Source organism: Nitrospirillum pindoramense, assembly GCF_007827955.1.
Classification (GTDB): domain Bacteria; phylum Pseudomonadota; class Alphaproteobacteria; order Azospirillales; family Azospirillaceae; genus Nitrospirillum; species Nitrospirillum amazonense_B.
In genome coordinates, this window is the sequence record NZ_VITR01000005.1 from 115,344 (window position 1) to 172,170 (window position 56,827).

A 56,827-nucleotide genomic window follows, 5' to 3' on the forward strand; every position below is an offset into this window, starting at 1 on the left:
GAGGTCGTGTCGGACAGGGTGTGGCGGGTACCGAAGGACACCAGCTTTTCGATGGTGGCGTGCAATTGCGCCGGGTCCACCTGGCCGGCGATCTCCCGGAGCACCGGGTGGTCATCCACAGGCCCCACGGGTGACGCCTCCGGCATCGGCGCCTGCGGCTTGGCCTGCGCTTCGGGGCCAAGGCAGGCCAAGCCGGTCAGCAGGGGGGCGGCCAGCAGAAAGGCGGACAGCAGACGCGCAGACCGGGGGCGCTGGGGCATGGGGCTTCCCTGTGTTCGATGATGAACTGCCAAAATCTTATGGCGCCACGATGCGGGAGCGTCCCGCCCCAGGCAAGGGCTGGTACATATGTCACGTCGCCACAAGCGGCAGTCCTGCCATGCCGTACCCGGTTGACTTGTGCTACCGTACCGTGGGGTAACGTTGCGGGGGCAATGCAGCGATGGGCGTATGGATACGGAAAGCCACCCTGTTCATCGTCATGGCGGCGATGATCGGGGGTGGGGGGTACATCATCGACCGGCAGCTTCTGTCCCATCACGCCATTTTCTGGCGTGGCTTTTTCATGGGCGGCTTTTTGCTGGCCTTCGGCCTTTATGTGCTGGTCGACGACTTCGTCGCCCCCCTTGTCCGACGGGTACGGACCAGCGGGCAACGCGCTTAATCATCGCCCGCCAGGTGCCGCGCCGCCGTCCGCGCGATGGCCAATAGGCGGGCGTCGGCGCCACGCGGGGCCAGCAACTGCAGGCCCACGGGGCACCCGACGGCGTCCGTGCCCACCGGCAGGGTGACGGCCGCCATGTCACCCAGGTTGGCGACGCAGCAGTTGCGCAGCGCCATCAGGTTGGCACGGCCATAGGCGGATGGCTCCGCCAGGTCGGCCAGCAGCGGTGGGGTGGTGGCCACCGTGGGCAGCGCCAGAATGTCCACGTCGTGGAACAGCGCCTGCACGCCGTTGGCAAAGCGGTCGAGGAAGGCCACGCGCGCCTCATAGTCCAGCACATCGGCCGACGCGCGGATGCGGGGCCCGACATAGGCGTCCAGGCTGGGCAGCCACGCCGGCAGTTCCTGGCTGAGGAAGCCGTATATCTCCGCCCCCGCCAGGCCCCCTCGGCGGAACAGGGCCAGGGCCTCGTCCAGCTCCGGCACCGTTACGGTGCCCACGGGGCGGAACAGCGCGTTGAGGCGATCCAGCGCGGCCTCCACCGCCGCGACCACGCCGGGGCTACAGTCCTGCCACAGCACGTCCGGCGCCCGGCCGATGCGGATGGTGCCACCATCGGCCAGCGGATCGATGGCGGTGCCGGTCAACAGGCGGTACCCCTGGATGAGATCGTCCGCCGTCATCGCCAGGAGGCCCAAGGTATCCAGGCGTGGCGACAAGGGCACAATACCGTCCGTCGCCAGATGCCCACGTGAGCTTTTATAGCCATGGAGGCCATTCCAGGCGGCCGGAATGCGCACCGAGCCCGCCGTGTCGGTGCCCAGCGCCAGCAGGGCGGAACCCTCCGTCAGGCTGAGTGGCGCGCCGGTGCTGGACCCGCCGGGCACGCGATGATGGTCACGGTCCCAGGGATTGCGCGGCGTACCCCAATGGCCGTTGGCGCCCAGGCCGCTGAAGGCGAATTCCACCATGCGCGTCTTGCCGGTGATGACAGCGCCCTGGGCCAGCAGGCGGCCGACTACGCCGCCCGGCTGGTTCCACATCGGCGGCAGGCGGCGGGGTGAGCCGGCGAACACCGGCCAGGTGCCGCCGCAAACCGTTCCGGTTCCGTAATTGTCCTTCAAGGACAGGGGAATGCCGTCGAAATCGCTGAGCGGTTGCCCGGCCTGGCGACGGGCGTCGGCGGCGTCCGCTTGAGCGCGCAGCAGGCCGGCGCTGAAGGCGGCATAGGGATTGTCGCGGGCATCCGGCCTTTCCATTCGCGCGGCGATGCAGGCCTCCGCCAGGTCGCGGGCTGTCAGGGTGCCGTCCTTCAGGGCGGCGAGGGCGGTGCTGAGGTCCATGGGGGCGCCTTCGCAAGAGGGGCGTTTATTCTGGCCGGCGGAACCCTGGCACGGGGGGGCCCCGCCCGCAACCCGGCAAGAGGGGCGACAGCCGGGCACCATATCCGGCCGCTATCGAATTCATATCCCCCCTGCATTTCACAGGGTGGGGTCAGCGGGGTTAGCGTCAGCCCATCGCAACCACCCACCAAACCTGAGGGATTTTGAAAATGCAGACCACCATCACCACCCGCCGTCTGGGCCTGGGCCTGATCGTCGCCACCGCCGTCGCCGGCGCCACCCTGGCCGCCGCCCCGGCCAAGGCGGCGGACATGGAGAAGTGCTACGGCGTCGTGAAGGCCGGCCACAACGACTGCAAGACCGACAGCAACTCCTGCGCCGGCCATGCCACCAAGGACCGCGACCCTGGCGCCTTCATCGCCGTGCCGGCCGGCACCTGCGCCAAGATCGCCGGCGGCAGCACCGAGCCCGCCAAGAAGTAAGGCGTCACCGCAGCGGCGTGGGTCTTCGGCCCACGTCGCTGCCCCACCCCGCCGCTGGACGCCCGAGGGGGCACTTTACAGAAGGGACGCCGTCATGGGCATCACCGGTATCGGCCTCAAGGCCCGCCACACCGCCGAACTGCTGGCTGGTCGCCCCGGGCTGCGTTTTCTGGAAGTGCATGCTGAGAATTATATGGGCGCCGCCATGGGAAGCGGGGGCCCGGCCCATCGCTGGCTGACCGCCCTGCGCGCCCTCTACCCCCTGTCCATCCACGGCGTCGGCCTGTCCCTGGGCGGGGCGGAACCGCTGGACACCGACCATTTGGCCGATCTGGCGGCCCTGGTGGAGCGCTATCAGCCGGAATGGGTGTCGGAACATCTGGCCTGGTGCCGCATCGACGGCACCTACCTCAACGACCTGCTGCCCATCCCCTACACCACCGCCAGCCTCTCCCTGGTGGCCGATCACATTGATCAGACGCAGACGGCGCTGCGCCGCCGCATCCTGGTCGAGAACCCGTCCAGCTACATGGCGTTCCCGGAAAGCGACTGGCCGGAGGCCGCCTTCCTGGCGGAACTGGCCCGCCGCACCGGCTGCGGCATCCTGCTGGACGTGAACAACATCCATGTCAGCGCCCATAATGTCGGGCTGGACGCGGGCGCCTACCTGGCCGCCCTGCCCGCCAACGCGGTCGAGGAGATCCATGTGGCGGGGCATGAGCCGGTCACCCACGAAGGCCGCGCCGTGCTGCTGGACACCCACGGCGCCCCCGTCACCGCCGCCGTATGGGATCTCTACCGCCAGGCCCTGACCCGCTTTGGCCCCGTCCCCACCCTGGTGGAGCGCGACGCCAATATCCCGCCCCTGGCCGAGTTGCTGGCCGAGGCGGCCACCGCCGATGGCATCGCCGTGACCCTGTTTGGCGGGGAGGTGCCCGATGCCCACGCTGCTTGAGCGTCAACGCGGCTTGCGGGACTGGGTGCTGGCCGCCGGCGGGGCGCCGCCCTTGGCTAATGCCGGCCTGCACCGCGACAATATCCTGGGCGGCCTGGCCACGGTGCTGGCCGCCAGCTTCCCCGTGCTTCACCGCCTGGTGGGCGAGGCCTGCTTCACCGGCCTGGCCCAGGCCTATGTTCGCCACCAGCCGCCCCGGGAGGCGCCGCTGTCGCGCTATGGCACGGGCTTCCCCGCCTGGCTGGCGGGGCAGGAGGTGGCGCGGCAACTGCCCTACCTGGCCGATGTCGCCCGGCTGGAGGCGGCATGGACCCATGCCTACCACGCGCCCGAGGCCGACCCGCTGGACCCGGCCGCCCTGACCGCCCTGGGGGATGCGGTGGAAGATGCCGCCTGGCGCCTGCACCCCAGCCATCGTTTCATCACCAGCCCCTGGCCGGTGGACCGCATCTGGCGGGCCAACCAGCCGGACGCCGGCGACGGGGCGGTGGACCTGGGCACCGACGGCGACACCCACCTGCTGGTGGTGCGGCCGGCGGCCGAGGTGCTGCTGATCCGCCTCCGCCCCGGCGCTTTCGCCCTGCTGATGGCGCTGGGCGCCGGCCTATCCTTGAGCACCGCCTGGAACAACGCGCTGGCCCTGGACGCGGACTTCGATCTGGAACACGAATTGACTGGCCTGCTGGCGGTGCAGGTCTTCACCGGAGTGGAATTGCCATGACCCTGACGCCTCCCACTGCACCGGCTCCCGCTGCGCCAGCCCCTATAGCTCTGGCGCTGGCCCTCATCCACCGGTTGGAGCGGTTTCCCCGTGGGTTGGACGCCCTGCTGTGGCGCCTGGCCGCCGCCACCGTCTTTTGGCGGTCGGGCCAGACCAAGGTGACCGGCTTCCACATCAACGACACCACCTTCGACCTGTTCCGGGACGAGTACAAGGTGCCCCTGATCCCGCCGGAGGTGGCGGCCGTGATGGCCAGCATCACCGAGAATTTGTGCGCCGTGCTGCTGGTCATCGGCCTGGCGTCACGCCTGTCGGCCGGCGCCCTGTTCGGCATGACCCTGGTGATCGAGATCTTCGTCTATCCGGAAAGCTGGCCCGACCATTTGCTGTGGTCGGCGGTGCTGGTTCCCATCCTGCTGCGCGGCCCCGGCGCCCTGTCCCTGGACCATTTGATCCGCCGCCGGCTGGACACCCCTCTTCGTCACAACTTGTAAGACCATAAATGTTGGAACAAACTCGCCTCGCGGGCATTCTCAGGCCATCTTCAGCCTGGGGAGCGACATCATGAGCATCCAGTACGGCACGCGTACCACCACCTTCCAACCCAGCATCGACATGGCGGGCACCCTGCCCGGCCTGTTCTCCACCACCCTGTTTTTTCCCAACCAGACCAGTCACGGCGTGAACATCGACACCGGTTCCGTCGGCATTGTCGTGCCCATCGCCGCCTTGCAGGACGGCCAGGGCAATTTCCTGCCCTGGGCCGTGCCCACGGATGAGACGCTGACCTTCACCTATGAGCCCAGCGGCAACACCCGCACGGGTCCCGTGGTGACGGTGACCGGCCTGCAGGTGGGCGACGGCACGCCCGAGCATACGGTGGTGCTGGGCCCCGTGCGGGTCATGGCCTGCACCAACGTCGACGACGTCTACATGCTGGGGGTGGGAATCGGGCTGGAGGCCAAGGCGACCCTGGCGCCCTCTGGCAATGCCGCCACCGCCCTGGACAACCCCTTCCTGAACCTGCGCGACATGCTGGGCGACAGCCCCACCCTGCTGCCGGCCTATGCCCTGACGGCGGCGTTGCAGGGGGATGGGCGGTACGGCCTAGTCACCCTGGGGCAGACGGCTGACAGCCTGCAGGGCTATCGTTTCCTGCCGCTGACCCCGGATGCGGACAGCCCCAGCGGCCTGCAACTGCCCTGGGTCAACCTGTCGGTCACGCCGGCGGGCCGCACCCCCATCGACACCCGGGCCCAGCTGCTGATGGATGCCGGCATCACCAACATGTTCATCGGCATCATTCCGAAGCCCGACACCCCCATCGACTGGCTGAACGCCGCCATCGCCATCCAGGCACAGGACGGCGACGGCGAAACGGCACTGGACTACAGCTTCGTCAACACCAACCCGGCGGACGGGCCGGGCCCCAACGTCAATTGCGACCCGAACCAGCCGGCCTCGCCCAGCCGCATCCTGAACGGCGGTCCCAGCCCGCAGGGCGGCAGCTTCATCAACACCGGCGTCCATCTGCTGGCCGCCTATGACTATGTCATCGACGCCGCCAATGACCGGCTGGGCCTGCGCCCCCGGTCCTGACCCCCGTGCGGTGACGTTTCCCCGCGACAGGCGGCGTCCGGCATGGTTCAACAAGGTTGGACGCCGCCTCCAGGGAAATGCCGCTCTCAGGGACCCCCTCATGGAAATGAACCAGGTGCGCTACTTCGTGGCGCTGTGCGAAACCCTGAACTTCACCAAGGCGGCGGAGGCCTGCGGCGTGGCCCAACCATCGCTGACCAAGGCCATCCAGAAACTGGAGGAGGAGTTGGGCGGGCCGCTGTTCGTGCGCGAACGCACCCTGACCCACCTGTCCGATCTGGGCCGCCTGATGCGCCCGCACCTTGAGGCCGTGTTCCACGCCAGCGAGTCCGCGAAGCTGGAGGCGCGCAGCTTTGGCAAGCTGGAACGCGGCCGCGTGCGCCTGGGGGTCATGTGCACCATCGGCCCCACCCGCCTGGTGGGTTTCCTGAAACGCTTCCGCGCCGCCCTGCCCTCGGTGGAGGTGGAGCTGCGCGACGCGCCGGGGCGCGAGGTCCTGGCCAAGCTGATGGAGGGGGAGGTGGACTGCGCCCTGCTGGGCATTCCCAACCTGCCGGAGCGGGTGGAGGCCCGGCCGCTGTACCGCGAGCGCTACACCGTCGCCTTCGCCCCCGGCCACCGGTTCGAGGCCATGGCCGTGGTGCCGCTGAAGGAACTGGATCAGGAGGACTACCTGAACCGGGTGAATTGCGAATACCCCCAGCATTTCGACACCCTGGGCATCCCCGACCCCGCCGACACCCGCGTCTGCTATGAAAGCGAGCGGGAGGATTGGATCCAGGCCATGATCCTGGCGGGCTTGGGCTGCGCCGTCATGCCGGAGTTCCTGCCCATGCTGCCCGGCATCGCCACCCGCCCCCTGATCGAGCCGGAAATCTCCCGCACCATCAGCCTGACCAGCGTGGCCGGCCGTCGCCACTCCCCCGCCCTGCGGGAATTCATGGCGCTGGCCCGCCGGTATGAGTGGGGCCCGGCGCTGGAAGACGCCGCCCCATAACCCCTTCCACCACCCCACCCGTTCTGTATATTGTATCCAATCATCGGCCCCAGCAAGAGGGCCGGGGGACTGGCGGAAGGGGTGAGGGTCATGGGGTTGACGAAGGACGGGGACAAGCGGGTGACGGCATCCGGGCCGCGCCGCCGCGATGTCATGCTGGCAGCGGGCGGGGTGGCAGCAGGCGGGTTGACGGCGGGAAGCTTGCTGGCCGGACCGGCACGGGCCGCCAAGGCCACCACCCCGGCCCGCGCACACGCCTTCGCCCTGACGTTCAAAGGCCCTGGCCTCACCAGTCTGCGCGCTGCCGGGGATGCCTTCGACACCGACTATCTGCAGCCCGGCCAAACCCTGGGCGCCGTCACCCTGGCCTATCGCCGCGACGCCGCCGCCCCCTGGCGCACTGTCGACACGGCGGACCTGACGCCCGCCCATCCCGACCAGGCCGGCCCCCAGAACCACCGGGTGGTCTACGACATCGCCGATGAGGCCGGACCGGCGCTGGGCCTGGCCCTGCGCTTGGGGCTTGAGGACGGCCAACTGGCCTGGCAAGTCACCCTCACCAACCGCGCGGGCGGGCCGCTGGAGATCGGCGACCTGGCCCTGCCCCTGCCCCTCCATACCGAGTTCAAGGCCAAGCAGCAGGCCACGGCCGCGGTGCTGAAGCACAGCTTCATCTCCGGCCACGGCTCCTTCCTGTTCTGGATGCGGTCCAACAGCGTCGGCCCCTATCTGGTCATGACGCCCGAGCGGGAGACGCATTTCGAGTATTGGGAGCCGCGCGCCGGCGCCCGGCAGGATTCCGACAGCCCCATCACCGGCTATCGCCCCTACCGCGTCTTCATCCACGCCGCCGCCACCGGGGAGGCGATGCGGGCGGCGGGGGGCCGCTGGCGCCAGCCACTGACCAGCCTGACCTTGGCGCCGGGGGAGGCCCGCCGCTTCGGCGCCCGCTTCACCTGGGCCGACAGCTACGCCGGCGTGCGCGATACGCTGGTGACCCAGGGCGGGATGGATGTGGAGGTGGCGCAGGGCATGACCCTGCCCACCGACCTGCCCGGCCGCATCGCGTTGCGCACCCTGGACAGCATCGACGCCATCGAGGCGGAATATCCCGATCAGACTACCATCCTGGACCTGGGCACCCGCAACGGCCGCCGCGTCTATGAACTGCGCTTCCGCCGCCTGGGGGAGAATCGGCTCACCATTCGCCACGGGAACGGGCGCGCCACCCACCTGGAGTTCTTCGCCACCGAGCCGGTGGAAACCCTGATCAACAAGCGTGCCGCCTTCATCGCCGCCCACCAGCACCGCGACCCGGCCAAGTGGTACAATGGCCTGCTGGCCGAATGGAACATGGAGACCCAGACCCTGCTGGGCCCCGACAATTACGACCGCATCACCGGCTGGCGCATCTATGAGGTCACCTGCGACGACCCGGGGTTATCCAAGCCCGCCTATCTCGCCAGCAAGAACGCCGAGCATCCGGTGCAGGCGGAGGTGACGGCCCTGGACGATTATGTGCAGCACTTCGTCTGGGGTGGGCTGCAGCGCACGACGGAAGAGGACGACAGCTACGCCCTCTATGGCATTCCCGACTGGAAGAAGAACCGGGAGAGCGCCGACCCCGGCCCCAAGGGGCGCAAGCATTACTGGCGGCCCTATGACTACCCGCACATCATCACGATGTATCTGGGCCTCTACCGCGTCGCCACCCGCCACCCCGGCGTCACCACCCGGTTGGATGCCGCGACCTATCTGGAGCGGGCCTACGGCACCACCCGCGCCCTATTCACCATCCCTATGAAGATCGCGCAGTGGAGCGCGTATGAGACCGGCTTTTACAATGAGGTGGTGATCCCCGAGTTGATCGAGGCGCTGGACGCCGCCGGGCGGACCGCCCAGGCGGCGGAGCTGCGCGGCCATTGGGTGCGCAAGGTCGCCTTCTTCATCAATGGCAAGCCCGACCTGTTCGGATCGGAATACCCCTTCGATTCCACCGGCTTTGAATCCACCCAGGCCCTGGCGCGCTATGCCCTGGACCATGCCGGCCAGCCGGGCTTCCCCGTCACCCCCGCCGCCGCCCGTCGCTTCGCCGACGCCCAGATCGCCGCCAACCTGTTCTGCCGCGGCGTCATCGAGCCCGCCTATTATTACCTGGGCAGCGACTACCGCGCCGCCGGCGGCGACGCCTTCACCCTGACCTATATGGCGCAGATGGGCGGCTGGGCCCTGGCCGACCACGCCCTGAACGACACCGCCCTGAACGACACCGAGGACGCCGGCGCAGCGTCGGCCCAGTTGCGCCTGGCCTGGACCTCATTCATGAGCGCCTGGGCCCTGGTCAACAGCGGCACGGCGGAAAGCGGTTATGGCTATTGGTATCCGGGCCAAGCCAACGACGGCGCCTCCGGCGGCGGGTTCGAGCCCGCGTCCCACGGCACCACCTGGCTGGGCCAGCCCCACCACCGGGGCAGCTGGTATTATTCCAGCGAAAGCGACCTGGGCTTTTGCGGCGCCCTGCGCATGGCCGCCACCCTGGTCAGTGACGACCCGGTGTTCGGCCGCTTCTGCTTCGGTGGCACGCTGGCGGAGGCCAACGGCTGGCTGACCATCACCCCTCGCGACGGCGTGCGCCGCCGCCTGCACGCCCGGCTGCAACACGCCCGCCTGACCCGCCAGCGCCTGGACCTGGAGGTGCGGGGCGCCCGCTTCGCCCCCAGCGACAGCATCGCCTGGCACCCCACCGACGCCCGCCTGCGCCTGACCCTAGACGGCGAGGCGCAACGCCAGCCCCCCACCCTGCGCCTGCGCGGCCTGCCCAAGGGGCGCTACCGGGTGACGGGGGGCGGCGCTGTCGAGGTGGCCGCCGAGGCGGCCTGGGTGACGGTGACGCTGTCGGCGGGGATGCGGGAGGTAGCGGTGGAGCGGGCTTAACCGCGACACTCGGACGGGGTTATTGTCGAATCTCCAGCCCGGCCTATTTCTGCTGCTGTAGTTTTTGCTGACCGACCGGGAAGAGGGCCGCTGTCGATGCGTCGCCGCAGCGCTGCGAAGCACAACTCGAAGGGCGGTGGCCCTGGCGACACCGCCCTGGATCATTGGCAACGCCTGCGGAAGGACCGCCTATCCAATGCCGCCGCCATCGCCGCCGTCCTGTCCATGGTGGCGGCGCTCTTGTCCTGGCTGAATGTCCTGTTCACCGGCCCGCTGCCCCAAACCCGCGGCAACCCATTGTATTGGGCGCTGATGATACCCTGCGCCTGGTGGGCTTCCGATCTCACCCGCTTTCGGCCCGGTGCAGTGATCGTGATGCGGTTTATGTTCATCATGGCGCCGCTTCTGGCCAGCATCACCCTGTTACAGAGCGAAGACACGCGCCCTGATTCGATCTTGGCTCCAGCCATCCTGTTCGCCCTGGCCTGCACGATGGCTACCGTCGGCGCCCTATGCTACCGCCGCAGCCTGTTGCGCCGCGAAGGCCCTTCCCGGCTCAGGCGATAGCCACCCCTTCCCTTGGGCCGATCTCAGTGCCATAGAGGGCAGGTCCTGCTCAACCTCCCGGCTCACCCTATGACCCGCCTCGACACATTCTGCAAAGTCGCCCTGTGGGTGCTGGGCTTCCTGCTGATCGTGGGCGGGTGCATGGCCATCTTCCCCGCCTTGTTCCTGACGGTGGTGGCGGCCAACGACGGCGCGCAGGGTGGCGCGGCGCCGGGCATGGTGTGGCTGCTGATGCCGCTGGGGATCGCCGGCGTGCCGGTGCTGATACTGCTGTCGGCACGGAAGTTCCCGGCCCACGTCAAGCATCACGCCCTGGCCATGGTGCTGGCCTGGGCAGGGGCGCTTTATCTGCTGGACCGGTTCTGGTTGCACCGCTGAGGTGGGCCGCCCGGCGGCGTCAGTCCCGACTACCCTCGTAATCGCCCCGCTTCAGCATCTGGCACAACTGCTTGCCGAACGTGCTCATGAACTCGTTGATCAGCGCCTCGTCGCGCCGATAGAAGGTCCACTGCCCCACGCGGTGGGAGGTCAGCAGGCCGGCGCGTTGCAGCATGGCCAGGTAGGTGGAGACGGTGGACTGCGACAGGTCCGTCTTTTCCAGGATGCGGGTGACGCATACGCCCTTTTCCAGGGGATAGCCCTCGGGCTGGGGGGCGAAGTGGGTGGTGGGGTCCTTCAGCCACAGCAGGATGTCGCGCCGGACCGGGTTGGCCAGGGCCTTCAGGATCGCTTCCACATCCATCGCGTCGACATCCACACCCTATGAAACCGGGGAAGGCGGCGGCGCCCTCCCCGGTCCAACAATCACACCACCAGCCGGTCCAGCGACCCGCGATCGAAGGGGATCACCTCGTCCACGCGGCCCTCACGGACCTTGATGGCCCAATCGGGGTCACTGAGCAAGACCCGGCCCACGCCCAGCAGGTCGAAATCCCCCCGCGCCAGGGCCTGGGCCGCCTGGTCCACGTCGGTGGGCTTGACCTCGAAGGCGTCGCGGTTGGCGAACATGCCGACCTTGAAAGCGCCGTCCAGGCCCACGCTGCCCACGGCGATGACGGGCTTGCCCGTCAGGCGCTTGGTCCAGGCGGCCAGGGTGTCGGGGGACCCGTCAAAGGCGGGTTCCCAATAGCGCCGGGTGCTGACGTGGAAGACGTCCACGCCGGCCTCGGCCAGGGGCTTCAAAATGCGGCCCAGCTCATCCGGCGTCTGGGCGATCCGGGCGTTGTAGTCGACGCCCTTCCATTGCGAGAAGCGGAAGACTATGGGGAAGCCCGCGCTGACGGCGGCGCGCACGGCCCGCACGATCTCCACCGCGAAGCGCGTACGGTTCTCCAGGCTGCCGCCATAGGCATCGGTGCGCTGGTTGGTCTGTTCCCACAGGAAGTCGTCGATGACGTAGCCGTGGGCGCCGTGCAACTCCGCCCCGTCGAAGCCGATACGCTCCGCATCCGCGGCGGCCTGGGCGAACGCGGCGACCACGGCGTGGATGTCGGCCTGGGTCATGGCCCGCACCACCTCGACCCCATCGGTGACGATGGCGGAGGGGCCGTAGCCCGGGACGCTGGGGTCCGGCTCCACGCCCGGGCGGCGGGCGATGCCCACGTGCCACAGTTGCGGGATGATGCGCCCGCCCTCGGCATGCACGGCCTCCACCACCCGCTTCCATCCGGCCAGCGCGGCCTCGCCATGGAAGGCCGGCACCTGGGGATAGCCGTTGGCGGCGGGGTGGTTGATGGTCGTGCCCTCGGTGATCAGCAGGCCCACGCCGCCCCGCACGCGACGGCGGTAATAGGCCACGACCTCATCCGTGGGCACGCCGCCCGGCGACTTGTTCCGGGTCATCGGCGCCATCACCAGGCGATTGGCCAGGACGTGCCGGCCAAAGGTGAAGGGCTGGAACAAGGGGGCCACGGCCGGGTTCACCGACTGGGCCGTTGCCCCGGTTGCCGGAGGGGTTGCCGGAGTCGGGCCGGAAGCGGTGGCCGAAGCGGGGCCGGAGGACGGGGTGACGGTATCCATGGGTCTGCCTGCGCTGGTTGGCAACGGAAGGGGTTCGGTATATCGCGTTTTCTCGATATCTCAAACCCCTGGTTTCCCACCCTTTTCCCCAAAGTGGAATGTTGCGGCGCAAACCGACGCCCGGCGAACCTTTCATTAACGAATGATGGCCTATGGTGGGGATCGTAAAATGCGCTACGCTTTCATGACAGGCCTCATCGAGACCAAGGAAACAAAAGACGCAGGTTGGGTTTATCCGCGCCCTGGCGGCGCATCAACAGCAGGAGGACGGCAGGATGGCGGCACCCGTGTCAGCCCGTGCAAGCCTATTGGAAACCGGGCGTAATGATGCGCTGCAGCGGAACCTGATCCCCTGTTTCGACGCCTTTTACGGCGCGGCGCTGACCCTGATCGACGACTGGGCCGCCCCCACCCGACCGCGCGTCCTGGATCTGGGCGCCGGCGGCGGACTGTTCGCCTCGCTGGTGCGCGCCCGCCTGCCCCACGCCCATTTGCACCTGGTGGAGGAGACGCCCCAGGCGCTGGAACAAAGCCGCCGCCGCTTCGCCGGCGACGCCCGCGTCAGCTTCGCCCTGGCCGAGTTGGACCAGGCCGACCTGGCCGGTCCGTGGGACCTGGTCGTCACCTCCCTCGCCATCCACCATCTGGCCCATGGCGCCAAGCGCGACCTGTACGGCCGCATCAACCAGGTGCTGGCCCCCGGCGGCCTGTTCATCAGCGCCGAGCAGGTGCTGGGCCCGACGGCCGAGGTGGAAAGCCAGTACGACCGGCTGTGGCAGACGGAGGCCGCCGACCTGGGCGTGCCGGCGGTGGAGCTGTCGCGTGCCCGCGACCGCCTGCGCCAGGACCATTGCGCCACCCTGGGGGAACATTTGATGTGGATGGCGGAGGCCGGATTGCGCGACGTGGACTGCGCCTTCAAATCCTGGCGCTTCGCCGTGATGAGCGCGCGGCATCACTGAGCAAACCGTGGTATAGCCCCTCCGGCTTGGGATACCCGTTGGGTTGCGCATCGGCGGAGGCGTGATAGTCTCCGCCCGATGCTGATGCTGCCGCCGAGAGGGGACCAATGATCAAGTCACTGGTCCGCCGACTCCATAATCGCGTGGAACGCTTCCTGGCCCTGGACAACTGGGGCGAGATTCTGCTGCTGGTCCTTTCGGTCGCGGGGTTGGCGGTGGCCAACTCCAATCTGGCGCCCACCTATTTCCACGCGCTGCACGCGCCGCTAGGCGTCGGGCCCGCCACCCTGTCGGTGGAGCAGTGGGTGAACGACCTGCTGATGGCGCTGTTCTTCCTGCTGGTGGGATTGGAGATCAAGCGCGAGATGGTGGGCGGCGACCTGTCCAGCCCGTCGCAAATCGCCCTGCCCGGCATCGCGGCCCTGGGCGGCGTGCTGGCCCCGGTGCTGATCTACGTCGCCCTGAACTGGGGCCACGCCGACGCGCTGGCCGGCTGGGCCACGCCGGCGGCCACCGACATCGCCTTCGCCCTGGCGGCCCTGTCGGCCTTTGGCCGAGGGATGCCGCGCCCTGCCTTCCTGTTCCTGTCCTCCCTGGCCATTTTCGACGATCTGGCCGCCATCGTGATCATCGCCCTGTTCTACAGCGGCGGCCTGTCCTGGCCCGACCTGGGCCTAGCCGCCCTGGCGCTGGCCGTGCTGGTGGGCATGAACCGCCTGGGGGTGCGCCGGCTGGCGCCCTATCTGGTGGTGGGGCTGGTCCTGTGGGTGGCGGTGCTGCGCTCCGGCATCCATGCCACCATGGCGGGGGTGCTACTGGCGCTGACCATTCCCCTCGGCGATTCATCCGAGGGCAGCGAGGAAGAGGAGGACGCCGGGCCGTCGCCGCTGCACCGGCTGGAAGAGGCGCTGCACCCCCTCGTCTATTTCGGGGTCCTGCCCCTGTTCGGCTTCGCCAACGCCGGTGTCAGCTTCCAGGGCCTGGGCTGGTCCAGCCTGCTGGACCCCGTGCCGCTGGGCATCGCCCTGGGCCTGTTCCTGGGCAAGCAGGTGGGCGTCTTCGCCTTCACGGTCGCCGCCGTGCGCCTGGGCATCGCCAAGCTGCCGGCGCAGGTTTCCTGGGGCGGACTCTATGGCATCGCCATGCTGTGCGGCATCGGCTTCACCATGAGCCTGTTCATCGCCGGCCTGGCCTTCCCCGACGCGGGCCTGGCGGGGGAGGCCAAGCTGGGCGTTTTCGGCGGGTCCCTGCTCTCCGCCCTGGGCGGTGGGCTGTGGCTGGCCCTGGCGCGCCGCCGGGGCTGATCAGAGGCTCGCCCCGGCCAGGGCCCCCTGGGCCAGCAGCATGTGCAGCATGGCCTGCAGGTCCAGCGCCGGCTCCACCGCCAGGCCGGCCACCGCCGCCTGTTCCAGCGTCTCGCCGTCCAGCAGGGACTGGATGGCCGCCGCGGCCCCCGGCGGCAGCGCCACGCAGACGATGCCTTCAGCCGGGCGCAACACCAGGATCTCGCCCACCCCGGACTCAGGCGCCGACAGTTCCAAGTCCTCATCCGCCTGCGCCTGGCGCCACAGCGGCAGCACGTCGTGGCCCAGCCAGACTAAGCGGGCGGCGGGGTGGGGGGCGAAGCGCAACTGGGCATAGTCGCCGGGCGGGAAGGCCGCCAACTGTTCCGCCGTCAGCGATGACGCGTCGGCGGCGAAATAGGCCTCCATCACCGCCCATTCCAGGCGGGCCATGTCGGCGGCGCCGGCATCCAGGGGCACCAGCGCCGCCGGAAAATCGCCGCCATAAGCCGCCAGTTGCGGTCGCGCGGGCGGATGGGCGCGCACGAAATCCAGCGCCACCGCGCGAAAGGCGGGCACGCCCATGAGCCGCAGGGTGATGGGAAAGGCGGCGGCCAACGCCTCCGCCAGGGATTGCTGCACATTGGCGCGGTAGATCTTCAGCCGCGCCTCGGCCACCGGGCCGGGGGCGAGGTCCACGCCTGTTCCACGGGACTCCCCGGCGGGGGCCAGCAGGGCCCGCTGCATCTGCGCCTGAAAGGCCTCAAGCATGCGCCACCTTCGCCTGAACGGCATCCAGGAGGGACTGGGCCCGCGCGGCTTCGCCCAGCAGCACCTCCAGGGGCGGCAGGTCCATGTCCCATTCCACCAGCACAGGCAAGGGACCTGTGCGGGCCAGCACCCCGGCCAGCAGATCCCACACGCCGTCGGACACCCGGCTGGCGTGATCGTCGATCAGCACGACGCCGTCGGCACGGGCATCCGGCCCCACCCAGGGGGCGAAGGCTTCGCGCCGGTGGCCGGCCACATGGATTTCCCCCACCGCCGCCAGGGGGAAATCCGCCAGGTAACGCGCGGCGTCGAAACCGAGATTATGGGCGCAGACCGCGACATTGTTCACGTCCAGCAACAGGCCGCAGCCGGTGCGCGCCGCCAGTTCCGCCAGGAACTGCGGCTCGGGCATCGCCTCCACCCCCGGCGGCAGGGTCAGGGGCATGTAGAGGGAGGGATTCTCCACCAGCAGCCGGCGGCCCAGCACGTCCTGGGCATGGGCGACATTGGCCGCCACGACATCCAGCGTGTGCGCCGTCAGGGGCAAGGGCAGCAGGTCGTTGAGATAGGCGCCGTCCGTGCCGGTCCAGGCCAGATGGTCGGAGATCTGCTCCGGCTGCAGGCGATCATACAGGCGCCGCAGGTTGGCGAGGTGGGTGGCGTCCAGCCCCCGGGCGCTGCCCAGCGACAGGCCGACGCCATGGCAGGAGAGGGCATGGTCGCGCCGGATGGCCTCCAGCGCCGCCAGGCGGGGGCCGCCCGCCACCAGATACGTCTCGCTGTGCACCTCGATCCAGGCGATGTCCGGCCGTTCCCCTTCCAGGAAGGCCGGCACGTGGGGATGGCGCAGGCCGACGCCAGCCCGGCGCGGCAGCGTGACCAGGGAGGCGGCGCCCTCGGGCATCTCAGTCCCGCGCTGTCTTGGGCGGGGCGGCCTGGGGTACGGCAGCCTTGGGCGCATCCGCCTTGGGGGCCACCGGACGCGGCGCCTTGCCGATGCCCTTGAACGGCTTCAGCTTGCCGCCCATGGCGCGGCAGCTGCCCTTCTCCACGTCCAGGAACTCCTGGCCGTCGTAGTCCACCTTGGACAGGGCGCCGCAATCATGGGTGCCGGCGGCCGATGCGCAGGAATTCTCGCCCGCCTTGGCGATGCCGTAGCACTTCTCCATGCCCTCTGGCGCGGGGCCGACGTGCGCCTGCGCGCCGCTGCTGAGGGCCGTCAGGGCACCGGCCAGGGCCAGGGCCGCTTTCAAGGCGGTGGTTCGTTCGCTCATCAGGCCATCCTTCGGCAAAACGGGCGCCATCGCGCGCCCTGGGAGGCCGCCCCAGGCGGGCGGGCAGGCAGACCCTACGCCCTTTGGCGGCGCCATAAAACCCCGCATGGCGTGTGAAATCGCCGCAAGGACCGCGGGATTGGTGCGACGAATGGAACAATGAATTCCAGGCTTCCTTGATTGTGGGCGGAGGCGGGGCGACCTAGATTAAGCCCGTAACGCCGGCCATCGCCCTTCTTACGGGTGATGGCCGGTCCCCCTTCCCCGGCCATCCGGCCTGCTTTTCCCAAGGAACATCCCATGAAGCGCATTCCCGCCCTGATGCTGGCCGCCGCCCTGCTGGCCGCCGCCCCCGCGACCGCCCTGGCCCAGGCCACGACCGACCTGACCAAGGTCGAGGGCGGCCACTTCACCCTGGACAAGAGCCACGCCAAGGTGGTGTTCGCCATCACCCACTTCGGCTTCTCCACCTATTACGGCGCCTTCCCGGACCTGGAGGGTACGCTGGACTTCGACCCCAAGGCCCCGGCCAAGAGCAAGCTGGACGTGACCATCAACGTGAAGGGCCTGTCCACCGCCAACCCGAAGCTGGATGAGCACCTGAACAGCCCGGACTTCTTCGACACCGCCAAGTTCCCCACCGCCACCTTCAAGGCCACCAAGATCGAGGTGACCGGCGCCACCACCGGCAAGATCGTCGGTGAGCTGACCCTGCACGGCGTGACCAAGCCGGTGACCCTGGATGCCAGCTTCCACGGCGGCGGCACCAACCCGATGACCAAGGCCTATGTCGTCGGCTTCGACGCCAAGGCGCAGGTGAAGCGGTCCGAATTCGGCGTCGACAAGTACGTGCCCTACGTCAGCGACGAGGTCGAGCTGCTGATCAGCGGCGAGTTCGATCGCGCCCAGTAATTTGGTTATGCCCAGTAATAGGTTATGCTGGGCGACGTTTAACTGACTGAAGGGGGAGCCGGACCATGACCGTCGCGGCGCGTTACAACAGCGTGGCCATCCTGGTCCATTGGCTGACCGTCCTCGCCATCCTGGGCCTGTTGATCATGGGCTGGACGATGACGTCGCTGCCGCCCGGCTCCCCCGACCAGTTCAAGCTGTTCCAGTTGCACAAGTCGGTGGGCATCACCGTCCTGGCCCTGACCCTGTTCCGGGCGGCCTGGCGCCTGGCCCACCGTCCGCCGCCCCTGCCGGCCCACATGCCGCTGTGGGAAAAGGCCGCCGCCCATCTGGGTCATGCCGGCCTGTACGCCCTGCTGCTGGGCATGCCGCTGACCGGCTGGGCCGTCGTTTCCACCTCGAAATTCAACATCCCGACCGTGCTGTACGGCCTGATCCCCTTCCCGCATATGCCCGTCCTGGCGGACCTGGAAAACAAGGCGCCGATCAACGACGTGGTGTCGGAGGCGCATGAGTTGGCCGCCTGGATCCTGGTGGCCCTGGTGGTGGTCCACGCCCTGGCGGCGCTGCGCCATCACTTCCTGGTCAAGGATGACGTGCTGCTGCGCATGGTTCCCCGTTTCGGCCGCCGGGCCTAAGTCCCCCGGCCGCCCTTTCCCAAGACTGAGGATGCCCATCATGAAGTTCCTCACCACCACAGCCTGGGCCGCCGCCTTGGGCGCCCTGCTGGCGGCCGGTCCGGCCGCCGCGGCCAGCTGGACCGTGGATACCGCCCGCAGCAAGCTGGGCTTCACCGGCAGCCAGAGCGGTGCCGCCTTCAGCGGCCAGTTCACCCGCTGGGACGCCACCATCGACTTCGACCCGGCCAACCCGGCGACCGGCCACGCCACCGTCACCATCGACATGGCCAGCGCCAAGACCGGCGACGTGCAGAAGGACCAATCCCTGCCCGAAGCCGACTGGTTCAGCACCAAGGCCTTCCCCAAGGCGGTGTTCGAGGCCACCAGCTTCAAATCGGTCAGTTCCGCCAAGGGGGGCGGCAACCAGTATGAGGCGGTGGGCACCCTGACCATCCGCGGCATCAAGAAGGACGTGACCCTGCCCTTCACCCTGGACGTGGCGGGCGGCAAGGCCCACGCGGTGGGCAAACTGGACCTGGTGCGCACCGATTACGGCGTGGGCCAGGGCGCCTGGTCCGATGGCAAGATGGTGGCCCTGGCCGTCAGCGTCACCGTGGACCTGAATGCGACCACCAAGTAAGCCGTAACCCAGTAAACGGCAAGATAAGAGGACCCCGGACGCCATCGCGTTCGGGGTTTTTGCTTACGCTGTATGCTACGCAAGGTCGCAGACGCCACCGCCGACGCCTCGATTATTATCGGATACCCGCCGCCAAATCGGCATGTCCTGGAGGTTGTCGCCCGTGACCCTGCGCCCGTCTTTTCTGATCCCAGCCCTGGCCGCCCTGTTGCTGTCGCCCCTGATGTCCACCCCGGCGGGCGCCGCCCCCTGGACCGTGGACAAGGCCCAGAGCCAGCTGGGCTTCATCGGTCACCAGAGCGGCAAGGAATTCACCGGCCGCTTCGGCACCTGGGATGCCGCCATCGACTTCGACCCCGCCACCCCGGCCGCCGGACACGCCAAGGTGACCATCGCCATGGGCAGCGCCCTCATTGGCGACGCGGAAAAAGACGAGGCCCTGCCGGGCGAAGACTGGTTCAACGTCCACGCCTTTCCCGACGCGGTGTTCGAAGCCACGACCTTCCGCGCCCTGGGCGGCAACCAGTATGAGGCGGTGGGCACCCTGACCATCCGTGGCATCAAGAAGGACGTGACCCTGCCCTTCACCCTGGACCTCACCGACGGCAAGGCCCACGCCGTGGGCCGGCTGGATCTGGTGCGCACCAACTATGACGTCGGCGGCCATGGCCTGTTCAGCAAGGGCCGGTCGGTGGACCTGGCCGTGGCGGTGACGGTGGATCTGACAGCCACGGCCCAACCCTGACAGGGACGGCGCGCGGCAGAATCTTACCAAAGGACAGGCGTCCGGCGCATTGGGGGAAGTGCTCCCCTGGCTATGATGCAGCGCAAAGACGGCCGTCCTTTCATTGGGTTATCTTTTTCGGCACGGACCCATCATGACAGGAAAGCCGCCCCATGCGCGCCCATGACGTAATGACCGAAAATGTGCTGACCGTGACGCCAGACACGCCGGTCAGCCGCATCGCCGCCTTGCTGCTGGAACGGGGTGTCAGCGCCGCGCCGGTGGTGGACAGCCACGGCGGCGTCATCGGCATGGTCAGCGAAGGCGACCTGATCGACCGGGAAGAAGCGGGTGCCGCCCATGAGGCGCGGCGCGACTGGTGGCTGGCCCTGGTGGCGGAGGGTGAGCAATTGCCCGCCTATTGGGCGGAGGTGCAGAAGCGGGAACGCACCGCCCGCGACGTCATGGCCGCCCCGGTCATCACCGTCGACATCAACACCGACACCACCGATATCGCCCGGCTGCTGATCACCCACGGCATCAAGCGGGTGCCGGTGGTGCTGGACGGATCGCTGGTGGGCATCGTGTCGCGCGCCGACCTGCTGAAGGTGCTGGCGGCAGAACCGGCCGAGAAGACGGAGCCGGCGCACCGCTCCGGCCTGTTCCAGCGGTGGGAGCGGAAGGCACCGCAGCCCGCGCCGGCGCCCGCCCGGGAACCGGCACATGAGCCCCTGTTCCGCGCCGCCGACTTCCGCCACCTGGTGGGCAATTTCCATGATGAATCCGCCCGCCACCTGGCCGAGCAGCGCAAGGAGGCGCTGGCCCGCCGGCAGGAGAAGGTGCAGGAACTGATCGACCATCATGTGGCCGACCATGCCTGGCACAAGCTGCTGGAGGGCGCGCATGACGCGGCCGCCCGGGGCGAGAAGGAATTCCTGCTGCTGCGCTTCCCGGCCGACCTGTGCAGCGACGGCGCCCGCGCCATCAACGCCCCGGAGCCGGACTGGCCCCGCACCCTGCGCGGCGAGGCGGCCGAGATCTACCAGCGCTGGCACCACGAGCTGCAACCGGCGGGCTTCAGCCTGATCGCCCGCGTCCTGGACTTCCCCAACGGCTTCCCCGGCGATGTCGGCCTGTTCCTGGTGTGGGGCGAGGCGGAAGGGTAAGCGGCTTCAGGCGCAGGACGCCGCCCGCGGATACAGCCATGCCGACAGCGACATGAGGAATCAACCTCATGTCACTGTCGTGGCCCGGATCAAATCCCCGACGTATCCCGCACCGCGCCGCGCGAGGCGGAGGTGGCGAAGTGGGCGTAGGCCTTGAGCGCGCCGGAGACCTTGCGGTCGCGGGTGGCGGGCTTCCAGGCCTTGGCGCCCTTGGCCTTCATGGCGTCGCGGCGGCGCTCCAGCTCCGCATCCTCCACATCCAGGTGGATGCTGCGGTTGGGGATGTCGATGACGATGCGGTCGCCCTCCTCCACCAGGCCGATGGTGCCGCCCTCCGCCGCCTCGGGCGAGACGTGGCCGATGGACAGGCCGGAGCTGCCGCCGGAGAAGCGGCCATCGGTCACCAGGGCACAGACCTTGCCCAGGCCCTTGGACTTCAGATAGCTGGTGGGATACAGCATCTCCTGCATGCCGGGACCGCCGCGCGGGCCCTCATAGCGGATCAGCACCACGTCGCCCGCCTGAACCCGGTTGCCCAGGATGGCGGAAACGGCGTCGTCCTGGCTTTCGAACACGCGGGCCTTGCCGGTGAAGGTCAGGGCCGCCGGGTCCACGCCCGCCGTCTTCACGATGCAGCCATCCACCGCCAGGTTGCCGTACAGCACGGCCAAGCCGCCGTCCTGGCTGAAGGCGTTCTCCTTGCTGCGGATGATGCCGTTCACGCGGTCGCGGTCCAGGCTGGTGTAGCGCGACGCCTGGCTGAAGGCCTGGGTGGTGCGCACGCCGCCGGGGGCAGCGGCGTAGAACTCGCTAATGTCGGCATCGTTGGCGCGGGTGATGTCCCAGCGGTCCACGGCCGCCCCGATGGTGGGGGCGTGCACGGTGGGCACGTCGCGGTGCAGCAGGCCGGCGCGGTCCAGTTCCCCCAGGATGCCCATGATGCCGCCGGCGCGGTGCACGTCCTCGATATGTACGGTGGCCGAGGACGGCGCCACCTTGCACAGGTGGGGCACCCGACGCGACATGCGGTCGATGTCGGCCATGGTGAAATCAACACCACCCTCATAGGCCGCGGCCAGCAGGTGCAGCACGGTGTTGGTAGACCCGCCCATGGCGATGTCCAGGGCGATGGCGTTCTCAAAACCCTCGAACGTGGCGATGGAGCGGGGCAGGACGCTGGCGTCGTCCTGTTCGTACCAACGCTTGGCGATCTCCACCGCCGTGCGCCCGGCCCGCAGGAACAGGGCCTTGCGGTCGGCGTGGGTGGCCAGCACCGTGCCGTTGCCGGGCAGGCCCAGGCCCAGGGCCTCCACCAGGCAGTTCATGGAATTGGCGGTGAACATGCCGGAGCAGGAGCCGCAGGTGGGGCATGCGTTCTGCTCCAGCGCCTGGACCTCGGCATCGCTGACACTGTCGTCGGCCGCCGCCACCATGGCGTCGATCAGGTCGACGGAGCGGATCTCGCCATGCACGGGGGCCTTGCCGGCCTCCATGGGCCCGCCGGAGACGAACACAGTGGGGATGTTGAGGCGCAGGGCCGCCATCAGCATGCCGGGCGTGATCTTGTCGCAGTTGGAGATGCAGACCAAAGCGTCGGCGCAATGCGCGTTGACCATGTATTCCACGGCGTCGGCGATGACCTCGCGCGAGGGCAGGCTGTACAGCATGCCGGCGTGGCCCATGGCGATGCCGTCATCCACGGCGATGGTGTTGAATTCCTTGGCCACGCCGCCGGCCGCCACCACCTCGCCCGCCACCAGCTGGCCGAGATCCTTCAGGTGCACATGGCCGGGCACGAACTGGGTGAAGGAATTGGCGATGGCCACGATGGGCTTGCCGAAATCGGCATCCGTCATGCCTGTGGCGCGCCAGAGGCCACGGGCGCCGGCCATGTTACGGCCATGGGTGGTGGTGCGGGAGCGAAGCTGGGGCACGGAACCAGATCCTGAAAGATTGTTACCTGACTGGGGCCAATTTCTAAAACTATCTGGCCAAAGAGGCAACCTTTCCGGCGTTGGCCTGGGCGATCCCCCGGCATGCCCGGCGCGCGGGTCAACGCCGGGCCCGGCGCCTCACCCCCGCCGCCAGCCCCGGATGCGGCCGACATTGATGGCGGCGCGATAGGGGCGGCCGTTGGCGCCCAGGCGTGCACCCGGTGGCAGGCGCAGGATGTCACGGTGGTAGAAGTCGATGCCGGCGTAGGGATCGCCCAGGAAGACCTTGCGGCCCTTTTCCAGCACCAGCAGGCTGTCGCACGCCTCCTCCAGCAGGGCGCTGGTGTGGCTGATGATCAGCACGGTGCGGCCCTCGCCGCACAGTTGCTTGATGCGGCTGCGGCACTTGTCCTGGAAGCGCTCGTCGCCCACCGCCAGGATCTCATCCAGCAACAGCACCTCGTTGCTGATATGGGAAGAGACGGCGAAGGCCAGGCGCATGTACATGCCGATGGAATAGTGCTTCACCGGAGTGTTCAGGAAATCCGTGATCTCGGCGAAGTCGATAATGGCATCCACCGCCTCGCGCGCCTCGCTCTCGGTCATGCCCAGGATGGCGCCGCTGAAATCGATGTTCTCCCGCCCCGTCAGTTCAGGGTGGAAACCGGAGCCGATCTCCAGCAAGGCGCCCACGCGGCCGCGCACCAGGGCCTCCCCCTTCGTGGGCGCAGTGATGCGCGACAGGATGCGCATCAGGGTCGTCTTGCCGGACCCGTTGCGGCCGATAATGCCCAGCACACCCCCCTGGGGCACGGTGAAACTGAGGTCGTCCAGCGCCCAGAAGCCGGCTGGTTCGGCTTGCCTCGATCGGCGTCCGGCCAGCAGATCATAGATCATGCCGCCGCGACCGCCGCCGCCATAGCGCTTGGACAGGTGGCGCACCTCCACCGCCGGCGGCGGCAGGGCGTCGGCCAAACGGTGGGACTCGCGGATCCTGGCGCCCAGCGCCCCGTCGAACGTATACAAGGTCATTGGGGAAACCCTTCAGATCAGATCGGCCATGGCGGGCTCGGTACGCCGGACTGCGCGGAGGCCCAGCATCAGCAGGCCGATAGCCAACAGCACGGACAACAGGGCGGGCACCAGATCCGGCGCCGGACTACCCAGCAGGGCGGCCCGCGCCCCCTCGATCACCGTCACCATGGGGTTCAGGCGGTAGACCGCCCCCATCACCCCGGGCACCAGATGGGCGGGATAGATCACGGGGGCCGCCACCATCAGCACCTGGGTCGTCAGGGGCAGCAGGTGGCCCACGTCGCGGAAGCGCAGCACCAGGGCGGACAACAACAGCGCGGCGCCGGCACCGGTAACCAGCAGCAGCACCAACGGCCCGAGCAGCAACAGCCAGCGCGGCTGCGGCCAGATTTGGAAGGCGGCGAGCAGCACCACCAGACAGGCCAGGCCCGCCGCCATGTCCACCGCGGCCACCATCAGTGAGGCCAGGGGCATATGCAGCCGGGGAAAGTAGACCTTGGTGACGAAATGGGCCTGGTGCAGGATGCTGGCACTGGCGTCCATCAGCGCGCGCGAGAAGAACTGCCACAGCACCAGACCGGTGAAGGCGAACACGGGATAGGGCACGTCGCCCCCCGTAGGCACGCCCAGCAGATGGCCGAAAATCCCCCAATAGACCAGCATGAGCAGCAGGGGCTGCAGGATGGCCCAGCCCGCCCCCAGCCAGGTCTGACGATAGCGGGCCTTCAGGCTGCGCCGCGCCAGCATCAGGGCGATGCGCCGGGTGCGCCAGGCCTCCCCCAGCCAGGGCAACAGGCCCGGCCCCTGGGGGGTGATCAGCGTCGCGTCGGGCGACGTCCTGGCGTTGAGGAAAAAGGGGCTCATGGCTGAGCCGCCAAGGGGTGGGACGGGGGGATCGCCGGCGCGCGACCCCTGACAGATATGCCTTTCGACATGGCCGGACTTAACCTTTGGATAGGGAACCTTGTTAGGACCTATCACTGCGGCCTAGAAGCCTTCCTGTCGGCGGCGATGCTGTCGAATTGCCGCACCCCGCCTCAATGCGCACCGCCGGCATCCGCCCCGGCGGCGGCCTTCTTCAGGAACAGGATGGCGACCGCCGACAGGGCCATGGCGCTGCCCAGAAAGAAAAAGGCGTCGCTGTAGGCCATCAGCCAGGCCTGGGCCCGGATACCGGCATCCACCTCCGCCACCGCCTGGCGCCAAGCGGTGAAGGCATCGGGCACGCCGTGGTCCATGAACTTCTGCTGCAACATGGCCAGATGCTGGCGGGTACTTTCGCCGAACAGGCTGACCTGGCCGGTCATGACGTTGGAATGGAACTGTTCGCGTTTGGTCAGCCAGGTCTGGGTCAGGGCGATGCCCACAGCGCCGCCCAGGTTGCGCATCATGTTGAACAGGCCGGAGGCGGAGCCCGCGTTCTCCTTCTCGATACCGCCGGTGGCCACCACCGACAGGGGCGTCATGACCAGGGCTTGGCCGAAGGCGCGGACGATGTTGGGCCAGAACAACTGATCGGCGGCGCTGCCCAGCCACAGGTGGATGTTCATGAAATTGCTGCCGGCGAAGATGGCCGCGCCCACCAGCGCCAGCCAACGGGCGTCGAAGCGCTTCATGAGCATGGGCACCAGCGGAATCAGCACCAGCTGCGGCAGCCCCACCCAGGCCATGACGGACCCGATCTGCTGCGCGTTATAGCCCTGGATCTGCCCCAGATAGCGCGGCAGCAGGTAGGAGGAGGCGTAGAGCACCACGCCCAGCAATGCATTGGCGACGATGCCCAGGCCGAAATTGCGCCGCGCCAGCAGGCGCAGGTTCAGCAAGGGCTTGTCGACCTTCAGCTCGATAACCAGGAAGGCGCCTAGAGCGACGGCGGCGATGAGGGCCAGCCGCATGATGTAGGCGGAGCCGAACCAGTCGTCCTTGTTGCCCTCCTCCAGCACCGTCTGCAGGCTGGCCAGGCCCACGGCCATGGTGGCGATGCCCCACCAGTCGCCCTGGCGCAGCAGGCCGAGGCGCAGGGGCGCCCGCTCCAGCGAGGCCCACAGGGCCGCGACCATGAACACGCCCGGCACCAGGTTGATGTAGAAGATGTATTTCCAGCCGTAGGTCTCGGTCAGGTAGCCGCCGATGGTGGGGCCGATGGCCGGGGCGAAGGTGGCGGTCAAGGCGAACAGGGCCAGGCCCAGCGGATGCCGCGATTTCGGCAGCAGGGTGATGATCAGGGTGAAGGCCATGGGGATCAGCACGCCGCCGCAGAAGCCCTGGATGGCGCGCAGCACGATCATCTGCTGCAGGTTCTGGGCGAAGGCGCAGGCGACGGAGAAAACCAGGAACAGCACCGTGTTGGTGATCAGGTAGCGGCGCACGCTGAACACCTGGCTGAGGAAACCCGACAGCGGGATGACGATGATCTCGCCAATCAGGTAGGCGGTGGCGATCCAGCCACCATCATCCACGCCGGCACCGATGCCGCCCTGGATGTCGGCCAGCGAGGCGTTGACGATCTGGATGTTCAGCACCGCCATGAAAGCGCCCAGGACCGAACCCAGCACGGCCAGCCAGGTCTTGAACGACACGGTGTCGGCAGCGGGCGTCGAGGAAAGGGCGGCCCGGCTGCCGTCCTGGGACGGAGCCGGGCCGCGGGCCGGCGGCAGGGTGCGGGGGAGGTTGCCGCCGGCGGCCGGGGTGCCGTGGGTGTGGGCGTTGTCGAAGGGGGCCATGGCGTGAAGCGCCTTTAGCGATCGGAAGCGGCCCTCAACGGGCCATGGGATAACGACCGGAGGTGGACTTGGCCAATTGCGGCGCCTGGGGCGCCCCGGCGGGTTGAGTCCGGGTATCGATGACCGGCTCGGCCGACATGCCGGGCCGCAGCAAGCCCGCCAGCGGCTGCCCCTCATCCAGCACGATCTTCACCGGGATACGTTGCACGATCTTGGTGAAGTTGCCGGTGGCGTTGTCCGGCGGCAGCAGGGCGAAGCTGGTGCCGCTGGCGGGCGACAGGCTGTCGACCCGGCCCTTCAGGGTGGTGCCGGGGAAGCTGTCGACCGTCACCTGCACCGGCTGCCCGGGGCGCACCTCGGTCAGCTGGGTTTCCTTGAAATTGGCCAGGACGTAGACCTGGGACAGGGGCACCACCGCCATGAGCTGGGTGCCGGCCTGGACCAATTGGCCCACGCGCAGGCTGCGGGCACCCACCGTGCCGTCGATAGGCGCGGCGATGGTGGTGTAGGACAGGTTCAGTTCGGCCTGGCGGGCCACAGCCTGGGCGCGGTCCAGCACCGTGGCCGCCTTGGCCTCCGCCGTGGCCAGCACGTCCACCTGCTTTTGCGCCGCCACCAACGCCGCCTGGTCGCGCTGCAGGCCGGCTGCCTTGTCGGTCACCGCCGCCTCGGTCTGCTGGGCGCGCTGCACCGTGCCGAAGCCGGTCTTCATCAGGTCGCGATAGCGGTCGCGGTCCTGACGGGCGAAGGTCAGGTTGGCCTGGTCGGCGGCCAGCGCCGCCTGGGCCTGGGCCACCACCGCCTGCTGCTGCACCCGCTGGGCCTGGATGTTGCGGATATCCGCCTCGGCCGTGGCCACGTCGGCCTTGGCCTGGTCCAGCGCCGTGCGGAAATCACGGTCGTCGATGCGGGCCAGCACCTGGCCGGCCTTCACCGGTTGGTTGTCCTCCACCAACACCTCAGCGATGTAACCGGAAACTTTGGGCGCGACTGTGGTGTAATCCGCCTGGACATAGGCATCATCGGTGGATTCGAGGAAGCGCCCGGTCTTCCAATAGTAATTGCCGCCCACCGCCGCCCCGCCCAAAAGCGCCACGGCGGCGACCGCGCCGGCCAATACTTTAACGGAAGACTTCTTTACAACCCCGCTCACGACTACTCTCCTTGATTCTGGAACCCGCAGGGACGACCGGGGGCGTTCCGAGCCACGAGCGGTGGCCGGACGACGAACCGGGGTCGGCGGGAAGGACCATTTCGCTATGGTCCGTTTCGTAAGTGTAAGGTAGTGTGGAACCGGCGCCAGGAGCACTGCGACAAACGAAACGCTGTGTAGCGTTTCCTGTCCCAAACGGTGCGATGAGCGTCACAGACCGGCCCCGGCCAACAAGGGGCCGGCTTAATAACCGGGGCTTCATAGTGAGAGTGAGGAGAGAGGGTGACGGATAAAGCCATGCGGGGGCCAGGGCGGCCCCGATCAGACCAGGCGCGGGACGCCATCCTGGACGCCGCCTTCCAATTGCTGGAGGAAAATGGTCTGGAACGGTTCACCATCGAGGGGGTGGCCGCCCGTTCCGGCACGGCGAAGACGACAATTTACCGCTGGTGGCCAGGCAAGGGGGCCCTGGCCATGGAAGCGCTGCTGGCCCATGCGGAGCTGACGGTGCCCACCCCCAGCACGGCATCGGCGGTGGCCGACCTGCGCACCATGCTGCAAGGCATCGCCCGCAGCTTCGCCGGCGCCACCGGCCGGGTGGTGGCCAGCATCGTGCTGGCCGGGCAAAACGACCCCGCGACCCTGAAAGTCTATCATGAAAAGGTGGTGGAGCCGCGGCGCCAGCGCCTGCGCGATATCATTGAGCGGGGCAAAAGCAATGGCGAGTTCCGCGGCGACCTGCATGTCGAAACGCTGGTCGAGGCCATGTACGGCGCGCTCTATACCCGCCTGCTGATTCGCTTCAGCCCGCTGGATGAAGCGGGCTGGATGGACCGGCACATCACCCAGTTGCTGGAGGGGGCCCTGCCCCGCCCGCTGTGCGACCGCAAGGCGTGAAAAAAAAGGGCGCGGACTCGATGGAAGTCCGCGCCCCCTACACTGCCAAACGGAAGGGTATCAGGCAGCCAGCGCCTTGTGGGCCGGGGCCACGGCATCGCGGGCGGGACGCCGTCCCCGCTCCGCAGCCTGGGTGCGCAATGCCACCAGGGCGCGGGCCCAATCGCCCAGTTCATCACCCCGCTCCGCCGCGGCCATGACCGCGCGCAAATCGTCGTTGCCGGCCCCGAGCCAGCGCGCCAGCGGGCGGCGCAGCACCAGCAGCAGGAACAGGGCGCTCGCCATCAAGGCGCCCGTCATGCCCAGCACCGCATCCCAGGCCGACAGACGCTCAGCCTGCGCCCGCAGGCGGCCGGCGTCCGCCGCCAGGCTGTCCATCTCCAGACCGCGCGCGGTGATGAAGGACTGGGCCAAAGTGTCGGCCTGGGCATCGGCCGGGCCCACCCGGGTGCGCAGCCGCGCCAAGGCGTCGGTCTCATCACCCGTCCGCACCGCCGTCACCAGGCCGGTCATCTCGGTCAGCGCCTGGGCCTGGGGCGCCAGGAACGCCGCGTCGGCGGCGTGGTCGCGCAGGGCGGTGACCAAGCCGGCCATTTCCGTCAGCCGCGATGAGGCGCGCTGCACAAAGGCGCCGCGATCCGCCCCCGGTTCCAGCAGGGTGTTCAGGGCGTCGCGCTGAATCGCGCGGCTGAGGGCCCGCACATCGGCGGCCTGCACCAGCGCGGTGCGCGCCTGGTCCAAGGAAAGGGCTACCCGCGCTGTCCGGTCTTGACTCATCTGGCCGGCGGACACAAGGACGCCGCCCAGCGCGGCGATACCAATGACGGGCAACAACAACTGGACCTTCAGGCGCATTTCTCAAATCCCCCGGATCGTTCACGGTCCCGCAGGGCCTAACGCCCCGGGACAACCCACCTCGCTTGCTGGAAATTCAACCAACGGCATCCGCATGACACCGCCAGCCTCTCCTACACTCATGAGCAGAGTGCATCCGGACCGGGAGGTCAATCAGTATTGACCCGTATAACCGAACGGTCAGATAGCCTTTTAATCGGCAGGAGATGGCCTAGTACGGGCGATCGATGTTGTGCGGTGCGTCATATACATAATGACGACCCCCGCCATTCGTTAATATATCATTAAATACTTGCAGGACTGGCGGCAACCCACCTCGCGGAAATGGCCCTCCCTGTGGCATACGCGCCGCAGCAAGCCAGCCATCCGCAGGGCGCCTGCGCCCAACCCTTTTCACTCCGCACTGCGGAAGTGATATGGTCCGCGCCGTTCGATGGGCGCCGATTGGGGCGTGATAGGGGACCGGAAGGCCAATGGCCGACAAGCAGCGACTGTTCATCACCGGGGCGACGGGATTCGTCGGCGCGGCCGTGGCCCGTGTGGCCCTGGCCCGGGGCCATGACGTCACGGTCCTGAAGCGGCCGGCCACCCCGCCCACCAACCTGGCCGGCCTGGATGTGAGGGTGGTGGAAGGCGACCTGAACGACCGCGCCAGCCTGGCGCGCGGCATGGCGGGAGCGGACGCACTGCTGCATGTGGCGGCCGATTACCGCCTGTGGGCGCCCAACCCGGAAGAGATCGTCCAGAACAACCTGCGCGGCACCCGCGCCATCATGGAACTGGCGTTGGAACACCGTTTGCGCCGGGTCGTCTACACCAGCAGCGTCGCCGTGCTGGCGCCGCGCACCGACGGCGTGGCGGTGGACGAGCGCGCGGTGATGGCGCCGGACGCCGCAATCGGCGCCTACAAGCGCAGCAAGATCCTGGCGGAACAGGCCGTGCTGGACATGGTGGCGAAGGATGGCCTGCCCGCCGTCATTGTCAACCCGTCCACCCCCATCGGCCCCCGCGACCTGCGCCCCACGCCCACCGGCCGCATCATCGTCGAGGCCGCGACCGGCAAGATGCCGGCCTTCGTCGACACCGGCCTGAACCTGGTACATGTGGACGATGTGGCCGAGGGCCATCTGTTGGCCTTCGAGAAGGGCCGGGTGGGCGAGCGCTACATCCTGGGCGGGCAGGATGTTTCCCTGCAGCGGATGCTGGCGGACATCGCGCGCCTGGTGGGCCGCAAGCCGCCCACCGTGGCGGTGCCGCGCGGCCTGATCCTGCCCATCGCCGTGGTGGCGGAGGCCGTGGCCAAGATCACCAAGCGGGAACCGTTCGTGACCGTGGACGGCCTGCGCATGTCCAAGTACCGCATGTTCTTTTCCTCGGCCAAGGCCGAGGCCGAGCTGGGCTATACCGCCCGTCCCTATGGCGAGGCCCTGGCCGACGCCCTCACCTGGTTCAAGACCGCGGGGTATCTTGCATGAGCCTGATCTTCCTCATCGGCGTCATCAGCCTGGCGGTTTGGGTGGTCCTGGTCTTCGCCCGGGGCCTGTTCTGGCTGGGCCTGGAACGCGACGACATGGCGCTGGCGCCGGCCAACAAGCCGGGGCAACTGCCCAGTGGCCCCACGGTGAGCCATGGCGGGTTGGAGGGCGGCTGGCCCTCCGTCACCGCCGTCATCCCGGCCCGGAACGAGGCCGATGGCATCGCCCAGGTCATCGCCTCCCTGGGCGCGCAGGACTATCCGGGCCACCTGAGCATCATCCTGGTCGATGACGGCAGCGACGACGGCACCGCCGAGTTGGCCCGCCACGCGGCGGAAACGTCCGGTTCCACCGCAACGCTCACCGTCCTGACCGGGGCGGAGCTGGCACCCGGCTGGACGGGCAAGCTGTGGGCGGTGCGGCAAGGCATCAATCATGCCCAGGAAGGCGACTTCCCGCCCGATTATCTGTGGCTGACCGACGCCGACATCGCCTACGCCCCCGACACGCTGACCCGCCTGGTCACCCGCGCCCAGACGGAAAACCGCGTGCTGGTCAGCCTGATGGCCAAGCTGCGCTGCCAAAGCTGGGCGGAGAGGGCCTTCATCCCGGCCTTCATCTATTTCTTCCAGATGCTATACCCCTTTGGCCGGGTGAACGACAGCGGCTCCACCGTCGCGGCGGCGGCCGGCGGCTGCATGCTGGTGGACCGCCAGGCGTTGGCGCGCGCCGGCGGCATCGACAGCATCCGCGACGCCCTGATCGATGATTGCGCCCTGGGCCGCCGCCTGAAGACCCAGGGGTCCATCTGGCTGGGCCTCAGCGACCGGGCCGTCAGCCTGCGCGCCTACGACAAGGTGGACGACATCCGCCGCATGGTTATCCGTAGCGCCTACGCGCAGTTGAACTATTCCCCGGTGCTGCTGGCGGGCACCGTCCTGGGCATGCTGCTGACCTATGTGGCGCCGGTGCTGCTGGCCTTGTTCGACCGCGAGGCGGCGGGCATCTTCGGCGCACTCGCGGTGGGTCTGATGCTGGCCAGCTTCGCCCCCATCCAGGCGTTCTATCGCCTGTCGCCTATGCGGGCCGTCACCTTGCCGCTGATCGGCATCGTCTATACCGTGTGGACCGTGGACAGCGCGGTTCAGCACTGGATGGGCCGTGGCGGCATGTGGAAGGGGCGCGCCCAAGCCCAACATGTGCAGTCCGCCCCGGTAGCGGCGGACCAACCCAGTACGGGCCAACAAGGTACGGGCCAGAACGGAAACACCGCCCCATGACGGCAGCCAACCACCGCACCGGCAAGGGCCACAAGGACGAGAACTTTCCCGTCGCCTCGCTGATCATCCGCCAGGACGCGCGCGCGCCCGTCATGGCCTATTACGCCTTTGCCCGGGTGGCCGACGACGTGTCGGACAGCCCCGTGCTGGCGCCGGACATGAAGCTGAAGCTGCTGGACGCCATGGGCGCCAGCCTGCGCGGCGAGCGGGAGAACGAGCCGGAGGCCGTGGCCCTGCGCGAGGCCTTGCGCCAGCGCGGCCTGTCCGACCAGCATGCCCAGGATCTGTTAATCGCCTTCCGCCGCGACGTCACCCAGTTGCGCTACACCGACTGGGACGACCTGATGGACTATTGCCGGTATTCCGCCATGCCGGTGGGCCGTTATGTCCTGGATGTGCATGGCGAGAGCCGGGACACCTGGCCGGCGTCGGACGCGCTGTGCGCCGCCTTGCAGGTCATCAACCACCTGCAGGACTGCGGCAAGGACAAGAAGGCGCTGGACCGCGTCTACATCCCCCTGCCCCTGCTCATCGCCGGCGATCTGACCCCCGACGTGCTGCTGGAACCGCAGGCGCCACCGGCCCTGCTGGACATCGTCCGCCACCTGGCGAAGCGCACCGACGCCCTGCTGGACCAGGCGGAACCGCTGGCCAGCCAAGTGGCCGACCTGCGCCTGGCCATCGAGGTGGCCATCATCCAGCGCCTGGCCCGCCGCCTGGTGCGCCTGCTGCTGATCCGCGATCCCTTGTCCGACCGGGTGCATCTGAGCAAGATGGAAACGCTGTGCATCGCTGCACGCGCCACCCTGTCTACCTTGTGGCAGCGGCTGAGCGGCGGCACCCGCGCGGTGCCGGTGGGGAAAAAGCCATGAGCGTGGCCGCCGAGATGCCCGAAACCAATCCCAATCTCCCGGGCCAGAACGAAACCGCGGCCAAATCCGCCAGTGGCAGCTCGTTCTACACCGCCATGCGTGTTCTGCCGCCGGCGGAACGCGACGCCATGTTCCACATCTACGCCTTCTGCCGGGCGGTGGACGACATCGCCGATGGCGACGACCCGACCATAGCCGCCACCAAGGCGGCGCGGCGCGAGGCGCTGGACACGTGGCGGCATGATATCGCCGCCGTCTGCCAGGGCCAGGGCCCCGCCAAACTGGCCGGGCTGCAGGCCGCCACGCTGCGCTTCGGCCTGCGGCACGAGGATTTCATCGCCGTCATCGACGGCATGCAGATGGACCTGGACGCCGACATCCAGGCGCCGGACATGGCGACCCTGGACCTGTATTGCGACCGGGTGGCCAGCGCCGTGGGGCGCCTGTCCGTGCGCGTCTTCGGCATGCCGGAGGACAGCGGCGTCGCCCTGTCCCACCACCTGGGCCGCGCCCTGCAGTTGACCAACGTGCTGCGCGACGTGGATGAGGACGCGAGCATCAACCGGCTGTACCTGCCGGCGGAGTTGCTGCGCCAGCACGGCATCACCGCCACCGATCCCGCCACAGTGGTGGCCGACCCACGCATCGACGGTGTGGCCCGCGACCTGGCGGTGCGCGCCGCCGAGCATTTCCGCGAAGCCGACCGCCTGCTGGCGGCCGCCCCCCGCCGGGCCGCCCGGGCCCCGCGCCTGATGCGTGACGTGTACAAGGTGTATCTGGACCGCCTGCTGGTGCGCGGCTGGGCCGGTGAACGCCCCAAGGTGCGCATCGCCAAGCCGCATCTGCTGTGGATCGTGCTGAAGGCTTTCCTGTTCTGATGACCATCCCCGTTTCTTCCCCCGGGCCGACCGTCCACGTCATCGGCGCCGGCCTCGCTGGTTTGGCCGCGGCCGTGCGCCTGACCCTGGCGGGGCGCCGCGTGCGCCTGTATGAGGCGGCGGCCCAGGCCGGCGGCCGCTGCCGCTCGTATGACGAACCCAACCTGGGCATTCGCATCGACAACGGCAGCCACCTGCTGGTCAGCGGCAACCACGCCGCCATGGCCTACCTGCGCGCCACACACCCCTCTGGGCAGGAGCCGGCGCTGGAGAAGGTGGAATACCGGTTCTGGGACGGCGCCACCGGCCGCCGCTGGCAGGTTCGCCCCAACGACGGCAAGCTGCCATGGTGGGCTCTGGTACCCTCGCGCCGGGTGCCCGGCACCAAGGCCATGGACTACCTGGCGGGCCTGAAGCTGATGCGGGCTGATCCGCTGGCCCCCATCGGCGAGGTGCTGGCCTGCTCGGGCACCGCCTGGGACACCTTCTTCCGCCCCGTGCTGCTGGCCGCCCTGAACACCGAGCCGGAGCAATCGGCCGCCGGCTTGGCCGGCGCCATCATCCGCGAGACCCTGGCCCAAGGCGGTGCCGCCTACCAGCCGCTGCTGGCCAGCGGCGGCCTGTCGCCGGTCTTCGTCGACCCGGCCCTGGACTGGCTGGCCCGGAACGGCGCGGACATCGTCTGGCGCCGCCGCCTGCGCGCCCTCACCCGCGTGGACCAGATGGCCACAGCTCTTGATTTCGGAACCGAAACGATTGAGCTGGCGCCTGACGACCGGGTGGTTCTGGCAGTGCCGGCTTGGGTGGCGGCCGACCTGCTGCCCGGCCTGACGACGCCGACGGAACACCGCTCAATCCTGAACGTTCATTTCCGGCTGGACCGGCCGGCGGGCATGCCCCGGATGACGGGCATGATCAACACCGTGGGCGAATGGGCCTTCGCCTACGACGACCATGTGTCGGTGACCGTCAGCGGCGCCGATCGCCTGATGGAGTCGGACCGGGAGGTGACGGCCCGCACCATCTGGGGCGAGATCGCGGCCTTGGCCGGCCTCGCCCCCGCGACACCTTTGCCGCCGTGGCAGGTGGTGAAGGAGAAGCGGGCCACCTTTGCCGCACTGCCAGAACAAGCAAAGCGTCGCCCGAATGCAACGGCCGCCGGAAAAAACCTTGCGCTGGCAGGGGATTGGACCGCTACCGGGTTGCCATCAACCATAGAAGGCGCCATACGTTCGGGATTCACCGCTGCGGATGCGATCCTGACCGCACGGTGAGTTGCCTGAGCATTTCAGGCATGAGCCAGGGGTGTGCGCCAGCGCACAGCCCGACTTGGCGTTTACTGAATCATCCCGTTTTGAGTTAAGTCGCGTTACGCAGAGGTCGCTTGGTCATGGATGTTCGTATGGAAGCCGATTTCGTCGGCACTGGTGCCGGTGCGGCCCGTGTCAGCGAAGGGGTGTTGCAACGGTCGATCGACCGCGCCGCCCGCGTCCTGATGGACCGCCAGGCGGCGGACGGCCACTGGGTTTTCGACCTGGAGGCCGACGCCACCATCCCCGCCGAATACATCCTGTTGAAGCATCACCTGGGTGAGGAACCGGATCCGGAGATCGCGCGCCGCATCGGCAACTACCTGCGCCGCATCCAGGGCAGCCATGGCGGCTGGCCGCTGTTCCACAACGGCGCCTTCAACATCAGCGCCAGCGTGAAGGCCTACTTCGCGCTGAAGGCCATCGGCGACGACATCGACGCGCCGCACATGGCCCGCGCCCGCCAGGCCATCCGCGACAACGGCGGGGCCGCCGCCAGCAACGTCTTCACCCGCATCATGCTGGCCCAGTTCGGTGCCGTGCCGTGGACCGCCGTCCCGGTGATGCCGGTGGAAATCATGCTGCTGCCGAAGTGGTTCCCCTTCCACCTGACCAAGATCAGCTATTGGGCGCGCACCGTCATCGTGCCGCTGCTGATCCTGATGGCGCTCAAGTCCAAGGCCAAGAACCCGCGCAACCTGCGCATTGACGAGCTGTTCCTGGTCCCCGCCGACCAGGTCAAGTCCTGGCCCAAGGCGCCGCACGTGAAGAAGCCGTGGGGCGAAATCTTCGGCGTCATCGATCGCGTGCTGCGCGTGGTCCAGCCCTATTTTCCCAGGAAGAGCCGGGACAAGGCCATCGAGAAGGCCGTGGCCTTCGTGCGGGAGCGCCTGAACGGCGAGGATGGCCTGGGCGCCATCTATCCCGCCATGGCCAACACCGTCATGATGTTCGACCTGCTGGGCTGGTCGCCCAAGCATCCCGAGGTCGCCACCGCCCGTTATGCCATCGAGAAGCTGCTGGTCATCGACGAGGCGCGGGACGAGGCCTTCTGCCAGCCCTGCGTCAGCCCCGTCTGGGACACCAGCCTGCTGTGCCACGCCCTGCTGGAGGTGGGCACGGACGAGGCGCTGGCGCGCACCGGCCAGGCCCTGGAATGGCTGAAGGGTGAGCAGGTTCTGGACGTGAAGGGCGACTGGGCCGACCAACGCCCCAACGTCCGCCCCGGCGGCTGGGCCTTCCAGTACGGCAACGACCATTACCCCGACCTGGACGACACCGCCGTGGTGGTGATGGCGTTCAACCGCGCCCAGCCGCAGTTGGCGGCGGCCGGCCTGCCCGCCGACTACGACATGACGGTGGCCCGTGGCGCGGAGTGGGTGGAAGGCCTGCAGAGCCGCAACGGCGGCTGGGGCGCCTTCGACGCCGACAACACCCATTATTACCTGAACTACATCCCCTTCTCCGACCACGGCGCCCTGCTGGACCCGCCGACCTCCGACGTCACCGGCCGCTGCCTGGGCATGATGGCCCAGCTGGGCGCCGACAAGGACGGCAAGGCCATGCGGGAAGGCGTCGACTACCTGCTGAAGGAGCAGGAGAAGGACGGCAGCTGGTTCGGCCGCTGGGGCGTGAATTACATCTACGGCACCTGGTCGGCGCTGAACGGCCTGAACGCCGCCGGCCTGTCCCCAGACCACCCGGCCATGAAGCGGGCGGTCGACTGGTTGGTGCAGATCCAGAACCCCGACGGCGGCTGGGGCGAGGATTGCGAGAGCTACGCCCTGGATTACAGCGGCTACCAGCCCTTCCCCTCCACCGCCTCGCAGACGGCCTGGGCCCTGCTGGGGATGATGGCGGCCGGCGCCGTGGAGCACCCGGCCGTGGCGCGCGGCATCGACTGGCTGACGCGCAACCAGGGCGAGGACGGCCTGTGGAAGGAAGAGTATTACAGCGGCGGCGGCTTCCCCCGCATCTTCTACCTGCGCTACCACGGCTACTCGAAATACTTCCCGCTTTGGGCTATGGCGCGCTACCGCAACCTGTCCAACAGCAACAGCAAGCTGGTCAGCGTCGGCCTGTGAGGAAGAGGTCGCCTGTAAAAGGCCCTTTTTAAAACTGTAAATCGCCGCGACTGCGGGTAATAAAGACGCCTGGAAGGTCACCCTTCCAGGCGTTTTGCTTGGGCGTTCGGGAAAGTGGTCATGGGTCAGGCTCAGCGGCGCGTCATGGCGCGCCCCATCATCGTCGTCACCGGGTTGAAGCGTGAGGCGGACATCGCCCAGGCACGGGGCTGGCTGCCGCTGGTCAGCGCCGGCGACCTTGAGCGGACGGAGCGGGAGCTGACGGCCCATGCCCCCGGCGCCTGCGGTTTTCTGAGCTTCGGCCTGGCCGGTGGTCTGCAGCCGGGCCTGATGCCCGGTACCCTGGTCATCGCCAACCGCATCGTCACCGACGGTGGCGACTTCCTGCCCGACGCGGCCTGGACGGCAGGCCTGGCCGACGCGCTGCCCCACGCCATGGTGGCCCCAGTGGCGGGACAGGAGCGCATCATCAACACGGTGGCCGGCAAGCAGACCCTGTTCGCGACCACGGGGGCGGCGGTGGTCGACACCGAATCCCAGATCGCGGCCCGGGTTGGGGCCCGCTTCGGCGTGCCGGTGGCGGTGCTGCGCGCCGTGTGCGATCCGGCCCACATGACCCTGCCGCCGGCGGCCACGGCCCCCCTGAAACACAACGGGACGCCGGACCCTTTCCGGATCCTGGCGTCCCTGTGGCGTCAGCCGGGCCAGATCCCGCAGTTGCTGCGTCTGGCCCGGGATTCCGAGATGGCGTTTAAGGCCTTACTCGGCGGCTTTGCTGGGGTCGCGCGCGCGGATGTCAGCCAGCGCCTTCTCGACATGGCGTGAGAAGACGAACTCGGCCGGGCGCTGGTTGGCCAGGCTGATTTCCGGCGCCATGTCACCGGTGGTCTTCACACCGCGCAGGCCAACCCAGGCGGCCTTCAGCGGGTTGGTCAGGGTATCGGTGACGGCGGTCGCCTCATAGCCGCAATGGACCATGCAGTCGGCGCACTTCTCATAGTTGCCGGTGCCGTACTTGTCCCAATCCGTGTCCTCCATCAGCTCCTTGAAGGTCTTGGCATAGCCTTCGCCGAGGAGGTAGCAGGGACGCTGCCAGCCGAAGTAGGTGCGGCAGGGGTTGCCCCACGGGGTGCAGTGGTATTCCTGGTTACCGGCCAGGAAGTCCAGGAACATGGTCGACTGGTTGAAACGCCAGTTCTTGCCACCGTTGCCGCGCTTGAAGACCTCGCGGAACAGGTTCTTGGTCGCCGTGCGGTTCAGGAAATGCTGCTGGTCGGGCGCGCGCTCGTAGGCATAGCCCGGCGAGACGGTGATGCCTTCCACGCCCATTTCCATGACGCTGTCGAAGAAACGGGCCACGCGCTCCGGATCGGCGTCGTTGAAGAAGGTGCAGTTGATGCTGACACGGAAGCCGCGATCCTTGGCCGCCTTGATGGCCGCGACGGCGCGATCATAGGTGCCCTTCTGGCAGACCGACTTGTCGTGCGCCTCGCGGTCACCGTCCAGATGCACCGACCAGGTGAAGTAGGGGCTGGGCTTGAACAGGTCCAGCTTCTTTTCCATCAGCAGCGCGTTGGTGCAGAGGATGGCGTACTTCTTCTTGGCGATGATGCCTTCGACCATCTGGTCGATTTCTTTGTGCAGCAGCGGCTCACCGCCGGCGATCACCACCACGGGCGCGCCACACTCGTCCACCGCCGACAGGCAATCCTCCAGCGGCAGGCGCTGGTTCAGGATTTCGTCCGGGTAGTCGATCTTGCCGCAGCCGGCGCAGGCCAGGTTGCACCGGAACAGTGGTTCCAGCATGAGGACCAAGGGATAGCGCTTCACGCCCGTCAGCCGCTTCTTGAGAAGATACGAGCCGATACGGACGACCTGATGCAGCGGAATACCCATGCCTTCAATCTCCTTGAACCCCAGCGCCCTTAACCGCGGCGGCGCGGGTTGAAACATTTTCTCTACCGAATTGGCGGCCAAAAGACCACCAACGGGCGTGCGCGTCAGGCCAGCGTTTCAGGCAGGCGGAATTGAACCTCTTCCACGATGCCCGGCAATGTCGACAAATCAATGGGGGCCAAGCGCCGCAGCGCCGCGACCACCCCATCCACCAGTACTTCCGGCGCCGAAGCGCCGGCAGTGACGCCCACCACACCGCACCCCGCCAACCAGGCGGGATTGATAGCGTGTTCGTCAGGGACAAGGTAGCTGGGCACGCCCAGTTCCTCACCAATTTCCCGCAAGCGGTTCGAATTGGAACTGTTTGGCGACCCAACCACCAGGATAAGGTCGGCCACCTTGGCCAAATCGCGTACCGCCGCCTGCCGATTCTGCGTGGCGTAGCAGATATCCTTGGTCTCCGGCCCCACGATATCGGCGAATCGCCCCTTCAGCGCGCCAATGACACAGCGCGTGTCATCCACGCTGAGCGTCGTCTGCGTGACGTAGGCGATGGGGGTATCCGGCGCTAGCGGCAAGGCGTTCACGTCATCGACGCTGGACACCAGATAGGTGTGGCCCGGTATCTGGCCAAGGGTGCCTTCCACCTCGGCGTGGCCGGCGTGGCCGATCAGGACGACGGTCCGTCCCTGCGCGACATAGCGCTTGCCTTCCATATGCACCTTGGACACCAGCGGGCAGGTGGCGTCGATGACGCGCAGTTCCCGCGCCTCCGCCTCCCTTTCCACCGCTTGGGAAACGCCGTGGGCGCTGAAAATGGTCAGCGAACCGGCCGGAACCTCCGCCAAGTCTTCGACAAACCGGGCGCCCTTGGCCCGCAGACTCTCAACCACGTGCTGGTTATGGACAATCTCATGCCGCACATAAACGGGTGCGCCGTGGCGTTCCAGCGCGCGCTCGACGATGTCGATGGCGCGGACCACTCCGGCGCAGAAGCCCCGCGGCTGAGCGAGAACTACCTGCATTGCGGAAACCCCTGGAAGGCAAACCCCAAGTCCATCATCCGGATTGGACCCGCAGAGGCGCCCTACTTGAACATGTTAGCGATACCAACAGTCCCCCACCGGGCATCGCCCGTCAGGTCCATATTGGCTACGGATGGTAAAACCGACCCCCCGCCCCGATCGAACACCGGGGATTGATACCCGTGCCAATCGAATCCGCTACCGCCCTATGGTCACGCCAGACTTGCACAAAATTTAGGACGTGCCAATGCGCCACAATTGCTTGAGTGATCCGCCCTTCATGTGTGGCATCGCGGCAACGGGTGACCTAGACCTTGAGGGCAGCATCTTTAGTAGATGAGAATGACAAACATCTTCCTGGCAGCGCGCGGAAGCAGAGTTCGGCGGATCGATTTCGCGTAATGACACGCAACCGGACGACGCGGACGCAACAAAGCACCGCGTGCGGCGCAACCATCGCCGCCTTGAATGGGACCCTGCCCCGACGTGCATGATGCTTGATCTCCGCCATCGCAGCCGGAACGATGGCTAAAGAAATTGACATAGACCCTGTCGCGCCAGGCACCGACACCGTAGAACAGTCGCCAGACACATGCGGATCGGCCCCGGCAGCGGCCCGTTCCACCCCAGGCCCGATGGCCTCCCTTTCCCCGGGGATGGCCGCCGGGGCCCATTTCCGCTTCCGTGGTTCCCAGAGGAGAACACCCCCCGTGTTGACCGTACGGCCCCCCGCTTTCCGCCCCGCCGCCCGCCGCCTGGCCCTGGGCCTGCTGGCCCTGGCCGGCGCCGCCCTGGCGCCGCTGCTGGCCCCCGCCACGGCGGAAGCGCACGCCATCGTCATCGACAGCAACCCCAAGGTGAACGACACGCTGGGCGTGGGCGGCAACATCCTGAAGGTGCATTTCAACAGCCGAATCGACCGTGCCCGATCCAAGCTGACGATCATCGCCGCCGACAAGACCGAGGTGCCGGTGACCATGACCGCCAGCCCGGACGACGAAACGCTGACCGGCCAGGTCACCCTGTCCACCATCGGCAGCTTCAAGCTGCGCTGGCAGGTGCTGGCCGTCGACGGGCACACCACCCGGGGCGACATCCCCTTCACCGTGATCCAGCCGTAATCGGGACCTACCGCTCGTGGATACCCTCGTCGATATTTTCGGTTACCTGACCGTCGTCCTGAACGGCATCAACCTTGTGGCCATGACCATGGCCTTCGGCAGCGTGCTGTTCCTGACCTGCCTGGCGCTGCCGCTGGCCTCACAGCTGAAGCTGTCCGGCGAAGCGGTGGCGGAGGCCGGTGCCCGCTATGCCCGCTGGGGCGGCGTCGCGACCGCCATCGCCACCCTGTCGTCGCTGACGCTGAACGCGCTGGTGCTGTCCGGCACGCTGGACATGCCGGTGCTGGAGGTGGCGGGCGCCTTCTTCATCGAGGCCGGCATCGTCCAGACCCTGGCGGCCATCGCCATCGTCGTGGCGGCCCGTGGCCACATGACCCGTCCGCGCGTCGCCGTGCTGACGGCCCTGGCGCTGGTGATGCTGGTCGCCTCGCTGGCCACCAGCCATGCGGCCGCACGGCCGGGTGAGCGGGTGTGGATGCTGCTGGCGACCTTCTCGCACATCCTGGGCGCCGGCCTGTGGCTGGGCGGGCTGCCCGCCTTCCTGTCGTCGCTGGGCCAGGCCCAGTCGCGCGATGAGGGGGCCGCCATCGGCCAGCGCTACAGTCTGATGTCCATCACCGGCGTCATCCTGATCGTGCTGGGCGCCGTCGGCATCAGCATCGGCTTCATTGGCGGCCTGCAGGGCTTCTACGGCACCGCCTACGGCGCCATGGCGGCCACCAAGGGCGTCATGCTTGGCATCCTGCTGCTGCTGGGGCTGGGCAACTTCCGCACCATCCGCCGCTTCGCCGCCGGCCAGGGCGAAAGCCTGACCCGGGTGCGCCGCTTCGTGGAGGTGGAGATCGCCTTCGCCATCGCCATCCTGCTGGCGGCCGGGTCCATCACCTCGCAACCGCCGGCCATCGACCTCACGGACGACCGCGCCAGCTGGGCGGAGGTGGTGGAGCGCATGACCCCCGTCATCCCGCCGCGCCTGGAAAGCCCCAGCCACGACAGCCTGGCCATTCCGGCCCTGCAGGAAAAGCTGGACAAGGAATGGCGGGACCAGCAGGCCAGCAACCGGCCCCAGGCCTTCGTGCCCGGCGCCGGCGAACTGCCCCCCCGCAACGCCGATGACATCGCCTGGTCGGAATACAACCACCACTGGGCGGGCCTGGTGGTCCTGCTGGTGGGCCTGTTCGCGCTGCTGGAACGGGCGGGGGTGCGCTGGGCCAAGCACTGGCCCCTGCTGTTCCTGATCCTGGCCGGCTTCCTGTTCCTGCGGTCCGACCCGGAAACTTGGCCGATGGGCAATGTCGGCTTCTGGGACAGCTTCCGCGATCCGGAGGTGGTGCAGCACCGCACCTTCGTGGTGCTGATCGTCGCCTTCACCATCTTCGAATGGGGCGTGCGCACCGGGCGGTGGAAAAACCAGGCCCTGGCCCTGGTCTTCCCCGTGCTGACCACGGTGGGGGGCGACCTGCTGCTGACCCACAACCACGCCATCAGCAACATCAAGGAACAACTGCTGATCGAGCTCAGCCACCTGTTCCTGGCGGTGCTGGGCGTGGCGGCGGGTGCGGCCCGCTGGATGCAGATCCGGGGCACGGGGCGCGACGCGCGCTGGGCCGGCTGGATTTGGCCCACCTGCTTCGTGCTGGTCGGCCTGCTGTTGCTGGCCTACCGCGAAGCCTGATATCTACATAAGCACATGACGACGAAAGGGCGCCGGGAAACCGGCGCCCTTTTGGCGTGTTCGATAAGGGGATTCGGGACATGGCGCGCGCCGGAGGAACGATGGGTCTGAACGACCGTGTGGCCCAACTGGTGGCCGCCTGTTGCCACCGCTGGCAACTGACCCTGCTGGCCGGCCTGATCCTGGGGGCAGCGGCGTGCTTCCATGTCGCCACCCATTTCGCCATCGACACCGACGCCGTGAAGCTGCTGTCGCCGCAATTGGCCTGGCGCCAGCGTGAGATCGCCTTTGACAAGCTGTATCCGCAGAAGGTGCAGCAGACCGCCATCGTCATCGACGGCGTGACGCCGGAGCTGGCGGAGCGGGGCGCCCGCCTGCTGGCCGAGGCGCTGCGCAAACGCACCGACGTGGTGCGCAACGTCTTCCGTCCCGACGGCGGCCCCTATTTCGACCATGAAGGCCTGATGCTGCTGCCCACGGCGGAGGTGCAGTCCACCATGCAGTCGCTGATCCAGGCACAGCCCCTGCTGGGCCCGCTGGCGGCCGACCCGTCGGCGCGCGGCCTGCTGGACACCCTGGGCACCTACCTACAAGGCGTCAGCTATGGCCAGGCCAAGCTGGAGGATCTTCAGCGCCCCTTCGATGCCCTGTCGGGCACGCTGGAGGCGGCGACGCACGGCCACATGGTGCCCCTGAACTGGCGGGGCCTGGTGTCGGGCCAGCCGCCCAACCCCATGGAACTGCGCCGCTTCATCCTGGTGCAGCCGGTGCTGGACTTCAACGACCTGCAACCCGGCGCCATGGCGTCGGACGCCATCCGCGCCACCGCCCAGCAGTTGGGCCTTACGCAAGAAAATGGCGTGCGCGTCCGCCTTACGGGCGAGGTGCCCATGGCGGATGAGGAGTTCGGCACCCTGGGCGAAGGGGCGGCGTTCAACGGCGCCCTGACGGGCATCGCCGTGCTGGTGCTGCTGTGGCTGGCGGTGAAATCCTTCCGCATCGTGGGCGCCATCCTGGTCACCGTGGTCATCGGCCTGGCCGTGTCCGCCGCCTTCGGCCTGATCGCCACCGGCCCGTTCAACCTGCTGTCCATCGCCTTCATCGTGCTGTTCGTGGGTCTGGGCGTGGATTTTGGCATCCAGTTCTCCGTCCGGTACCGCGCCGACCGCTTGGCCCACGACGGCTTGGCCGAGGCCCTGACCGCCGCCGGGCGCGGTGTGGGCCGGGGGCTGACCATCGCGGCAGCGGCCACCGCCGCCGGCTTCCTGGCCTTCCTGCCCACCGATTACCGGGGCGTGTCGCAGCTGGGCATCATCGCCGGCGTGGGCATGGGTGTCGCCTTCCTGCTGTCCGTCACCTTCCTGCCGGCCCTGCTGATGCTGCTGCGTCCCAAGGGGGAGCATGTGGAGGTGGGGTACAAGGCGCTGGCGCCGCTGGATCGCCTGGTGCAGCACCGCCGCCGCTGGGTGCTGGCGGCATCGGCCGTGGTGGCCGTGGCCTGCGCCGCCCTGCTGCCGCGCCTGTCCTTCGACTTCAACCCGCTGAACCTGCGCAGCCCCAAGACGGAAGCCGTGTCCGTGGTGCTGGAGCTGATGAAGGACCCGCTGTTCACGCCCAACACCATCGACGTGCTGGCCAAGTCCGAGGATGAGGCGCGCGCCCTGGCCGACAAGCTGTCCAAGCTGCCGGAGGTGGCGCAGGCCATCACGCTGGACGACTACATCCCCACCGACCAGGATGCCAAGCTGGCGGCCATTTCCGACGCCGCCATGCTGATCGGGCCCAGCCTGGCGCCAACCGAGGTGCGTCCCGCCCCCAGCATCGAGGATGTGCGCCAGTCCATGACCGCCGCCGTGGCCGCCCTGGACAAGCTGGCGCCCGACGCCGCCACGCCGGGCGGCGCCTCCGCCCTGCGCTTCAAGGCGGCGCTTGAAGGGGCCCTGGCAGCACCTGCGGAAAAGGTGGTGCCCGTCTTCCAGCGGGCGGTGGAGCCGGGCCTGCAGACCATGCTGGCCCAGGTGAACGACAGCCTGCAAGCGACCCCCGTCACCTTCAAGGACCTGCCGGAGGACCTGAAGCGCGATTGGGTGGCGGCGGACGGGCAGGCCCGCGTGTCCGTCTTCCCCAAGGGGGACAACAACGACAACCAGGTACTGAAGCGCTTCGTGAAGGCGGTGCGCACCATAGCACCCGACGCGACCGGCACGCCCATCAGCATTCAGGAGAGCAGTGCCACCATCATCCACGCCTTCCTGCAGGCGGGCATCCTGGCGGTGATCCTGGTGACCATCCTGCTGGCCGTCACCCTGCGGAATGTCGTCGATGTGCTGAAGACCCTGGCGCCGCTGGCGCTGGCGGCGCTGCTGACCCTGGCGGCGGCCATCCTGGCGGGCAAGCCCATCAACTTCGCCAACATCATCGCCCTGCCGCTGCTGTTCGGCATCGGCACCGCCTTCAACATCTATTACGTCATGGCCTGGCGGCAGGGTTTGACCAACCCGCTGACCTCCAGCCTGACCCGGGCCACCATCCTGTCGGCGCTGACCACCGGCACCGCCTTCGGCAGCCTGTGGACCAGCCACCACCCCGGCACCGCCAGCATGGGCGAACTGCTGGTGTTCTCGCTGACCAGCATCCTGGTCACCGCCCTGCTGTTCCTGCCGGCCCTGCTGGGCCCACCCAAGACCCCGGCGGAATAATTTACGGGCGGGATGTCGGCGGCGGCGGCCGGTGGCCGTCCTTGGGGGAGAGGCGCATGGTCAGCCCGCGCCTTTCCCCAGAAGAAGGACGAGGACATGCCCACCATCACCCCTTTCCTGTGGTTCGACACCCAGGCGGAAGACGCCGCCCGCTTCTATGTCGGCGTCTTCCCCAACTCACGCATCACCACCATCAGCCATTATGGCGAGGCGGGCCCCCGCCCCGCCGGCCTGGTCATGACCGTGGCCTTCGAACTGGACGGCAAGCCCTTCATCGCCCTGAACGGCGGCCCCCATTGGAAGATCAACGAGGCTATCTCCTTGCTCATCGACTGCGCCGACCAGGCGGAAGTCGACCGCTATTGGGAGGCGCTGACCGCTGACGGCGGCAAGCCCCACGCCTGCGGTTGGTTGACCGACAAGTTCGGCGTCACCTGGCAGGTCGTCCCCAGGGGCTTCATAGACCTGGTCACCAGCCCGGACCCGGTCATCGCCGCCCGCGCCATGGCCGCGATGCAGCAGATGGTGAAGCTGGACATCGGCGCCCTGCGGCGGGCCGTCGAGGGCTGAGCCAAAAAGCGAAGAGGCGGCCCAGATGGACCGCCCCGACGCCTGGTGCCTGGATCGTCCCTCCACCAGCGGCACGAAGGTGCGTTTCGTGCCGCTGTAGCCCGCGACCGCGGGCACCGGGGACTTCCGGGAAGCCGAAGGCGAACTGAAAATCGAGGACGCGGATACGTCCTCCCTCAGAAGAGATGGCGGAACAGCCAGAACAGGCCGCCGGCCAGGACGATGGACGCCGGCAGGGTCAGCACCCAGGCCATGGCCATGTTGCGCACGGTGGACCACTGCAGGCCAGAGCCGTTGGCAGCCATGGTACCGGCCACGCCCGACGACAGCACGTGGGTGGTGCTGACCGGCAGGCCGAAGGCGTCGGCGGCGCCGATGGTGGCCATGGCCACCAGTTCGGCCGAGGCACCCTGCCCGTAGGTCAGATGTTCCTTGCCGATCTTCTCCCCCACCGTCACCACGATGCGCTTCCAGCCCACCATGGTGCCCAGGCCCAAGGCGATGGCCACGCCCACCTTCACCCACGTCGGGATGAAGCGGGTGGCGTGGTCGTAGCGGCCCAGCAGTTCCTTCAGCACCGGCTGGTCGGCGGCGGCGATGGCGGGATCGCCCTTCTTCTGGATAAGGCGCAGGGCCTCCGCCGACAGGTAGATGTCGTTGCGGACATTGCGAACCTTTTCCTGCGGCACCTGGTCCACCGAGCCATAGGCCCGGATCTGGTCGGCGATGCTGGCTGTCAGGTCGTGGATGCCGCCCAAGGTACTGTCGGTCAGGGTGCGGGTACGGACGAAGTCCTCCACCGCCGCGCGCGGGTCCGCCGGCGTTTCCTTGACATAGTGGCTCAGCACATCGCTGGCGCGGTCGAAGGTGGCGATGTAGGCGGGGGTATCGTGAATAGTGACGGCGCGGTTCAGGGCGTAGGCGGTGGGCACCGTGCCGATCAGGATCAGCATGATCAGGCCCATGCCCTTCTGCCCGTCGTTGGAGCCGTGGGCGAAGCTGACACCGGAGCAGGTCAGCACCAGGAGGCCACGGATCCACGACGGCGGCGCCTTCTTGCCCTCGGGTGCGGTGAACAGCGTCTTGTCCTTGACCAGGGTGCGCATGATGACCAGCAGCGCCGCGGAGCAGAGGAAGCCGACCAGCGGCGACAGCACCAGCGACCAGCCGATCTTGGTGGCCTGCGCCCAATCGACGCCGCTGGTGGCGGTGCCGGAAGTGGCCATCAGCTGGTTCATCAGGCCGACGCCGATGATGGAGCCGATCAGGGTGTGGGAGCTGGAGGACGGCAGGCCCAGATACCAGGTGCCCAGGTTCCAGATGATGGCCGCGATCAGCAGCGAGAACACCATGGCGAAGCCAGCGTCGCTGCCCACCTGCAGGATCAGCTCCACCGGCAGCAGCGATACGATGCCGAAGGCCACCGCCCCGGTGGAAAACAGCACGCCCGCGAAGTTGCACAGGCCCGACCACACCACCGCCACGTTGGCCGGCAGGGAGTGGGTGTAGATCACCGTGGCCACGGCGTTGGCCGTGTCGTGGAAGCCGTTCACGAACTCGAAGCCCAGCGCGATCAGCAAGGCCACGCCCAGCAGGACGAAGGGCAGGACCGAATGGGTGTCGACCCCGCTGAGGTCGCTGACCAGGTTGACGGCCATATAGCCCAGGCCCACGGCCATCAGGGCCAGGAACAGCAGCGTCCCGTAACGGGCGGCCGGTCCGCCGGCGGATGCGATGGGGGAATTCACGGCGTCCGTATGGGCCATGGCTCGGTCCTTCTTGAAAACGGGTCCGGAACCCTAAGGCGCGAGTCATGACAACTTTATGTCGCAAGCCCCATCTTTTGGTTAATAAACCTTGAGGATGGCTGCCGGCGTTCATCGGAGGCAATCGGGTAGGCGGGCTGAAAAAGCACGCTGGAACAAGGCGAAGCGTCTTTTGCCCCCGACATGCCGGGGCTGTTTCAGGACGCCGCCCCTATCCGTTAAACGCGCAAACAAGTTGGGTAAGATCGCGCAGATCGCGAATATGGAACCGGGCATCGGCGCTCCATACAACGCCCGGACGCAGAATTTGCGCCGTGGGCATCCCCAAGCTATTACCCGCCGCGATTTCCGAGTCCGGGTTATCCCCCACGACCAGGGCTTGCGCGGCCGGAACACCCGTATCCGCCAGCAGCCCTTGGAACAGCCCGGCCTTGCCGGGATGCCCCGCCTCGTCAATGGCGTCGATGTGCACGCCCCGCAGGTACCGGGACAGTCCCAGCGCCCGCACCTTGCTCTCCTGCAGGCGACGGAAGCCGGAGGTAACGAGGTACAGCGGCAGGTCCAACTCCCCCAACAGGCGCAGGTCACCGTAATCGACCATGGCGCCCGTCACCTCCATCGCCGCTGTGGCTGTCCAGGCCGCCTGGTGCATGGCGGGGCTAAATCCATGGGTGCGACTGACCCAGTCCAGGGGATGCCGCCAAATGTCGGCGAAGGCCGCCGCCAAGGCGGAGGAAGACAGGGTGTCGTCGTTGGCCGCCGTGATGGCGTCGAAGACCGGCCGCATCCGCTCAACACCAATGCCATCGGCCGGCGCAAGGCAATTATCCAGGTCGAAGATGATGGTGCGAATCATACGGTGGAACTCCCTATTCCGGGCGGCAGCATGGGACAGCGTTGTCCCCAGATCAACTGGCGTCCATACCGCCACCAGCGGACATGACTGATCAGAACAGGTGCCGGAACAACCAGAACAGGCCACCGGCCAGGGCGATGGAGGCCGGCAGAGTCAGCACCCAGGCCATGGCCATGTTGCGCACCGTGGACCATTGCAGGCCGGAGCCGTTGGCCGCCATGGTGCCGGCCACACCGGACGACAGGACGTGCGTCGTGCTGACCGGCAGGCCGAAGGCGTCGGCGGCGCCGATGGTGGCCATGGCCACCAGCTCGGCGGAGGCGCCCTGGCCGTAGGTCAGGTGTTCCTTGCCGATCTTCTCCCCCACCGTCACCACGATGCGCTTCCAGCCCACCATGGTGCCCAGGCCCAAGGCGATGGCCACCCCCACCTTCACCCAGATGGGGATGAAGCGGGTGGCGTGGTCGTAGCGGCCCAGCAGTTCCTTCAGCACCTGGCGCTCATCATCGCTGAGCATCGCCCCACCCTGCTTCTGCAGACGCCGCAACGCTTCCGCCGAGAGGTACATGTCGTTGCGCATGCTCCCCTGGACCACACCGGACAAGGCGCCGGAAAAGCGCAGCTGGTCGGCGATGCTGGCCGTCAGTTCACGCAGGCCACCCAGCGTGGCGCTGGTCAGGGTGCCGGTGCGGACATAATCCTCGACCACCGCGCGGGGGTCGGCGGGCATGCGGTCGACATGGCGGCCCAGCACATCGCCGGCGCGGTCGAAGGTGGCGATGTAGGCGGGGGTATCGGCGGCGGTGATGGCCCGGTTCAGCCCATAGGCGGCCGGCATGGTGCCGATGAGGATCAGCATGATCAAGCCCATGCCCTTCTGCCCGTCGTTGGAGCCATGGGCGAAACTGACGCCGGAACAGGTGAGGACCAGCAAGCCCCGAATCCACGCCGGGGGCGGCCTGCGTCCGGCAGGCGCCTTGAACAGCGCCTTATCCTTGATCAGGCCGCGCATGGCCAGCAGCAGCAGCGCCGAGCAGGCGAACCCCACGACGGGGGAGATCAGCAGCGTCTGGATCACCTTGCTGGCCTGGCCCCAATCCACGCCGCTGGCGCTGGCGCCGGGGGCGGCCATCAGCTGGTTCATCAGCCCGACGCCGATGATGGAGCCGATCAGGGTGTGGGAGCTGGAGGACGGCAAGCCCAGGTACCAGGTGCCCAGGTTCCACAGCACCGCGGCGATCAGCAGGGCGAAAACCATGGCGAACCCCACCCCGGCCCCGACCTGGAGGATCAGTTCCACCGGCAACAGGGAAACGATGCCGTAGGCGACGGCACCGGTGGAGAACAGCACCCCGGAGAAGTTGCAGAGACCGGACCAAACCACCGCGGCGGCCGGCGGCAGGGAATGGGTGTAGATCACCGTCGCCACGGCATTGGCGGTGTCATGGAAGCCGTTGACGAACTCAAACCCCAGGGCGATCAGCAAGGCAGCACCCAACAACACCAGCGGCAAGGCGGAGAGCGCGTCCAGGCCGCGCACATCGTTCGCCAAGTTGAGGGCGACATAGCCGAGCCCCACCGCCAGCAGCGTCAGAAAGACCCAAGTGCCCAGCCGACCGGCGGGGGCGAGTGACGGTACCGCTGTGGTGGCGTGGGTGGCGTCGATATGCGCCATGAAGGCTTTCCTTAGGCTTTCCGCTTAATCTTTTTGCGAGCGCAACGTGGAGGACAGATCGCGCGGATGGCGACTGTGATAGCGCGCCCAGGCGTTTCGGGAAAGCCTGGACGCAACCGGTCTGGTCATAGGTGGGCTGTAGCCCATGCGGGCGCGGACGGCCCGCCTCATGGGCGTCAGACTTTGGCCTTGCGCAGGGTGGTCCAGGCCACCAGGCCCGGCAGGAAGACCACCAGGTCACGCAGGCGGCGGGCGGCGGCCAGCGCCAGGGCGGTGGGCGCGTCCAGGCCGAGCGCGCCGCCCAGCAGCAGGAAGGCGCCCTCCTGAACCCCAAGGGCCCCGGGCACGACGAAGGCGGCGCTGCTGACAGCCTGGATCAGGCCCTCGATCACCAGCGCCTCCAGCAGGCCCATGGGGTGGCCCAGCGCCCAGAGGGCCAGCCAGATCTCCCCGGCGCCCAACGCCCAGCCCAGCAGCTGCCACAGGAAGCACCCGGTGATGGCGCCGGTGCGGCGGTACATGGCCTTGGAGGCGCGGTCGATGCGGGCGCTGTGCGCCATGATGCCGGCCAGGCGGCCGGACGCCGCCTTGTCCAGCACGCCGGTGACCTTGGCGAACAGGCCGGCGCGCTGCACCAGGATGAACAGCGCCACCAGCGGCACCATGGCCAGCAGGCCCAGGGTGACCTGGCCGGCGATGCCGACAGGCCCCTTCAACGCCACCAGCAGGCCCACCGCCAGCAGGGAGAAGCCCAGCTGGCTGAGGATGGAAATGGCCATGTCCACCACCAGGCTGGCGGCGGCGGGGGCCACGCGCACGCCATCGAGGCGCAGGATGCGGAAAGAGACGATCTCCCCGCCGATGCGGGCCACGGGCAGCAGGCCGTTGACCGATTCGCGGATCCAGACGTTACGGGCCATGGCCGCCAGCGACGGCCGCTTGGCGCCCGGCAGCAACACCTGCCAGGCGCGGGCGTTGGCCACCATGGGCACGGCATGGAACAGGCCGGCGACCACCAGGCCCACGCCCGCCGTCTTCAGCAGGGCCCACAGGGCGCTGGTGTCCTCGCGGGCGACCAGCGCCACGGCCAGGGCCAGGCCCAGCAAGGCGAACAGGCGGGCTGCCTTTTCCATGGGGATGCGCGCCTATTCCAGGGTCAGGGGCAGATCACGGAAGCCGCCCCGGGGGAAGGCGGCGGCCAGGGCGTTGACCTCGGGATCCAGCAGGGCCGCCAGTTCGTCCCGGTAACGATAGCCCGGCGCCCCGCCCGGCACATCGTCGCTGGTCGCGGGGTGCAGATAGATTTCGGTGACGCCCGGCGGCAGGCGGGCCAGGGCGCCGCGCAGCCGTTCCGTGGTGACGGCGCCCGTCCAGGCCAGGCCCAGCACCTGGTCCGGGGCGGCCAGGCCGGCGCGGCGCACCTTGGCGCGCAGCAGCTTGGCCCACGGGCCGGTGACGTGGTGCAGGCCCAAATCCACCTCCGGCGTCACCGCCCGGATGACCTCGGCTGGCTCCACCGGCACGCGCATGGCGCGCGCGCCATGGCGGCGGGCGGCGTCCAGCAGGATGCGGCCCACGGTGGGATGCAGATGATAATGTTTATGGGCATTGACGTGGTCCAGCGGCAGGCCGGTGGCGCGGAACGCCTGGAACTGCGCCTCCACCTCGGCCGCGACCTGGGCCGCGACCTTGGGGCGGAAGAAGATGGACGCCCCGACCTTGGCCAGATCATTGCGGAACAGGCCGTCCGCGCCCACCAGATCGGGAATGCGGTCGGGCGGCAGGAAGGGCTTGCCGTCCACCAGCACGACATGCAGGCCCACCGCCAGGCTGGGCTGGGCATGGGCCAGGGCCACCGCGGCCTGGGCGGCGGCCCCCGCCACCATCAGGCTGGCGGCGGTCAGGATGCCGTTGAGGTGGGCGTCGATGACGGCGGCGTTGACAGCGGCCGATAGACCGAAGTCATCCGCCGTAACGATCAGGCGCCGCCCCGATCCCCCATGGCTGGAGGTCGCGGCGGCGCCCGGCGTGGATACGGACATGGGGAGGTGTTCCGAACCCTGAGGCCGGCGTTAGGCGGCGTTGCGGCGTTCGCGCAGGAACTGCCAGAACTCCACGCCCTCGCGCAGGCGGCGCTTCATCATGTCACGGTCACGGACCATCTCACCGACGATGGAGGCGATCTTGCCGCTGCGGAAATAGAACTTCTTGTAGAAGGTCTCGACCGAGCCGAAGATCTCCGAGTGGCTCAGGTGGTCGTAATGCAGCGGGGCGATCTGCACGCCGTGCTCATCCACCAGCTCGGCGTTCGCGTCGTCCAGCCAGCCGTTCTCGATGGCCTGCTGGTACAGGAAGGTGCCGGGGTACGGGGCGGCCAGCGACACCTGGATGGTGTGCGGGTTGATCTTCGCCGCCCACTTGATGGTTTCCTGGATGGTTTCCTTGGTCTCGCCCGGCAGGCCCAGGATGAAGGTGCCGTGGATCTGAATCCCCAGCTCATGGCAGTCCTTGGTGAACTTCTCAGCCACCTCGACGCGCATACCCTTCTTGATGTTGTGCAGGATCTGCTGGTTGCCGGACTCGTAACCGACCAGCAGCAGGCGCAGGCCGTTGTCGCGCAGCACCTTCAGGGTTTCGCGCGGAACGTTGGCCTTGGCGTTGCACGACCAGGTGATGCCCAGCTTGCCCAGTTCCTTGGCGATGGCCTCGGCGCGCGGCAGGTTGTCGGTGAAGGTGTCGTCGTCGAAGAAGAATTCCTTCACCTGCGGGAAGTTCTTCTGCGCCCACGCCATCTCCTCCACCACGTGGCCGACACTGCGGGTGCGGTAGCGATGGCCGCCCACGGTCTGGGGCCACAGGCAGAAGGTGCAGCGCGACTTGCAGCCGCGGCCGGTGTAGATGCTGAGGTAAGGCGCCTTCAGGTAACCGATGAAGTACTTCTCGATTTCCAGGTCGCGCTTATAGACCGGGGTCACCCAAGGCAGGCTGTCCATGTTCTCGAGGATCTCGCGGTCCTCATTATGGACGATCACGCCCTCGGAATTGCGGAAGGACAGGCCTTTGATGTCCGACCACTTCTTGCCGTCGGCCACGTCCTTGATGGTGAAGTCGAATTCGTTGCGGGCGACGAAGTCGACCACCGGGGCCTGGGCCAGGCTCTTGTCCGCCTCGACCGCCACCTTGGCGCCGATCAGGCCGGCCTTCAGGTTGGGGTTGACGGCCTTCAGCGCCTCGATCGTCGCCACGTCGGACTTGAACGACGGGGTGGAGGTGTGCAGCACCACCATGTCGAAGTCTTTGATCTGGGCCGTGATTTCGGACAGCTTGGTCTTATGCGGCGGGGCGTCGATCAGCTTGCTGTTCTCGATCAGGGCCGCCGGCTGGGCCAGCCACGTCGGATACCAGAAAGACTTGATTTCGCGGCGCGCCTGGTAGCGCGAGCCGGCGCCGCCGTCAAAACCGTCGAAGGAAGGCGCCTGGAGAAATAGCGTCCGCATCATGACCCACCATTTTCGCCGACCGGCACCATTGTGCCGTCGGATTTGACCGAAAAGCGCTGTCCGCGCCAACTCACATGTCGAATGCCAAAGCTGGCAACGAACACCAAAAATGACAAGACGTCTCTGATCAATCCAGGCCATCGCGGCCGGGACCGTGTGATCCGTGCATCAATGGCCACCAGAAGCACGAGACGGGCGGCGACCGCAAGCCCCAGCAGCAGCAGGGACCACGCATGCCAGCCCGCGAAAATTGCGCCGAGGATCGCCAGCGGGACCGGATGGGTGACCACCGACCCGGCATAGCCGCCGGGGTCCAGGCCGCGGATGGTCCGCGCCCAGCGCAACTCATGGTTCAGGACGGCGACCAAGCTGGACTCGGGCGCCAGATGGCCGACAACGAGTGGCGGGACCGCCACCGTCAGCCCCAAGGCGCGCACCGCCATGCCCATGGCGTGGTCGTCCGCCAGGATGTCGCGGAAGGCCATGAAGCCGCCGATGCGGTCCAGCGTCTCCGCCGTCAGGGCGATGGTGGAGCCGAAACAGGGCTTCGCCATTCCCAGGCGCAGCCCCACCAGGACATTGGGCAGGAAGTGATGGTCCACCGCCCGGGCCGCCTGGTCCTGCCAGAAGGAGGCCGGGTCCACGGGCTCCCCCCGGTAGAGGCAGGTGACCAAGCCGACGCCCGGGCGCGACAGGGCGCCCACCACCTGGGCCAGATAATCGGGCGCCACGGCGATGTCGCTGTCGGCCAGCACCAGCACATCATGCCGGGCGATGGTCATCATGTTGATGACGTTGGAAATCTTGGCGTTGGCCCCGTGGCGGGCGCCGTCCACCACCAGGTCGATGCGCACGCCGCCGCCAGCCACGTCAAGCTCCCGCGCGACGGCGTTGACGATGGCGATGGCCGCATCGTCGACGGCCTGGACGCCACACACCACCTGCACCGGGCCGCCATAATCCTGGGTCGCCAACTGGCGCAGGCGATCGGCGAGCCCCGGTTCCGCACCATGCAGGGGCTTCAGCACCGTCACCGCCGGCGCGGGCCCGCCTGTCGCCCCCGCCCCGCCCCGTGCCGGCGCGAAGAAGCGCCGGGCGCTGTCCGCCGCCGCCAGGGTATAGAGCGTGCCCGTGGCGGACAGCGCCCCAAACCCCCAGCCCAGGGCGTCGGTCAACAGGGTGATCGAGAACGGCATGCCGTGCGGGACTCTCAAATAGAAACCGCCCGGCGAGCGGGCGCGATACTGTGATTCAGAGGATGGTCTTAACGTAAGCGCGGCGCACATGCCAGCGAAGGTCACCGTGACGCCGTCACCGAGACAATGCGATACACCGAAGACAAAAGCACGTCCTGTGACGGCCGACATAGCTCCGCGTGCCACGCGCGTTAATGCCTTTGGGCGTCACCTGTCGACCGGCATATTGCGTTGCACGCTCCGATATTACACTTCGGGAGTGCATTTCCAATTGTGGTGGTCGACACCATCCTTTGTTATCCAAAGTGTCGCATCCCCAGCGTCGCGCCCCGCCCCGTTTCCCTTGGGCGCGCGACCATGATCCCGAAGCAGCGTGGCCCGACAGGCATCCCGCAGGAAAGTATGGCGAGCATGATCAGACAGTCCCGCGCGGCCCTGGCCGCCTGCCTCCTGATGGGTTTTATGCTGGCTGGCTGCGCCGCGCCCCCCAACGGGGGCCGCGACGAACTGGGCGTGGTTGAGCCCTGGGACCCGCTGGAAAACGTCAACCGCGTCACCTTCGACGCCAATATGTGGCTGAACGACAACGCCATCGGCCCCGCCTCCCACGCCTACCGCGACGTGGTGCCCGAGTATGTGCAGGTGCGCCTGCGCCAGGGTATCGCCAACCTGGGCGAACCGCTGATCTTCGGCAACGATTTGGCCCAGGCGCGGGTGAAGTCGGCCTTCACCACCTTCTGGCGCTTCGTCTTCAACAGCACCATCGGCCTGGCCGGCATGTACGACGTCGCCACCGACATGGGGCTGACGCGTCAGACGGGTGATTTCGGCCAGACGCTGTACGCCTGGGGCGTGCGCCAGAGCCCCTATTTCGTCCTGCCCCTATTCGGGCCGTCCACCGTGCGCGATGGCGTGGGCATGGGCGTGGAACTGTGGGCGGACCCCATGGGCCGGGTGTTCGACAAGGCGAACGGCGGCGACGCGAATTACGCCATCGGCGCGGTCGGCGGCCTGGACAAGGCCCGCAACCTGGACACCCTGGATGAGTTGCGCAAGGGCACCATCGACTTCTACGCGCTGCTGCGCAGCGTATGGCTGCAGAATCGGCAGGCCGCGCTGGACGAGGCCATCGGCGTCCAGTCCAGCAACATGCCGGCGATTCCCTGAGGCCTTGCGGGCGGACAGGACCGGGGGCGCCTCACGCGGGTGTCGCGTCTAGGGCCCCATCCTCGCGCAGGATTTCCAGGAAGGCCCGGTCCAACTGGTGGCCGCGATAGTTTTCGTAGCGCACATCCTGCCGCTGGCTGTCCAGCACGCCGAAATCACCCCGGAAGTTCCACAGGCACCAGCCCCAGCCCACCTGGCGCCACGCGGCCAGGCAATCGCGCGCCCAGGCCAGCACCACCGGATGTGGGGTGTGGCGGTAGGCGCCCCACTCGCCGACAACAACGCCCACGCCCCCAGCCGCCAATTCCTGCCAGGGCTGGATGCAGATGCGCCGGAAGCTGGCCGGGTCCGTCACCTGGTCCGGCCCCCCGGTGGGCGCGGGCGGCATGGGCCATGTGGGCGCGTCCCAGCTGTCGGAACCCTTCACCCAACCAGCCTTGTAATGGCTGAGATGGAAGGGCTCGTACCCTCGCGTTCCTTGGGCCAGGCCCAGGGGCTTCAGTTCGGGCACGGGTCGGCGCCCGAACTGGGTGCCATCGGCGATGATGATGC

Annotated in this window: 53 protein-coding genes (2 of these 53 only partly in view); 30 read left to right on the top strand and 23 right to left on the bottom strand. The window is 68.1% G+C overall.

Going from position 1 to position 56,827, the window contains the following annotated elements; genetic code table 11:
- Positions 1-260, bottom strand: the beginning of a protein-coding gene (locus tag FBZ90_RS09620; protein ID WP_145731478.1) for a M28 family metallopeptidase. The gene continues 1,183 nt to the left of window position 1, outside the view; only the first 260 of its 1,443 coding nucleotides appear in the window; the start codon lies at positions 258-260; the stop codon falls past the left edge of the window.
- Between the two features lie 221 nt (positions 261-481).
- Between FBZ90_RS09620 and FBZ90_RS09625 the strand changes: the two genes are divergently transcribed.
- Positions 482-664 (top strand): hypothetical protein, encoded by a 183-nt coding sequence (locus FBZ90_RS09625; protein WP_145731480.1) that lies wholly within the window; start codon positions 482-484, stop codon positions 662-664.
- Here the strand turns inward: FBZ90_RS09625 and FBZ90_RS09630 are convergent.
- On the bottom strand, positions 661-2,007 hold the full coding sequence (locus tag FBZ90_RS09630; RefSeq protein ID WP_186455699.1) for an amidase: 1,347 nt from the start codon (positions 2,005-2,007) through the stop codon (positions 661-663). The two genes, FBZ90_RS09625 and FBZ90_RS09630, sit on opposite strands and share 4 nt — an antisense overlap.
- Positions 2,008-2,216: 209 nt before the next feature.
- Here FBZ90_RS09630 and FBZ90_RS09635 point away from each other — a divergent pair, with 209 nt between their 5' ends.
- The 9 genes from FBZ90_RS09635 to FBZ90_RS09675 all read left to right on the top strand — a co-directional run bounded on the left by FBZ90_RS09635 (position 2,217) and on the right by FBZ90_RS09675 (position 10,640).
- Entirely contained in the window at positions 2,217-2,489 is a 273-nt protein-coding gene (locus tag FBZ90_RS09635) for a BufA1 family periplasmic bufferin-type metallophore (RefSeq protein ID WP_186455700.1), read from the top strand.
- A gap of 94 nt (positions 2,490-2,583) precedes the next feature.
- Positions 2,584-3,444, top strand: coding sequence for an MNIO family bufferin maturase (gene bufB, locus FBZ90_RS09640; protein ID WP_145731484.1), 861 nt, complete (start codon positions 2,584-2,586; stop codon positions 3,442-3,444).
- Positions 3,428-4,165, top strand: coding sequence for an HvfC/BufC N-terminal domain-containing protein (locus tag FBZ90_RS09645; RefSeq protein WP_145731486.1), 738 nt, complete (start codon positions 3,428-3,430; stop codon positions 4,163-4,165). Before bufB (FBZ90_RS09640) ends, FBZ90_RS09645 begins: the two co-directional genes overlap by 17 nt.
- On the top strand, positions 4,162-4,659 hold the full coding sequence (locus FBZ90_RS09650; RefSeq protein WP_145731487.1) for a DoxX family protein: 498 nt from the start codon (positions 4,162-4,164) through the stop codon (positions 4,657-4,659). The genes FBZ90_RS09645 and FBZ90_RS09650 overlap by 4 nt, the downstream gene beginning before the upstream one ends.
- 70 nt (positions 4,660-4,729) lie before the next feature.
- Entirely contained in the window at positions 4,730-5,764 is a 1,035-nt protein-coding gene (locus FBZ90_RS09655; protein WP_145731489.1) for a hypothetical protein, read from the top strand.
- Between the two features lie 100 nt (positions 5,765-5,864).
- Positions 5,865-6,761, top strand: coding sequence for a LysR family transcriptional regulator (locus FBZ90_RS09660; RefSeq protein ID WP_186455701.1), 897 nt, complete (start codon positions 5,865-5,867; stop codon positions 6,759-6,761).
- A gap of 90 nt (positions 6,762-6,851) precedes the next feature.
- Positions 6,852-9,695 carry a DUF5695 domain-containing protein gene (locus tag FBZ90_RS28645; protein ID WP_186455702.1) on the top strand — a complete coding sequence of 948 codons (2,844 nt, stop codon included), beginning with the start codon at positions 6,852-6,854 and terminating at the stop codon, positions 9,693-9,695.
- A 96-nt stretch (positions 9,696-9,791) separates the two neighbouring features.
- Positions 9,792-10,262 carry a hypothetical protein gene (locus FBZ90_RS09670; RefSeq protein ID WP_145731494.1) on the top strand — a complete coding sequence of 157 codons (471 nt, stop codon included), beginning with the start codon at positions 9,792-9,794 and terminating at the stop codon, positions 10,260-10,262.
- 69 nt (positions 10,263-10,331) lie between these two features.
- Entirely contained in the window at positions 10,332-10,640 is a 309-nt protein-coding gene (locus tag FBZ90_RS09675; protein WP_145731496.1) for a hypothetical protein, read from the top strand.
- 19 nt (positions 10,641-10,659) lie between these two features.
- On the opposite strand, the gene FBZ90_RS09680 is transcribed toward FBZ90_RS09675, so the two are convergent.
- Both FBZ90_RS09680 and FBZ90_RS09685 read right to left on the bottom strand, forming a co-directional pair.
- On the bottom strand, positions 10,660-11,004 hold the full coding sequence (locus FBZ90_RS09680; RefSeq protein WP_145731498.1) for an ArsR/SmtB family transcription factor: 345 nt from the start codon (positions 11,002-11,004) through the stop codon (positions 10,660-10,662).
- Between the two features lie 62 nt (positions 11,005-11,066).
- Positions 11,067-12,173 (bottom strand): NADH:flavin oxidoreductase, encoded by a 1,107-nt coding sequence (locus FBZ90_RS09685; RefSeq protein WP_246130251.1) that lies wholly within the window; start codon positions 12,171-12,173, stop codon positions 11,067-11,069.
- A 395-nt stretch (positions 12,174-12,568) separates the two neighbouring features.
- Between FBZ90_RS09685 and FBZ90_RS09690 the strand changes: the two genes are divergently transcribed.
- Both FBZ90_RS09690 and nhaA read left to right on the top strand, forming a co-directional pair.
- Positions 12,569-13,243, top strand: a complete 675-nt coding sequence (locus FBZ90_RS09690; protein ID WP_211101969.1) for a class I SAM-dependent methyltransferase — start codon at positions 12,569-12,571, stop codon at positions 13,241-13,243.
- A gap of 107 nt (positions 13,244-13,350) precedes the next feature.
- The gene (gene nhaA / locus FBZ90_RS09695) at positions 13,351-14,547 is read left to right on the top strand and encodes a Na+/H+ antiporter NhaA (protein WP_145731505.1); all 1,197 of its coding nucleotides are present in this window, start codon (positions 13,351-13,353) and stop codon (positions 14,545-14,547) included.
- Here nhaA and FBZ90_RS09700 read toward each other — a convergent pair whose 3' ends face one another.
- The 3 genes from FBZ90_RS09700 to FBZ90_RS09710 are packed head-to-tail and all read right to left on the bottom strand — an operon-like array spanning position 14,548 to position 16,571.
- Complete coding sequence (locus FBZ90_RS09700) at positions 14,548-15,297, bottom strand: HvfC/BufC N-terminal domain-containing protein (RefSeq protein ID WP_186455703.1); 750 nt, start codon at positions 15,295-15,297, stop codon at positions 14,548-14,550.
- The gene (gene bufB, locus FBZ90_RS09705) at positions 15,290-16,201 is read right to left on the bottom strand and encodes an MNIO family bufferin maturase (protein ID WP_145731510.1); all 912 of its coding nucleotides are present in this window, start codon (positions 16,199-16,201) and stop codon (positions 15,290-15,292) included. Before bufB (FBZ90_RS09705) ends, FBZ90_RS09700 begins: the two co-directional genes overlap by 8 nt.
- Position 16,202: 1 nt before the next feature.
- Positions 16,203-16,571 carry a BufA1 family periplasmic bufferin-type metallophore gene (locus FBZ90_RS09710; RefSeq protein WP_145731512.1) on the bottom strand — a complete coding sequence of 123 codons (369 nt, stop codon included), beginning with the start codon at positions 16,569-16,571 and terminating at the stop codon, positions 16,203-16,205.
- 300 nt (positions 16,572-16,871) lie between these two features.
- Here FBZ90_RS09710 and FBZ90_RS09715 point away from each other — a divergent pair, with 300 nt between their 5' ends.
- The 5 genes from FBZ90_RS09715 (at position 16,872) to FBZ90_RS09735 (ending at position 20,633) form a co-directional block, all read left to right on the top strand.
- Positions 16,872-17,483: a YceI family protein gene (locus FBZ90_RS09715; protein WP_145731516.1), complete on the top strand. Its 612-nt coding sequence runs from the start codon at positions 16,872-16,874 to the stop codon at positions 17,481-17,483.
- A 65-nt stretch (positions 17,484-17,548) separates the two neighbouring features.
- Complete coding sequence (locus FBZ90_RS09720) at positions 17,549-18,121, top strand: cytochrome b (protein WP_145731518.1); 573 nt, start codon at positions 17,549-17,551, stop codon at positions 18,119-18,121.
- 40 nt (positions 18,122-18,161) lie between these two features.
- Positions 18,162-18,743: a YceI family protein gene (locus tag FBZ90_RS09725; RefSeq protein ID WP_145731520.1), complete on the top strand. Its 582-nt coding sequence runs from the start codon at positions 18,162-18,164 to the stop codon at positions 18,741-18,743.
- Between the two features lie 163 nt (positions 18,744-18,906).
- On the top strand, positions 18,907-19,488 hold the full coding sequence (locus FBZ90_RS09730; protein ID WP_246130252.1) for a YceI family protein: 582 nt from the start codon (positions 18,907-18,909) through the stop codon (positions 19,486-19,488).
- Between the two features lie 152 nt (positions 19,489-19,640).
- Positions 19,641-20,633, top strand: coding sequence for a CBS domain-containing protein (locus tag FBZ90_RS09735; protein ID WP_145731524.1), 993 nt, complete (start codon positions 19,641-19,643; stop codon positions 20,631-20,633).
- Between the two features lie 89 nt (positions 20,634-20,722).
- On the opposite strand, the gene ilvD is transcribed toward FBZ90_RS09735, so the two are convergent.
- The 5 genes from ilvD to FBZ90_RS09760 form a co-directional block, all read right to left on the bottom strand.
- Positions 20,723-22,567: a dihydroxy-acid dehydratase gene (gene ilvD, locus FBZ90_RS09740; RefSeq protein WP_145731526.1), complete on the bottom strand. Its 1,845-nt coding sequence runs from the start codon at positions 22,565-22,567 to the stop codon at positions 20,723-20,725.
- Positions 22,568-22,705: 138 nt separating this feature from the next.
- Positions 22,706-23,599 (bottom strand): ABC transporter ATP-binding protein, encoded by an 894-nt coding sequence (locus tag FBZ90_RS09745; protein ID WP_211101970.1) that lies wholly within the window; start codon positions 23,597-23,599, stop codon positions 22,706-22,708.
- A 12-nt stretch (positions 23,600-23,611) separates the two neighbouring features.
- A complete protein-coding gene (locus FBZ90_RS09750; RefSeq protein WP_145731528.1) occupies positions 23,612-24,466 on the bottom strand; it encodes an ABC transporter permease in 855 nt (284 codons plus the stop codon).
- A 173-nt stretch (positions 24,467-24,639) separates the two neighbouring features.
- The gene (locus FBZ90_RS09755) at positions 24,640-26,325 is read right to left on the bottom strand and encodes an MDR family MFS transporter (RefSeq protein ID WP_246130253.1); all 1,686 of its coding nucleotides are present in this window, start codon (positions 26,323-26,325) and stop codon (positions 24,640-24,642) included.
- Between the two features lie 34 nt (positions 26,326-26,359).
- Entirely contained in the window at positions 26,360-27,478 is a 1,119-nt protein-coding gene (locus FBZ90_RS09760) for an HlyD family secretion protein (RefSeq protein ID WP_246130254.1), read from the bottom strand.
- Positions 27,479-27,760: 282 nt separating this feature from the next.
- On the opposite strand from FBZ90_RS09760, the gene FBZ90_RS09765 reads away from it, so the two are divergent.
- Positions 27,761-28,375 (top strand): TetR/AcrR family transcriptional regulator, encoded by a 615-nt coding sequence (locus FBZ90_RS09765; RefSeq protein WP_145731530.1) that lies wholly within the window; start codon positions 27,761-27,763, stop codon positions 28,373-28,375.
- Positions 28,376-28,435: 60 nt separating this feature from the next.
- Here the strand turns inward: FBZ90_RS09765 and FBZ90_RS09770 are convergent, their stop codons facing one another.
- Positions 28,436-29,230, bottom strand: coding sequence for a hypothetical protein (locus FBZ90_RS09770; protein ID WP_145731532.1), 795 nt, complete (start codon positions 29,228-29,230; stop codon positions 28,436-28,438).
- A gap of 473 nt (positions 29,231-29,703) precedes the next feature.
- Here FBZ90_RS09770 and hpnA point away from each other — a divergent pair, with 473 nt between their 5' ends.
- The 7 genes from hpnA to FBZ90_RS09805 all read left to right on the top strand — a co-directional run bounded on the left by hpnA (position 29,704) and on the right by FBZ90_RS09805 (position 37,954).
- Entirely contained in the window at positions 29,704-30,705 is a 1,002-nt protein-coding gene (hpnA, locus tag FBZ90_RS09775) for a hopanoid-associated sugar epimerase (RefSeq protein ID WP_145731534.1), read from the top strand.
- Entirely contained in the window at positions 30,702-31,985 is a 1,284-nt protein-coding gene (locus tag FBZ90_RS09780) for a glycosyltransferase (RefSeq protein WP_145731536.1), read from the top strand. The genes hpnA and FBZ90_RS09780 overlap by 4 nt, the downstream gene beginning before the upstream one ends.
- Positions 31,982-32,857, top strand: coding sequence for a squalene synthase HpnC (hpnC, locus tag FBZ90_RS09785; RefSeq protein ID WP_145731538.1), 876 nt, complete (start codon positions 31,982-31,984; stop codon positions 32,855-32,857). The genes FBZ90_RS09780 and hpnC overlap by 4 nt, the downstream gene beginning before the upstream one ends.
- Positions 32,854-33,735: a presqualene diphosphate synthase HpnD gene (gene hpnD / locus FBZ90_RS09790; RefSeq protein ID WP_246130255.1), complete on the top strand. Its 882-nt coding sequence runs from the start codon at positions 32,854-32,856 to the stop codon at positions 33,733-33,735. The genes hpnC and hpnD overlap by 4 nt, the downstream gene beginning before the upstream one ends.
- Complete coding sequence (gene hpnE, locus FBZ90_RS09795) at positions 33,735-35,009, top strand: hydroxysqualene dehydroxylase HpnE (RefSeq protein WP_145731540.1); 1,275 nt, start codon at positions 33,735-33,737, stop codon at positions 35,007-35,009. The genes hpnD and hpnE overlap by 1 nt, the downstream gene beginning before the upstream one ends.
- A 128-nt stretch (positions 35,010-35,137) precedes the next feature.
- On the top strand, positions 35,138-37,129 hold the full coding sequence (gene shc / locus FBZ90_RS09800; RefSeq protein WP_145731542.1) for a squalene--hopene cyclase: 1,992 nt from the start codon (positions 35,138-35,140) through the stop codon (positions 37,127-37,129).
- A 120-nt stretch (positions 37,130-37,249) separates the two neighbouring features.
- Positions 37,250-37,954 carry a phosphorylase family protein gene (locus FBZ90_RS09805; protein WP_145731544.1) on the top strand — a complete coding sequence of 235 codons (705 nt, stop codon included), beginning with the start codon at positions 37,250-37,252 and terminating at the stop codon, positions 37,952-37,954.
- Here the strand turns inward: FBZ90_RS09805 and hpnH are convergent.
- Both hpnH and ispH read right to left on the bottom strand, forming a co-directional pair.
- Entirely contained in the window at positions 37,889-39,025 is a 1,137-nt protein-coding gene (hpnH, locus tag FBZ90_RS09810; protein ID WP_145731546.1) for an adenosyl-hopene transferase HpnH, read from the bottom strand. The two genes, FBZ90_RS09805 and hpnH, sit on opposite strands and share 66 nt — an antisense overlap.
- Before the next feature lie 104 nt (positions 39,026-39,129).
- Positions 39,130-40,050 (bottom strand): 4-hydroxy-3-methylbut-2-enyl diphosphate reductase, encoded by a 921-nt coding sequence (gene ispH / locus FBZ90_RS09815; RefSeq protein ID WP_145731549.1) that lies wholly within the window; start codon positions 40,048-40,050, stop codon positions 39,130-39,132.
- A gap of 710 nt (positions 40,051-40,760) precedes the next feature.
- On the opposite strand from ispH, the gene FBZ90_RS09820 reads away from it, so the two are divergent.
- The 4 genes from FBZ90_RS09820 to FBZ90_RS09835 all read left to right on the top strand — a co-directional run bounded on the left by FBZ90_RS09820 (position 40,761) and on the right by FBZ90_RS09835 (position 46,115).
- On the top strand, positions 40,761-41,171 hold the full coding sequence (locus FBZ90_RS09820) for a copper resistance CopC family protein (RefSeq protein ID WP_145731550.1): 411 nt from the start codon (positions 40,761-40,763) through the stop codon (positions 41,169-41,171).
- A gap of 16 nt (positions 41,172-41,187) precedes the next feature.
- A complete protein-coding gene (locus tag FBZ90_RS09825) occupies positions 41,188-42,846 on the top strand; it encodes a CopD family protein (RefSeq protein ID WP_145731552.1) in 1,659 nt (552 codons plus the stop codon).
- An 80-nt stretch (positions 42,847-42,926) separates the two neighbouring features.
- Complete coding sequence (locus FBZ90_RS09830; protein WP_211101971.1) at positions 42,927-45,545, top strand: MMPL family transporter; 2,619 nt, start codon at positions 42,927-42,929, stop codon at positions 45,543-45,545.
- A gap of 96 nt (positions 45,546-45,641) precedes the next feature.
- Positions 45,642-46,115 (top strand): VOC family protein, encoded by a 474-nt coding sequence (locus FBZ90_RS09835; RefSeq protein ID WP_145731554.1) that lies wholly within the window; start codon positions 45,642-45,644, stop codon positions 46,113-46,115.
- 176 nt (positions 46,116-46,291) lie between these two features.
- Here FBZ90_RS09835 and FBZ90_RS09840 read toward each other — a convergent pair whose 3' ends face one another.
- From FBZ90_RS09840 to hpnI, 7 genes are all read right to left on the bottom strand, one after another.
- Positions 46,292-47,881, bottom strand: a complete 1,590-nt coding sequence (locus FBZ90_RS09840; RefSeq protein ID WP_186455704.1) for an inorganic phosphate transporter — start codon at positions 47,879-47,881, stop codon at positions 46,292-46,294.
- A 211-nt stretch (positions 47,882-48,092) separates the two neighbouring features.
- Positions 48,093-48,737 carry an HAD family hydrolase gene (locus FBZ90_RS09845; RefSeq protein WP_145731556.1) on the bottom strand — a complete coding sequence of 215 codons (645 nt, stop codon included), beginning with the start codon at positions 48,735-48,737 and terminating at the stop codon, positions 48,093-48,095.
- A 91-nt stretch (positions 48,738-48,828) separates the two neighbouring features.
- Positions 48,829-50,412, bottom strand: a complete 1,584-nt coding sequence (locus FBZ90_RS09850) for an inorganic phosphate transporter (protein ID WP_145731558.1) — start codon at positions 50,410-50,412, stop codon at positions 48,829-48,831.
- A gap of 176 nt (positions 50,413-50,588) precedes the next feature.
- Complete coding sequence (locus FBZ90_RS09855; RefSeq protein WP_145731560.1) at positions 50,589-51,545, bottom strand: lysylphosphatidylglycerol synthase domain-containing protein; 957 nt, start codon at positions 51,543-51,545, stop codon at positions 50,589-50,591.
- 12 nt (positions 51,546-51,557) lie between these two features.
- The gene (hpnK, locus tag FBZ90_RS09860) at positions 51,558-52,454 is read right to left on the bottom strand and encodes a hopanoid biosynthesis-associated protein HpnK (protein WP_145731562.1); all 897 of its coding nucleotides are present in this window, start codon (positions 52,452-52,454) and stop codon (positions 51,558-51,560) included.
- Between the two features lie 30 nt (positions 52,455-52,484).
- Positions 52,485-53,912, bottom strand: a complete 1,428-nt coding sequence (gene hpnJ, locus FBZ90_RS09865) for a hopanoid biosynthesis associated radical SAM protein HpnJ (protein WP_211101972.1) — start codon at positions 53,910-53,912, stop codon at positions 52,485-52,487.
- Positions 53,909-55,108, bottom strand: a complete 1,200-nt coding sequence (gene hpnI, locus FBZ90_RS09870) for a bacteriohopanetetrol glucosamine biosynthesis glycosyltransferase HpnI (RefSeq protein ID WP_145731564.1) — start codon at positions 55,106-55,108, stop codon at positions 53,909-53,911. Before hpnI ends, hpnJ begins: the two co-directional genes overlap by 4 nt.
- A 411-nt stretch (positions 55,109-55,519) precedes the next feature.
- Between hpnI and FBZ90_RS09875 the strand changes: the two genes are divergently transcribed.
- Positions 55,520-56,275, top strand: a complete 756-nt coding sequence (locus FBZ90_RS09875; protein ID WP_186455705.1) for an MlaA family lipoprotein — start codon at positions 55,520-55,522, stop codon at positions 56,273-56,275.
- A gap of 31 nt (positions 56,276-56,306) precedes the next feature.
- Here FBZ90_RS09875 and FBZ90_RS09880 read toward each other — a convergent pair whose 3' ends face one another.
- On the bottom strand, positions 56,307-56,827 hold the 3' end of the coding sequence (locus FBZ90_RS09880) for a glycoside hydrolase family 5 protein (RefSeq protein ID WP_211101973.1). Its footprint extends 634 nt past the window's final position; only the last 521 of its 1,155 coding nucleotides appear in the window; its start codon lies off the right edge, out of view; it ends in the stop codon at positions 56,307-56,309.

Bases quoted from the DNA above. Each gene is read 5' to 3' on its own strand.
- hpnC (WP_145731538.1), top strand. From the start codon at position 31,982: ATGACGGCAGCCAACCACCGCACCGGCAAGGGCCACAAGGACGAGAAC.
- FBZ90_RS09680 (WP_145731498.1), bottom strand. From the start codon at position 11,004: ATGGATGTGGAAGCGATCCTGAAGGCCCTGGCCAACCCGGTCCGGCGC.
- FBZ90_RS09770 (WP_145731532.1), bottom strand. From the start codon at position 29,230: ATGCGCCTGAAGGTCCAGTTGTTGTTGCCCGTCATTGGTATCGCCGCG.
- shc (WP_145731542.1), top strand. From the start codon at position 35,138: ATGGAAGCCGATTTCGTCGGCACTGGTGCCGGTGCGGCCCGTGTCAGC.
- FBZ90_RS09645 (WP_145731486.1), top strand. From the start codon at position 3,428: ATGCCCACGCTGCTTGAGCGTCAACGCGGCTTGCGGGACTGGGTGCTG.
- FBZ90_RS09755 (WP_246130253.1), bottom strand. From the start codon at position 26,325: ATGGCCCCCTTCGACAACGCCCACACCCACGGCACCCCGGCCGCCGGC.
- FBZ90_RS09735 (WP_145731524.1), top strand. From the start codon at position 19,641: ATGCGCGCCCATGACGTAATGACCGAAAATGTGCTGACCGTGACGCCA.
- FBZ90_RS09635 (WP_186455700.1), top strand. From the start codon at position 2,217: ATGCAGACCACCATCACCACCCGCCGTCTGGGCCTGGGCCTGATCGTC.
- hpnH (WP_145731546.1), bottom strand. From the start codon at position 39,025: ATGGGTATTCCGCTGCATCAGGTCGTCCGTATCGGCTCGTATCTTCTC.
- FBZ90_RS09655 (WP_145731489.1), top strand. From the start codon at position 4,730: ATGAGCATCCAGTACGGCACGCGTACCACCACCTTCCAACCCAGCATC.
- hpnE (WP_145731540.1), top strand. From the start codon at position 33,735: ATGACCATCCCCGTTTCTTCCCCCGGGCCGACCGTCCACGTCATCGGC.
- FBZ90_RS09780 (WP_145731536.1), top strand. From the start codon at position 30,702: ATGAGCCTGATCTTCCTCATCGGCGTCATCAGCCTGGCGGTTTGGGTG.
- hpnK (WP_145731562.1), bottom strand. From the start codon at position 52,454: ATGTCCGTATCCACGCCGGGCGCCGCCGCGACCTCCAGCCATGGGGGA.
- FBZ90_RS09850 (WP_145731558.1), bottom strand. From the start codon at position 50,412: ATGGCGCATATCGACGCCACCCACGCCACCACAGCGGTACCGTCACTC.
- hpnJ (WP_211101972.1), bottom strand. From the start codon at position 53,912: ATGATGCGGACGCTATTTCTCCAGGCGCCTTCCTTCGACGGTTTTGAC.
- FBZ90_RS09700 (WP_186455703.1), bottom strand. From the start codon at position 15,297: ATGCTTGAGGCCTTTCAGGCGCAGATGCAGCGGGCCCTGCTGGCCCCC.
- FBZ90_RS09630 (WP_186455699.1), bottom strand. From the start codon at position 2,007: ATGGACCTCAGCACCGCCCTCGCCGCCCTGAAGGACGGCACCCTGACA.
- FBZ90_RS09660 (WP_186455701.1), top strand. From the start codon at position 5,865: ATGGAAATGAACCAGGTGCGCTACTTCGTGGCGCTGTGCGAAACCCTG.
- FBZ90_RS09845 (WP_145731556.1), bottom strand. From the start codon at position 48,737: ATGATTCGCACCATCATCTTCGACCTGGATAATTGCCTTGCGCCGGCC.
- FBZ90_RS09840 (WP_186455704.1), bottom strand. From the start codon at position 47,881: ATGGCCCATACGGACGCCGTGAATTCCCCCATCGCATCCGCCGGCGGA.
- FBZ90_RS09715 (WP_145731516.1), top strand. From the start codon at position 16,872: ATGAAGCGCATTCCCGCCCTGATGCTGGCCGCCGCCCTGCTGGCCGCC.
- FBZ90_RS09625 (WP_145731480.1), top strand. From the start codon at position 482: ATGGCGGCGATGATCGGGGGTGGGGGGTACATCATCGACCGGCAGCTT.
- FBZ90_RS09675 (WP_145731496.1), top strand. From the start codon at position 10,332: ATGACCCGCCTCGACACATTCTGCAAAGTCGCCCTGTGGGTGCTGGGC.
- ispH (WP_145731549.1), bottom strand. From the start codon at position 40,050: ATGCAGGTAGTTCTCGCTCAGCCGCGGGGCTTCTGCGCCGGAGTGGTC.
- FBZ90_RS09720 (WP_145731518.1), top strand. From the start codon at position 17,549: ATGACCGTCGCGGCGCGTTACAACAGCGTGGCCATCCTGGTCCATTGG.
- FBZ90_RS09710 (WP_145731512.1), bottom strand. From the start codon at position 16,571: ATGAGCGAACGAACCACCGCCTTGAAAGCGGCCCTGGCCCTGGCCGGT.
- FBZ90_RS09750 (WP_145731528.1), bottom strand. From the start codon at position 24,466: ATGAGCCCCTTTTTCCTCAACGCCAGGACGTCGCCCGACGCGACGCTG.
- FBZ90_RS09745 (WP_211101970.1), bottom strand. From the start codon at position 23,599: ATGACCTTGTATACGTTCGACGGGGCGCTGGGCGCCAGGATCCGCGAG.
- hpnA (WP_145731534.1), top strand. From the start codon at position 29,704: ATGGCCGACAAGCAGCGACTGTTCATCACCGGGGCGACGGGATTCGTC.
- FBZ90_RS09855 (WP_145731560.1), bottom strand. From the start codon at position 51,545: ATGGAAAAGGCAGCCCGCCTGTTCGCCTTGCTGGGCCTGGCCCTGGCC.
- FBZ90_RS09875 (WP_186455705.1), top strand. From the start codon at position 55,520: ATGATCAGACAGTCCCGCGCGGCCCTGGCCGCCTGCCTCCTGATGGGT.
- bufB (WP_145731484.1), top strand. From the start codon at position 2,584: ATGGGCATCACCGGTATCGGCCTCAAGGCCCGCCACACCGCCGAACTG.
- FBZ90_RS09830 (WP_211101971.1), top strand. From the start codon at position 42,927: ATGGCGCGCGCCGGAGGAACGATGGGTCTGAACGACCGTGTGGCCCAA.
- FBZ90_RS09805 (WP_145731544.1), top strand. From the start codon at position 37,250: ATGGGTCAGGCTCAGCGGCGCGTCATGGCGCGCCCCATCATCGTCGTC.
- FBZ90_RS09670 (WP_145731494.1), top strand. From the start codon at position 9,792: ATGCGTCGCCGCAGCGCTGCGAAGCACAACTCGAAGGGCGGTGGCCCT.
- hpnD (WP_246130255.1), top strand. From the start codon at position 32,854: ATGAGCGTGGCCGCCGAGATGCCCGAAACCAATCCCAATCTCCCGGGC.
- FBZ90_RS28645 (WP_186455702.1), top strand. From the start codon at position 6,852: ATGGGGTTGACGAAGGACGGGGACAAGCGGGTGACGGCATCCGGGCCG.
- FBZ90_RS09835 (WP_145731554.1), top strand. From the start codon at position 45,642: ATGCCCACCATCACCCCTTTCCTGTGGTTCGACACCCAGGCGGAAGAC.
- hpnI (WP_145731564.1), bottom strand. From the start codon at position 55,108: ATGCCGTTCTCGATCACCCTGTTGACCGACGCCCTGGGCTGGGGGTTT.
- nhaA (WP_145731505.1), top strand. From the start codon at position 13,351: ATGATCAAGTCACTGGTCCGCCGACTCCATAATCGCGTGGAACGCTTC.
- FBZ90_RS09650 (WP_145731487.1), top strand. From the start codon at position 4,162: ATGACCCTGACGCCTCCCACTGCACCGGCTCCCGCTGCGCCAGCCCCT.
- bufB (WP_145731510.1), bottom strand. From the start codon at position 16,201: ATGCCCGAGGGCGCCGCCTCCCTGGTCACGCTGCCGCGCCGGGCTGGC.
- FBZ90_RS09725 (WP_145731520.1), top strand. From the start codon at position 18,162: ATGAAGTTCCTCACCACCACAGCCTGGGCCGCCGCCTTGGGCGCCCTG.